The sequence below is a fragment of the Oceanibium sediminis genome, from assembly GCF_003265325.1.
In the GTDB taxonomy this organism is placed as follows: domain Bacteria; phylum Pseudomonadota; class Alphaproteobacteria; order Rhodobacterales; family Rhodobacteraceae; genus Halovulum; species Halovulum sediminis.
This window is the reverse complement of the sequence record NZ_QGNX01000004.1, coordinates 392960-450239: the sequence shown is the minus strand read 5'-3', so window position 1 is coordinate 450239 and position 57280 is coordinate 392960. Positions and strand designations below refer to the sequence as shown.

At 65.4% G+C, this 57280-nt stretch carries 54 protein-coding genes (2 of these 54 cut by a window edge); 45 read left to right on the top strand and 9 right to left on the bottom strand.

Features of this window, described 5'->3' with window-relative positions; genetic code table 11:
- The 3 genes from DJ029_RS13280 to DJ029_RS13270 all read left to right on the top strand — a co-directional run.
- Window positions 1-377, top strand: partial view of a TRAP transporter large permease gene (locus tag DJ029_RS13280; RefSeq protein ID WP_112322951.1) — the end only. Its footprint begins 937 nt before the window's first position; the window shows 377 of its 1314 coding nt (coding positions 938-1314); its start codon lies off the left edge, out of view; the stop codon is at window positions 375-377.
- A 19-nt stretch (window positions 378-396) separates the two neighbouring features.
- Window positions 397-921, top strand: coding sequence for an NADPH-dependent FMN reductase (locus DJ029_RS13275; RefSeq protein ID WP_112322950.1), 525 nt, complete (start codon window positions 397-399; stop codon window positions 919-921).
- Window positions 922-1044: 123 nt separating this feature from the next.
- A complete protein-coding gene (locus DJ029_RS13270; RefSeq protein ID WP_157966377.1) occupies window positions 1045-1701 on the top strand; it encodes a YdcF family protein in 657 nt (218 codons plus the stop codon).
- A gap of 43 nt (window positions 1702-1744) precedes the next feature.
- Here DJ029_RS13270 and DJ029_RS13265 read toward each other — a convergent pair whose 3' ends face one another.
- On the bottom strand, window positions 1745-2686 hold the full coding sequence (locus DJ029_RS13265) for a glycosyltransferase family 2 protein (RefSeq protein ID WP_198671153.1): 942 nt from the start codon (window positions 2684-2686) through the stop codon (window positions 1745-1747).
- A 408-nt stretch (window positions 2687-3094) separates the two neighbouring features.
- Between DJ029_RS13265 and DJ029_RS13260 the strand changes: the two genes are divergently transcribed.
- The 6 genes from DJ029_RS13260 (at window position 3095) to DJ029_RS13230 (ending at window position 11391) form a co-directional block, all read left to right on the top strand.
- Window positions 3095-4558 (top strand): oligosaccharide flippase family protein, encoded by a 1464-nt coding sequence (locus tag DJ029_RS13260; protein WP_112322947.1) that lies wholly within the window; start codon window positions 3095-3097, stop codon window positions 4556-4558.
- Between the two features lie 49 nt (window positions 4559-4607).
- Entirely contained in the window at window positions 4608-5675 is a 1068-nt protein-coding gene (locus DJ029_RS13255; protein WP_112322946.1) for a GNAT family N-acetyltransferase, read from the top strand.
- Between the two features lie 116 nt (window positions 5676-5791).
- Window positions 5792-6910 (top strand): cyanophycin synthetase, encoded by a 1119-nt coding sequence (locus DJ029_RS21755; protein WP_157966376.1) that lies wholly within the window; start codon window positions 5792-5794, stop codon window positions 6908-6910.
- Window positions 6907-8142 carry a carboxylate--amine ligase gene (locus DJ029_RS13240; protein ID WP_157966375.1) on the top strand — a complete coding sequence of 412 codons (1236 nt, stop codon included), beginning with the start codon at window positions 6907-6909 and terminating at the stop codon, window positions 8140-8142. The genes DJ029_RS21755 and DJ029_RS13240 overlap by 4 nt, the downstream gene beginning before the upstream one ends.
- Before the next feature lie 81 nt (window positions 8143-8223).
- Window positions 8224-9546: an FAD-dependent oxidoreductase gene (locus tag DJ029_RS13235; protein ID WP_157966374.1), complete on the top strand. Its 1323-nt coding sequence runs from the start codon at window positions 8224-8226 to the stop codon at window positions 9544-9546.
- A gap of 195 nt (window positions 9547-9741) precedes the next feature.
- Window positions 9742-11391: an FAD-dependent oxidoreductase gene (locus DJ029_RS13230; protein WP_112322941.1), complete on the top strand. Its 1650-nt coding sequence runs from the start codon at window positions 9742-9744 to the stop codon at window positions 11389-11391.
- A 15-nt stretch (window positions 11392-11406) separates the two neighbouring features.
- Here DJ029_RS13230 and DJ029_RS13225 read toward each other — a convergent pair whose 3' ends face one another.
- The 5 genes from DJ029_RS13225 to DJ029_RS13205 form a co-directional block, all read right to left on the bottom strand.
- The gene (locus DJ029_RS13225) at window positions 11407-12327 is read right to left on the bottom strand and encodes a histone deacetylase family protein (protein WP_112322940.1); all 921 of its coding nucleotides are present in this window, start codon (window positions 12325-12327) and stop codon (window positions 11407-11409) included.
- A gap of 2 nt (window positions 12328-12329) precedes the next feature.
- Window positions 12330-15023, bottom strand: a complete 2694-nt coding sequence (locus tag DJ029_RS13220) for a bifunctional acetate--CoA ligase family protein/GNAT family N-acetyltransferase (protein ID WP_112322939.1) — start codon at window positions 15021-15023, stop codon at window positions 12330-12332.
- Window positions 15024-15209: 186 nt separating this feature from the next.
- Window positions 15210-15887: a gamma-glutamylcyclotransferase gene (locus tag DJ029_RS13215; protein ID WP_198671152.1), complete on the bottom strand. Its 678-nt coding sequence runs from the start codon at window positions 15885-15887 to the stop codon at window positions 15210-15212.
- A gap of 119 nt (window positions 15888-16006) precedes the next feature.
- Window positions 16007-17569, bottom strand: a complete 1563-nt coding sequence (locus DJ029_RS13210) for a GMC family oxidoreductase (protein WP_112322937.1) — start codon at window positions 17567-17569, stop codon at window positions 16007-16009.
- Window positions 17566-18273, bottom strand: a complete 708-nt coding sequence (locus DJ029_RS13205; RefSeq protein ID WP_157966373.1) for a FadR/GntR family transcriptional regulator — start codon at window positions 18271-18273, stop codon at window positions 17566-17568. Before DJ029_RS13205 ends, DJ029_RS13210 begins: the two co-directional genes overlap by 4 nt.
- A 200-nt stretch (window positions 18274-18473) precedes the next feature.
- On the opposite strand from DJ029_RS13205, the gene DJ029_RS13200 reads away from it, so the two are divergent.
- The 9 genes from DJ029_RS13200 (at window position 18474) to DJ029_RS13160 (ending at window position 27540) form a co-directional block, all read left to right on the top strand.
- Window positions 18474-20123 (top strand): GMC family oxidoreductase, encoded by a 1650-nt coding sequence (locus DJ029_RS13200; protein ID WP_198671151.1) that lies wholly within the window; start codon window positions 18474-18476, stop codon window positions 20121-20123.
- A 235-nt stretch (window positions 20124-20358) separates the two neighbouring features.
- On the top strand, window positions 20359-21519 hold the full coding sequence (locus tag DJ029_RS13195) for a cupin domain-containing protein (protein WP_112322934.1): 1161 nt from the start codon (window positions 20359-20361) through the stop codon (window positions 21517-21519).
- 54 nt (window positions 21520-21573) lie between these two features.
- Entirely contained in the window at window positions 21574-22704 is a 1131-nt protein-coding gene (locus DJ029_RS13190) for an LVIVD repeat-containing protein (protein WP_112322933.1), read from the top strand.
- A 9-nt stretch (window positions 22705-22713) separates the two neighbouring features.
- Entirely contained in the window at window positions 22714-23100 is a 387-nt protein-coding gene (locus DJ029_RS13185) for a RidA family protein (RefSeq protein ID WP_112322932.1), read from the top strand.
- Window positions 23101-23150: 50 nt separating this feature from the next.
- Window positions 23151-23753: a glutathione S-transferase family protein gene (locus DJ029_RS13180; RefSeq protein ID WP_112322931.1), complete on the top strand. Its 603-nt coding sequence runs from the start codon at window positions 23151-23153 to the stop codon at window positions 23751-23753.
- Window positions 23754-23787: 34 nt separating this feature from the next.
- Entirely contained in the window at window positions 23788-24702 is a 915-nt protein-coding gene (gene fhmpcd1, locus DJ029_RS13175; protein ID WP_112322930.1) for a 5-formyl-3-hydroxy-2-methylpyridine 4-carboxylate 5-dehydrogenase, read from the top strand.
- Window positions 24699-25217 (top strand): TRAP transporter small permease, encoded by a 519-nt coding sequence (locus tag DJ029_RS13170; RefSeq protein ID WP_112322929.1) that lies wholly within the window; start codon window positions 24699-24701, stop codon window positions 25215-25217. Before fhmpcd1 ends, DJ029_RS13170 begins: the two co-directional genes overlap by 4 nt.
- On the top strand, window positions 25214-26488 hold the full coding sequence (locus DJ029_RS13165) for a TRAP transporter large permease (RefSeq protein ID WP_112322928.1): 1275 nt from the start codon (window positions 25214-25216) through the stop codon (window positions 26486-26488). Before DJ029_RS13170 ends, DJ029_RS13165 begins: the two co-directional genes overlap by 4 nt.
- A gap of 32 nt (window positions 26489-26520) precedes the next feature.
- Window positions 26521-27540 carry a TRAP transporter substrate-binding protein gene (locus DJ029_RS13160; protein WP_112322927.1) on the top strand — a complete coding sequence of 340 codons (1020 nt, stop codon included), beginning with the start codon at window positions 26521-26523 and terminating at the stop codon, window positions 27538-27540.
- A gap of 15 nt (window positions 27541-27555) precedes the next feature.
- Here the strand turns inward: DJ029_RS13160 and DJ029_RS13155 are convergent, their stop codons facing one another.
- Window positions 27556-28077 (bottom strand): hypothetical protein, encoded by a 522-nt coding sequence (locus DJ029_RS13155; protein ID WP_157966372.1) that lies wholly within the window; start codon window positions 28075-28077, stop codon window positions 27556-27558.
- On the opposite strand from DJ029_RS13155, the gene DJ029_RS13150 reads away from it, so the two are divergent.
- From DJ029_RS13150 to DJ029_RS13060, 20 genes are all read left to right on the top strand, one after another.
- Window positions 28076-29092 (top strand): putative B6 ABC transporter substrate-binding protein, encoded by a 1017-nt coding sequence (locus DJ029_RS13150; RefSeq protein WP_198671150.1) that lies wholly within the window; start codon window positions 28076-28078, stop codon window positions 29090-29092. The two genes, DJ029_RS13155 and DJ029_RS13150, sit on opposite strands and share 2 nt — an antisense overlap.
- A gap of 5 nt (window positions 29093-29097) precedes the next feature.
- Window positions 29098-30699, top strand: a complete 1602-nt coding sequence (locus DJ029_RS13145) for a putative B6 ABC transporter ATP-binding protein (protein ID WP_112322925.1) — start codon at window positions 29098-29100, stop codon at window positions 30697-30699.
- On the top strand, window positions 30696-31790 hold the full coding sequence (locus tag DJ029_RS13140) for a putative B6 ABC transporter permease subunit 2 (protein WP_112322924.1): 1095 nt from the start codon (window positions 30696-30698) through the stop codon (window positions 31788-31790). Before DJ029_RS13145 ends, DJ029_RS13140 begins: the two co-directional genes overlap by 4 nt.
- A gap of 1 nt (window position 31791) precedes the next feature.
- Window positions 31792-32727, top strand: coding sequence for a putative B6 ABC transporter permease subunit 1 (locus DJ029_RS13135; protein ID WP_112322923.1), 936 nt, complete (start codon window positions 31792-31794; stop codon window positions 32725-32727).
- Between the two features lie 38 nt (window positions 32728-32765).
- Window positions 32766-33572, top strand: coding sequence for a 4-pyridoxolactonase (pldA, locus tag DJ029_RS13130; protein ID WP_112322922.1), 807 nt, complete (start codon window positions 32766-32768; stop codon window positions 33570-33572).
- 16 nt (window positions 33573-33588) lie between these two features.
- Window positions 33589-34770 (top strand): pyridoxamine--pyruvate transaminase, encoded by a 1182-nt coding sequence (ppaT, locus tag DJ029_RS13125; protein ID WP_112322921.1) that lies wholly within the window; start codon window positions 33589-33591, stop codon window positions 34768-34770.
- 43 nt (window positions 34771-34813) lie between these two features.
- Complete coding sequence (pldH, locus tag DJ029_RS13120; protein ID WP_112322920.1) at window positions 34814-35557, top strand: pyridoxal 4-dehydrogenase, SDR-type; 744 nt, start codon at window positions 34814-34816, stop codon at window positions 35555-35557.
- A 117-nt stretch (window positions 35558-35674) separates the two neighbouring features.
- Window positions 35675-35800: a hypothetical protein gene (locus DJ029_RS22415; RefSeq protein WP_258165090.1), complete on the top strand. Its 126-nt coding sequence runs from the start codon at window positions 35675-35677 to the stop codon at window positions 35798-35800.
- A 33-nt stretch (window positions 35801-35833) separates the two neighbouring features.
- Window positions 35834-35971: a hypothetical protein gene (locus DJ029_RS21750; protein WP_157966371.1), complete on the top strand. Its 138-nt coding sequence runs from the start codon at window positions 35834-35836 to the stop codon at window positions 35969-35971.
- A gap of 313 nt (window positions 35972-36284) precedes the next feature.
- On the top strand, window positions 36285-37841 hold the full coding sequence (locus tag DJ029_RS13110; RefSeq protein WP_112322918.1) for an ABC transporter substrate-binding protein: 1557 nt from the start codon (window positions 36285-36287) through the stop codon (window positions 37839-37841).
- Window positions 37842-37914: 73 nt separating this feature from the next.
- On the top strand, window positions 37915-38841 hold the full coding sequence (locus DJ029_RS13105) for an ABC transporter permease (protein ID WP_157966370.1): 927 nt from the start codon (window positions 37915-37917) through the stop codon (window positions 38839-38841).
- Window positions 38838-39554: a PIG-L deacetylase family protein gene (locus tag DJ029_RS13100; RefSeq protein WP_112322916.1), complete on the top strand. Its 717-nt coding sequence runs from the start codon at window positions 38838-38840 to the stop codon at window positions 39552-39554. Before DJ029_RS13105 ends, DJ029_RS13100 begins: the two co-directional genes overlap by 4 nt.
- The gene (locus DJ029_RS13095) at window positions 39554-40435 is read left to right on the top strand and encodes an ABC transporter permease (RefSeq protein ID WP_112322915.1); all 882 of its coding nucleotides are present in this window, start codon (window positions 39554-39556) and stop codon (window positions 40433-40435) included. Before DJ029_RS13100 ends, DJ029_RS13095 begins: the two co-directional genes overlap by 1 nt.
- Complete coding sequence (locus tag DJ029_RS13090) at window positions 40432-41436, top strand: ABC transporter ATP-binding protein (protein WP_112322914.1); 1005 nt, start codon at window positions 40432-40434, stop codon at window positions 41434-41436. The genes DJ029_RS13095 and DJ029_RS13090 overlap by 4 nt, the downstream gene beginning before the upstream one ends.
- Window positions 41433-42260 (top strand): ABC transporter ATP-binding protein, encoded by an 828-nt coding sequence (locus DJ029_RS13085; protein ID WP_112322913.1) that lies wholly within the window; start codon window positions 41433-41435, stop codon window positions 42258-42260. Before DJ029_RS13090 ends, DJ029_RS13085 begins: the two co-directional genes overlap by 4 nt.
- A complete protein-coding gene (locus DJ029_RS13080; protein WP_112322912.1) occupies window positions 42260-42949 on the top strand; it encodes a GntR family transcriptional regulator in 690 nt (229 codons plus the stop codon). Before DJ029_RS13085 ends, DJ029_RS13080 begins: the two co-directional genes overlap by 1 nt.
- Window positions 42950-42959: 10 nt before the next feature.
- Window positions 42960-43742 (top strand): SDR family NAD(P)-dependent oxidoreductase, encoded by a 783-nt coding sequence (locus tag DJ029_RS13075; protein WP_112322911.1) that lies wholly within the window; start codon window positions 42960-42962, stop codon window positions 43740-43742.
- 12 nt (window positions 43743-43754) lie between these two features.
- The gene (locus DJ029_RS13070; protein WP_112322910.1) at window positions 43755-44894 is read left to right on the top strand and encodes a mandelate racemase/muconate lactonizing enzyme family protein; all 1140 of its coding nucleotides are present in this window, start codon (window positions 43755-43757) and stop codon (window positions 44892-44894) included.
- A gap of 47 nt (window positions 44895-44941) precedes the next feature.
- Window positions 44942-45790 (top strand): aldose 1-epimerase, encoded by an 849-nt coding sequence (locus tag DJ029_RS13065; protein ID WP_157966369.1) that lies wholly within the window; start codon window positions 44942-44944, stop codon window positions 45788-45790.
- A 90-nt stretch (window positions 45791-45880) separates the two neighbouring features.
- The gene (locus tag DJ029_RS13060) at window positions 45881-47053 is read left to right on the top strand and encodes a mandelate racemase/muconate lactonizing enzyme family protein (protein WP_112322908.1); all 1173 of its coding nucleotides are present in this window, start codon (window positions 45881-45883) and stop codon (window positions 47051-47053) included.
- Window positions 47054-47076: 23 nt separating this feature from the next.
- Here DJ029_RS13060 and DJ029_RS13055 read toward each other — a convergent pair whose 3' ends face one another.
- The gene (locus DJ029_RS13055; protein WP_112322907.1) at window positions 47077-48102 is read right to left on the bottom strand and encodes a LacI family DNA-binding transcriptional regulator; all 1026 of its coding nucleotides are present in this window, start codon (window positions 48100-48102) and stop codon (window positions 47077-47079) included.
- 256 nt (window positions 48103-48358) lie between these two features.
- On the opposite strand from DJ029_RS13055, the gene DJ029_RS13050 reads away from it, so the two are divergent.
- From DJ029_RS13050 to DJ029_RS13030, 5 genes are all read left to right on the top strand, one after another.
- A complete protein-coding gene (locus DJ029_RS13050) occupies window positions 48359-49396 on the top strand; it encodes an ABC transporter substrate-binding protein (RefSeq protein ID WP_112322906.1) in 1038 nt (345 codons plus the stop codon).
- Window positions 49397-49458: 62 nt separating this feature from the next.
- Window positions 49459-50265, top strand: coding sequence for an ATP-binding cassette domain-containing protein (locus DJ029_RS13045; protein WP_112322905.1), 807 nt, complete (start codon window positions 49459-49461; stop codon window positions 50263-50265).
- Entirely contained in the window at window positions 50262-51518 is a 1257-nt protein-coding gene (locus DJ029_RS13040) for a sugar ABC transporter permease (protein ID WP_112322904.1), read from the top strand. The genes DJ029_RS13045 and DJ029_RS13040 overlap by 4 nt, the downstream gene beginning before the upstream one ends.
- 19 nt (window positions 51519-51537) lie before the next feature.
- The gene (locus DJ029_RS13035; protein ID WP_112322903.1) at window positions 51538-52266 is read left to right on the top strand and encodes an SDR family oxidoreductase; all 729 of its coding nucleotides are present in this window, start codon (window positions 51538-51540) and stop codon (window positions 52264-52266) included.
- A 22-nt stretch (window positions 52267-52288) separates the two neighbouring features.
- On the top strand, window positions 52289-53917 hold the full coding sequence (locus DJ029_RS13030) for an FGGY-family carbohydrate kinase (RefSeq protein WP_112322902.1): 1629 nt from the start codon (window positions 52289-52291) through the stop codon (window positions 53915-53917).
- Window positions 53918-54000: 83 nt separating this feature from the next.
- Here the strand turns inward: DJ029_RS13030 and DJ029_RS13025 are convergent, their stop codons facing one another.
- Entirely contained in the window at window positions 54001-55632 is a 1632-nt protein-coding gene (locus DJ029_RS13025; protein ID WP_112322901.1) for a GMC family oxidoreductase, read from the bottom strand.
- A gap of 117 nt (window positions 55633-55749) precedes the next feature.
- On the opposite strand from DJ029_RS13025, the gene DJ029_RS13020 reads away from it, so the two are divergent.
- Together DJ029_RS13020 and DJ029_RS13015 are read left to right on the top strand one after the other, a co-directional pair.
- Window positions 55750-56985, top strand: coding sequence for a TRAP transporter substrate-binding protein (locus tag DJ029_RS13020; protein WP_112322900.1), 1236 nt, complete (start codon window positions 55750-55752; stop codon window positions 56983-56985).
- A 104-nt stretch (window positions 56986-57089) separates the two neighbouring features.
- Window positions 57090-57280, top strand: the 5' portion of a protein-coding gene (locus tag DJ029_RS13015; RefSeq protein WP_112322899.1) for a TRAP transporter small permease. 478 nt of this gene lie beyond the right edge of the window; only the first 191 of its 669 coding nucleotides appear in the window; it begins with the start codon at window positions 57090-57092; its stop codon lies off the right edge, out of view.

The window sequence follows — 57280 nt, the reverse complement described above, 5'->3', positions numbered from 1 at the left end:
CGGAATTCTTCCTGTCCGGCCCCGTCGGCCCCATGGGCTTCCTCGTGTTGTACCTGCTGATCATCATCGCGCTGGGCTGCCTGATCGACTCGATCTCGATCATGCTGATCATGCTGCCCATCGCCTTGCCCGTGGCCGAGGCCGCCGGGTTCGACCTGATCTGGTTCGGCGTGCTGACCGTCGTGTCGGTCGAGATCGGCCTGCTGACCCCGCCCTTCGGGCTGTCGGTCTATACGATCAAGTCCGCGATGGACGACCCCGATCTGCGGGTGGGGGACATCTTCGTCGGGGCCCTTCCTTTCGTCGTCGCCATGCTGGTGACCCTGGCGCTGATCATCGCCGTCCCTTCCATCGCGACGTGGCTGCCGCGTCTGTGAACCGAGCAAGAGAACTCCCATGACCAAACTGTTATTTGTTCCCGGCAGCCTGCGGCGCGCGTCCTCCTCGCGCGCGGCCGCCCGGGCCCTGGCCGACCGCCTGAGCGCTCGCGCGGAATGCGCTTTCGGCGATATCGGGGGATTGCCCCACTACAATGCCGACCTGGAAAACGACGCGGCGGTCCGCGACTGGATCGCACAGGTCGCGGCGGCGGACGGGCTGGTCTTCGTGACGCCGGAATACAACTACAGCATCCCCGGCGTGTTGAAGAACGCCATCGACTGGGCGTCGCGGCCCGCCTACCAGTCGGTTTTCAAGGGCAAGAAGTGCTTTGTCATAACAACCTCGGGCGGGGCGCTGGGCGGCGTCAGGGCGCAGGCGGATCTGAAATACGTTCTGAACGGCATGCTGGCGGAGGTCTTCACCTGCAAGGAAGTGGTGATCCCGATGGCCAACGCGAAGGTGGAGGACGGCGTTTTCACGGACGAAGCGATCCTCGACTTCGCATCCGAAAACCTGGGGGCCTTCCTGGATAGCCTGTAAAGGCGGTGCCTGGCCCGCGCCGTCCCCCAGCGGCGCTGGCAACCCACCGTTGCCAGAGATTTTCCCATCTGTGCATAGTACGCCAAGAGGATGCCGCCTTCTCGGCAAGCCAAGGATCGTACATTGCCCTTTCTGCGCAAATGCCTGTCCATCGTCCGTTTCCTGCTGGTGGCTGGTATCGTGGTCTATGTCCTGCTGGTGGCGGGGCTTCGGATCTACGTGGAAACCTACCGTCAGGAACCGATCCGCCGCCCCGTCGCCGCCCTTGTCGTGCTGTCCGCCGGGCCGCTGGACGAGCAGCGGATCTATCGCACCGCGATCCGCACCGAGTTTGCCGCCCAGTTCCACGAAGAGCTGCTGCAGGAGGGCGACGTGCCGAAGTTCGTGACCACCGGGTGCTGTGACTCCCGTGGGCCGGCCATGGCGGGCATGGCTGAGGAGCTTGGCGTCAGTCCCGAGCATATCATCGTCGAGCGGCGCTCCTATTCGACCTTGCAGAACGCGCTTTTCGCCGCCGACCTGCTGGGGAATCTGAAGGACTCGCATATCGTCGTCATCACCGATCGCTTCCACATTCCCCGCGCCCGGGCCAGCTTTCACTGGGCGGGCGTCGGGGATGTCGTCCTGCTCGCCGCCGACGGAGAGGATGAGCCGGTCGATTGGGACAACCTGTTCTTCGAGGCGATGAAGTGGCCGCCGAACCTGATCCGGGCCGCCGCACATTCCACCCTGTCCGCACTGGGGTGGGAGCGGGACCAGCTGGACCGCATGTTGAAGTGACGACCCGCCCGGCGCGACAGCATCGGGCGGATCAGGGCAACGCTCAATCCAGCTCGAGGATCCTACCGGGGTCGAGCCTGCCGCGCATCAGGTCCCAGATCGCGAGCAGGTTGCCGCGCAGCCGCCCGCGCCGGTCGCTCCAGGGTTCGGGCGCAAGGGATCGCAGCAGGTTGGCGGAAAGGTTGCGCCGGACCATGATCCGCACAGTCCTGTTGCTGATGACCCCGCCGCGCCGCAGGTATATCGGGTTGGCGATCTGCGAATAGCCGAGCTTTATGCCGCGCTGCCGCCCGCTTTTGATGCCCATGTGCACGCCGCGCAGCCGGTTCGATTTCACCACCCGCCCGTGGGCCAGGATCCGGCGGCTGAAATCGACGTCCTCCAACCAGCCGTAGAGGGGCAGCTTCTCGTCAAAGCGGAGGCCGTTCTCGACAGCGGTGGCGACGCGAAAGACCATGTTGCAGCCGTAGCCGCTGTAGGCGGTCGATAGCTGCTCGGCGGGTGGTGGGGGCAGGGTCGCGATCATCGCCTCGGCATCCTCGAAGGAAATACCGGGGCCGCGGATCCCGTCGGCTTCCAGCAGGCCGGTCGCCATGACCACGTCGGGGTGGGCGGCGAACAGCGCCGCCACCTCTTCCAGGTAGTGGTCGTCGAGGAGGAAATCATCGTCGAGGAAAAGCAGCAGGTCGCCCCGCTCCGCCATGTCGAGGATCGCGTTGCGCTGCCGTGTCAGCCCTTTTTCGCTGAGCACCACCTCGACCGGGATGCGCCCGTCAACGCGGCTGGCGTCGAAATCAGCCGCGTTGGGCACGCTGACGACGATGCGCTCCGGCCTTCGGGTCTGGCGTGCCAGGCGCGCGACCGTGCGCGCGGCGATGTCCGGGCGCCCGGTGGTGGCGATGCCGACAAGGACGCGCCCCGGTATGGCGGCGGTCGGCGCGGCGTGCCCCGTTTCCATGTCGGTATCCGTTGGCGTCGCTTTCATGATCCAGGTCCAGCCTATTCACAGCCGCAGTAACGAGATCCCAAAACCCTCGGCCTGGCATCCTATTGCTTGGATCTCGCGATGTGAACAGATTCGGAATATTCCAAGTGACGAACCGTCGTTTTGAAATATGCGTTTGTTGATATGTATTCGCGGCATGAATTCAAATTGAAATTTGAGATATTCCGCACCATCATCAGAAATGCGCAGTCGACTGGCGAGTCGCGTGCCGGATAGAGTTTCGCGACGCAGAAATGGGCCACGGGTGTTTGTAATCGGCCGGTGTCGATCCGGCCAGGAGAGCGTATGTTTGATCTTCCGGAAGTCGGGCCGCAACGTCACAGCTTCGTAGTGGTGTGCGCGCGCACCCTCGCTGATCGGGTCCGCCTGCCCACGGGCGGCTAGGGGGTGGTTTCCGGCGCGGAAAACGACCCAACGCAAGGCCCCGCCGGGCGCGGCAGGGCCCCGCTGGTCGAAAAGCTGTTCTCGGCGCTGGTTGTCGGGGTCGGCAGCAGGCTTACCAGCCAGGTCATCGGCTTTTCCCTTGTCGTCTTTGCGTCGCGCTACCTGGACCTGACCGAGTTCGGGATCTACTCGCTTGCCTGGGCCGCCACCGTGATCGCGGTGTCCTTCATCTTCACCGGGTTCTACCAGTCCATCCTGCGCAGCCGCGACCTGGATGACGAGGTCGACACGATGTTCTGGCTGATGTTCGCGGTGGGGGCATGCGGCACGGCCACCATGCTGATCATCAGCGGGTTCGTCTCACCCGCGTTGTCCGGGGCGATGAGGGCGCTTTCGGTGATCCCCACCGTGGTGGTGCTGGTCGCATGGAACGAGGCGCAGCTTCTGGCCGCCGGGAAGGCCAGGTCCGCCAGTATCCACCACGCGGTCAGCGAGGTCGTGGGCATCGTGGTCGTGGTTCTGACGCTGAACGCCGGTTTCGGGCTCATGGGGCTGGTGCTGGGCCGGCTCGCGGCAACGCTGAGCGGCCTGAGCCTGACGACGGCGATGGTGCGCAGGCGGCCGCGCCTGCGTTTCGGCGCGGCGGCATCGGTGCGCGCGTTCCGAACGGCCCTGCCGCTCTGGGCCTCTGCCGGGGTCGGGATGTTCGCGAACTACGGCAGCGACATCATCCTGGGGCTGTTCCTCAGTCCCGCCGCGGTGGGGGCCTATCGCGGCGGCTCGCGGATCGCGACGACGGCATCCGATATCGTCAGCCAGCCGCTTCAGATGCTGAACTGGGCGAAATTCTCGCGCCTGGAGCGGGGCGGGGAGCTGAACGCGCTGCGGCACGCCTGGGGGCATCACGCGGCGTTCTCGGCGGCGCTGACCTGGCCGGTCCTTGTTTCGGTCATGCTGCTGGCGCCGCAGCTTACGGATGTGCTGTTCGGCGAGAAATGGCGCGCGGCGGCGCCCGTCATCTCGCTGCTGGCGGGGGCGAAGGCGCTGGGCATGTTCCAGCAACTGCTTGCGCCGACGCTGATCTCGCTCGGGCGGGGGGCGTTGCAGGTCAAGGTGCAGGGCGTGAGCGCGGCGCTGCTGCTGGTGCTTCTGCTGATCGCCGGCCCCCATGGGGCAAGCGCGGTCGCTAGTGCTCATATCGTGGTCAACCTGGTCATGGCTGGGGTGTCGCTCTGGGCGATGACGTCGACCCTTGGCACACCCCTGCGCAAGGCGTTGCCGGCCTTCGGCCCCGGGGCGGTCGTCACGTTGATCTGCGCGGGCGCGATCCTCGGGTCCGCGCAGCTGTTGACGCCGATCACCACGCCCGGCGGTCTTACCGCCATGATCGGCGGGCTGGCCGCGCTTTGGGCCGTGACCATCGCGCTCATGCTGCGCGCCCGTATCCTGGAGCTTCCGACGCCGTGACCTTGGTTCGACACATAAGCGGCCCAAAACCAACCCGGAAGGATGGGGCATGAAGGTTGACGTCCTGCGCGTGGAGGAGCTGAGCGACGATCTGGCCGCGCGCTGGCGCGGGTTTCAGGACGCGTCGGAGGACCTGGCCAGCCCGTTCTTCTCGGTCGAGTTCTGCCGCATCGTCGGCCGCGCCCGCCCGGACCTGAGGGTCGCGGTGATCGAGGACGCGGGCGCACCGTGCGGGTTCTTCGCCTTCCACGGGAAGCGCGGCGGCGGGGCGGCGCCCTTGGCTGGCCAGATTTCGGACTATCACGGGATCGTCGGGGATCCGGGGGTCATCACCGCGACAGCGCTTTTACAGGGCGCGGGGGTGTCGGCGTTCGATTTCAATCATGCGCTGCGCTCGCAATCGGTCTTTGCCGAAAGCGCTTTTCGGTTCACCTCCTCGCCGCTGGCGGACCTTCAAGACGGGTTTGAACAATGGCGCGCCGCCCGGCGGGCCGAGACGAAGGCGATCCTGACGGTCGAGCGCCGGGCGCGGAAAATGGCGCGGGAAATCGGCGAACTGAGCTTCGTTGCGAACGATCCATCCCCCGCCGCGTGGGAGGCGTTGCTGACATGGAAGCGCGCCTCGCTCGCGCAGCAGCGCAGCGGGCTCGTCCTTGATGTCCCATGGGTGAAGGCTATCGCCGAAGGGGTGCGCGCCAGCGAAGGGCCCGCGTTTTCGGGGGTGCTGTCGACGCTGCGGGCGGGGGATCGGCTGGTGGCGGTCCATTTCGGCATGCGCTCGAAAGCGGCCTGGCACTGGTGGTTTCCGACCTATGACGCCGAGATGGGGGCCTACTCTCCGGGGTTGATCCTGCTCCTGGAATGCGTGCGCCACGGCGCGGCGTCGGGGTTACGGGAACTGGATCTTGGTCGCGGTGAGCAGCGCTACAAGCGTGAATTCGCAAATCGAGAGCGCCTGCTTTGTGAAGGATCGATAGAACGCGTGCACCTGCCGGCGGGGGCGGCGCGGTATGTGCGCAAAACTGTGCATTCGCTCAGCGACCGGATCCTTCCCGAACGCTACGTTGATCTTGAGCGGCGCGTGTTCAACCGTGTTCTGGGCGCCGGAAAGTTGTGAGTTTGGAATGAGTATATGTGGGCAATTCGCTGGAAACTGTCGCGGCCCGGGCGTGCCATCCCGGGCCCATGCGCGATCCCGCAGGGATTGCCGCCCATGGCGGGGCGCGTTGGCTCATGAGTGATACCCTCGCCCCCGGCCATTCCTACAGCCCCGGGCTGACGCGCCTGTTGGGCGGGTCGCGGATGTATCGCGCGCGCCGGGTGCTGGACCTGCGCTCCGTGCTTTTGCGCCGACGGCTCGCGCCTGTGCGCGCGGCCTGGTACCGGGACCTTTGGCTGCGCACGGCGGCTGACATCGGCGCGTCCTGCGAGCAGACGCCGCTGGGCCTGACCCGGATACGGCGCGGTCCGCTGGAAACCTACGTCTCACGCTCGGACATCATGCTCGACAGTCCTCAGATGCTGAAGATCGTCGGGGACAAGCCGCTGAGCTACGAGATCTTTGCCGCCAAGGGCCTGAGGGTGCCGGCCCATTGCGCCTTCAGCTTGCCCGGGATCGCTGCCGCCGAAGCGTTCCTGGCCCGCGCCTCCGGGCCGGTCGTGGTGAAACCCGCCGCCGGCAGTGGTGGCGGGCGCGGGGTCACCACCGGGATCAGCACCGCCGCCGCCCTCAGGCGGGCGGCGCGCTACGCCTCCGGCTACGGGCGGCGCTTGCTGGTGGAGGAGGAGCTTTCGGGCGCGTCCTATCGCCTGCTGTACCTGGACGGCGCCTATATCGATGCGGTTCGGCGCGACCCGCCCATCGTCACCGGCGACGGGCGTCGCGCCATCCGGCAGTTGATCGCGGCCGAAAACGTGGCGCGCATCGCCGGAAAGCCTGTCACCGCGCTCAGCCCGCTTCTGATCGACCGGGACATGCTGAACACGCTTGAGCGTACCGGCCTTTCCCTGGGCGATTGCCCGGGGGCGGGGCAGGTCGTCCCCATCAAGGGCGCGGTGAACGAGAATGCCGCCGCCCAAAACCACAGCGTGAAGGACCAGGTCCACCCCGATATCATCGAGCGGGCAGGGGCCCTCGTGCGCGACATGGGGGTGCGCTTCGCCGGTGTCGACCTGATCATGCAGGACATCGCGCTTCCGCTTGAGCGGGGCGAGGGGCTGATCAGCGAGGTCAATGCGAACCCCGGGCTGCACCATCACTACCTGGTCTCCGACCCGGACGCGGGGGTGCCGGTGGCGCGGCGCATCCTCGAATACCTCTTTGACGCCAAGGTAGGAGTCGTTGTCCGTTGACCTCAGTCAGAATGCCCGAAGCGCTCGACACGTCGCGCCCCATCATGATCCTGGGCGGAGAGGTGAACGCCGTCGCGCTGGCCCGCCACCTGGCCCCGCTGGGGATAGAGATCTTCATCAGCGGCACCGAGGGCACCTGGGGCATGTGGAGCCGCCATTGCAGCAAGGCGTTCCCGGTGCCCTCGGGCAAGACCACCCATGAGCACTGGCGTGAGTTGTTGCTGTCCCCGGACGATACCAGCCTTGACGGGTGCCTGTTGTTCGCCCTGAACGATGACGCGATCACCTTCCTGATCGCGCATCACGCGCCGCTGTCCCGGCGCTACACCGTCGAACGCTTCGTACCGGAGTTGCGCGCCGCGATGCTCGACAAGGCGGAGACGTTGATCCTGGCGGAAGCGGCGGGCGTCCCGGTGCCGCAGCATTGGCCCGTCACCACCGCCGCGGATGTAGAGCGGCTGCGCGACAAGATCACTTTCCCGGTGATGGTCAAGCCGATCCATTCGCATCGCTTCGTGGAAGCCTTCGGGCGCAAGCTGTTCATCATAGAGGATGATTTCGAGCAGGTGCTGCACTGTGTGGGCCTTGCCGAAGCCCGCGAAATAGAGGTGATGGTGGTCGAGATGATCCCCGGATCGGACGAGCTTCTGTCCAGCTACTACACCTACATCGACGAGAACGGCGCGAACCTGTTTCACTACACCAAGCGTGTCGTGCGCCGGTTTCCTCCCAACCGGGGCGGTGCAGTCTATCATGTCAGCGAATGGCTGCCGGAGACCGCGAAGCTGGGCCAGAAGTTCTTTGCACATGTCGGCTGGCGCGGGCTGGCCAATATCGAGTTCAAGCGCGACCCGCGGGATGGCCAGTACAAGGTGATCGAGGTGAACGCACGCTACACCGCTGCGCATCGGCTTGTGGTGCGTTCCGGCGCGCCGATTGACCTGATCGCCTATTGCGATTTGACCGGGCAGCCGGGCCCGCGGTTCGACAGCTATGTCCAGGACATGACCTACTGGTACCCGCTGCGCGACTTTCGCGCCTTCCTGGCCTTGCGTCGGCAAGGGCAACTGACGCTGCTCGGCTGGCTGCGCAGCATCCCGCTGCGGCGCACGGTCTTTCCGCTTTTCAGCTATCGCGACCCGATGCCTTCTGTCGTGCGGATGCGCCAGAGCCTGTCTGGCTTGATGCGGAAACTGCGCCCGGGGCCGAGGGGGAAGGGGGATGCGGCGTGACTGACGCGCTAATGGATGGGAAAGGGCGTTTCGCGCCGGCCGCCGCGGTCGCGCAGCGCAAAGCGGGATGGGGGGCCACGCATGATGGATAGGGCGCAGGCCGGTTCGAGCGTGCTTGTGCTCGGCTCTGGCGTTAGCGGTCTGACGGCGGCGTATGAGCTCAGCCGCGCGGGCCATGCGGTGACGGTCATAGACGACTACGACCAGCCGGGGGGCAATCACCTCTCGTGCAATATCGGGGCGTATACCTTTGATATCGGCGCGATCTTCTTCTGGTCCAACAGCTTGATGCTGGACGTCTTTCCATCCGCCACCGCCACCTGGGAGCCCATCGAATGCACGACGGGGCGTGTTACCCCGGCGCGCACGGTGCGCAGCTATCCTTTCGATCTGAAGCGGGAGTTCGGTAATCTTCCCCTGCCGCGAAAGCTGGCCATCCTGGGGGACGTCGCCTGGCACCGGCTGACGCATTTCCGAAAGCGCAGCGTCGAGGATTTCGTCGTCCGCCGGCTCGGGCAGCGCCTGTACCGCGAAAGCGGGCTCGACATCTATATCCGGCGGTTCTGCGGCCTGCCGCCCGAGCGCGTCACCTACACCTTCGCGGAGCGTCGCATGCAATGGCTGCGGCAGAAAACCAGCGTCTCCGACGTGGCCCGGGGTGTGTTCAGACGGTTCACGCGGAAGGCGCGCGCGCCCGCCTTGCAGGGGTTTGCGCGGCCCCGCCAAGGCTTTCCGCATATGTACGACCAGGCCAAGCGGCAGCTGGAAGCCGCAGGTGTGCGCTTCTCGCTGGGGGCCGGCCTGACCTCGATCACTCGCGACGGGGGGGGCTTTGCCGTGACGGGCGCAACCGGCACCTGGCGGGGCGATCGGCTGATCAGCACGATCCCCCTTGCGATGACCGCCCGGCTTGCCGGTATCGACGATATCGCGCCGCCGCGCAGCATGATGATGACGACGCTGTTCTGCCGCTTTCGCGGCACGCCGGGCTTCCCCTACACGGTGCTTTACAACTTCCACCGGGACGGGGTGTGGAAGCGTCTGACCATGCATTCGAACTACTACGGGCAGGTCGGGGGGGACGCCTATTTCTCGGTCGAGTGCACGCAGCCGGACGAGGCCCAGTCCCCCGAGGCGCTGTTCGAGGATTTCCGCGCCTCAACGGAAAGCTTCGGCCTTTTTGCCGGTGAGCTGGAGCTTGTCGGCCACCTTGAGACGGAGTTCGCCTATCCCGTCCTAGACGAGGAATCAGCCCGTAACCGGGAGGTCATGTTGCAACGGACCGAGCAGATGGGGATCGAGTCCCTCGGACGGCAGGGCGCGTTCGACTATATCCCGCATTCCTCGATGGCGATTGGCCTGGCGCGAAAGGCGCTGGCCGCCGCCGCAGGGCGGGGAAGATGAACCGCCCGCCCGCCATTTTCCGGGCTGGTCGTGGCGCGCACTGGCTCCGGCGGGCAGGGGCCCTGGGGGCATATTCGGCGCAAAATCCGGGGCGTCTTGTGAAAGCGCAAAACCCGGCATGGTCGTTGGTCTTATCGTGGGGGCGATTCATGCCGGTCATCTGACGAAAAGGCATTCTTTTCGGGGTATTCCAGAATGATTCTTGATCATCTACCGGATCAAATACCCATACCGATGGACGTGTGCATCATCGGCGCGGGGCCTGTCGGACTGTCGATGGCGCTCAGCCTGGCGCGGCGCGGCATGACGGTCCACCTGCTTGAGGCGGGCGGGCGCGAGCCGACGGCGAATGCGAGCGGGGCCTTCGGGTTCGATGTCGTCGACCAGTTGACCCACGCGGAGGCGGCGCTCAGCAGCCGCCAGGGGCTGGGCGGCACCTCCTCGGTCTGGGGCGGGGGGTGCATGCCGTTCGGGCCGCTGGACCTGTCGCCAAGAGCGCATATCCCGATGTCGGGTTCGCCCATATCCTATGCCGATTTCGCCGCGCATCACGAGGAGGCGGGCGACCTGCTGGGTATCGACGGCCGGTTTCCGGACCCTTACTCGGCGAATGATCCCGACGCGCAGATTGACCTGAGCAGCGTCATGCGGATCAGCCGCGTTCCCGACACATCCGTTCTGCATCGCGCGGAAATAGAGTCCCTTGAAAACCTGCGCCTGTATCTGAACACGCGGGCCGTCGACCTTGCGATGGACCCGGCAAGCGGGGCCGTCACCTCTGTCAGGGTCGAGTCCCGGGGGGAACTGGCGACGCTCGCCCCGAAGGTGATCATCCTGTGTTGTGGTGGCATCCAGTCCACGCGCCTGCTGCTTCTAATGCAGCGCGAGCATCCCGCCTTGCTGGGCGGCGACGCGGGGCCACTGGGCCGTTATTACAATGGCCATGTCTCAGGCGCGGCGGCGCGGATACGCTTCAACAGACCCCAGGACGCCCGCAGGTTCATCCTGCACCAGACGCCGGAAGGGGCGCTGGAGCGCAACTGCATCGCGCTCGCCGCGGGGTTGCAGATGAGCAAGCGACTGTGCAACCTCTATTTCGGGCTGACGCGCTTTCCGCTGGGGGATCCCGGCTACCGCTCCGGCGCGCTGTCCGCGATCCACCTGGCGTTATGCGCGCGGCACCAGACGGCGCATTACATGCCCTATTACCATTCCGGCCACGTCCAGACCGAGTTCGAGTTCGGCGTGAACCTGCTGGCGCACCTGCGCAACATGGTCAGGCGCCCCGAGCGGACGATCAAGGGCGTCGCCGAGGTGCTGCGCGAGAAACGCAGGAACGCAAGTGTCGGCCCCTTCGCGAGGCTCTACAACGCCAGCGGCATCTATGGCCTGCGCTACCACGCCGAGCAGTTGCCGGACCCAGACAGCAGGGTCGTACTGTCGGACAAGACGGATGACCGGGGGGTTCCGCTGCCGAGCATCGAGCTGCGCATATCCGAGACGGACATCACCTCCGTCCTTGCCTCGCACGAGCATCTCGACAGGTGGCTGCGCGGCTCGGGGCTTGGGCGGATCGAGTGGCACCAGCCGAAGGCGCAGCGCTTCGCGCAGATCAAGTCCCAATCTTCGGACGGCTATCACCAGATGGGATCGACGCGGATGGCCAGCACCGAGCGGGCCGGCGTCGTGGACAAGGATCTGAAGGTCCACGGGTTGCGCAACCTCTATATCGCGGCGCCCAGCGTGCTGCCCACCGGCGGGCGGGCGCACCCGACCTTCCCGACGGTGACGCTGGCCGTCCGCCTGGCGTCGCACCTCGCGGCCCACGCGCAGGCCGGGTTCTAGGCGCTGGGCGGGGGCTCAGGGCCCCATCAACGCCTTGAGGTGGGCGACGACGCTGCGCGCCAGCGCGCCGGGATCATAGCCGCCTTCCAGCATCGACAGGATCCGCCCTGCGGCGTGGCGATCCGCGATTTCGACCAGCCTTTGCGTGATCCAGCCATAGTCCGCCTCGGTCAGGGCGAGGGCCGACATGTCGTCGAGCACATGGCCGTCGAAACCCGCCGAGATGAACAGGAAGTCCGGCGCGAAAGCGTCCAGCGCGGGCAGGCAGATGTCTTCCACGGCCTTGCGGAAATCCGCGCTGCCGGTGCCCGCGGGCAGGGGCAGGGGGACGATGTGGTCCGCCTCCGGCGAGTCGCCGCTGAAGGGATAGAACGGGTGCTGGAAAATCGACGAGACCATCACCCGGCCATCCGCGGCGAAGATACCCTCGGTGCCGTTGCCGTGATGGACATCGAAATCGACGATGGCCACGCGCCCCAGCCCGTGCGCCGCCAGCGCATGGGCCGCGGCGACGGCGATGTTGTTGAAAAGGCAGAAGCCCATCGCCTTGTCACGCTCCGCGTGATGGCCAGGCGGGCGCACGCCGCAGAAGACGGGCCCCGCCTCTCCGGCCATGATCATGTCCACGCCCAGCACCCCGGCCCCCGCCGCGCGGCGGGCGGCGGCAAGCGTTCCCGGTGACATCACCGTATCCCCGTCGATGGTGACGTAGCCCTCGGCGGGCGATGTGGCGAAGATGCGGTCCAGGTAGTCCGCATCGTGGACCCGAAGCAGTTGCTCGCGCGTCACGTACGGCGCGTCTGAATGCAGCAGCACGAAGTCGAGCCCCGACATGATCAGCTGGTCGTTGATCGCGTCCAGCCGCTCCGCGGTTTCGGGGTGCATCGGCCCGGCATCGTGCAGGCGGCATTCGGGATGGGAAATGTAGCGCAACATGTTCAGAGCCAGCGTTCGACGTGAACGACGTCGGGATCGTCAGGCACCTGCATGCGGGAAAAGCCCAGTTCGTCCATCAGGTTCAGCATTCCCGTGTTCTCGGCCAGCACGATGCCCTCCATGCGCGTCAACTCGTGGTCGCGGGCCGCCGCGAAGAGCGCGCGCATCAGCTTGGTTCCGATCCCTTGCCGGCGCAGCACGTCTGACACCACGATCGCGAACTCGCAGCTCGTGCCGTCCTGGTTGATGGCGTAGCGCGCGACGCCGTGCTGCTCGTCCTTCCCGTCGCGGGTGACGACGGCGACGAGGGCGATTTCCCGGCGGTAGTCGATCTGGGTGAAGCGCACCAGCATCTCGGCGGACAGCTCGCTCATCGCGCCCATGAAGCGGAAGCGCTTGGCCTCGGGGGACAGTGCGCGCACGAAGGCGGCCTCGCTCTCGGCGTCCTCGGGGCGGATCGGGCGGATGGTCAGCGGCGTGCCGTCGCTCAGGTGATCGTGGCTCACAAGGTGGCGCGGATAGGGTCGGATCGCGACGTGATCGTAGCGCCCCTGGCGCGCCGGGGGACGGGCGATGGCGATACGGGCATCCACGGCCAGCACCGCGTCGGGCCCGGCGAACAGCGGGTTGATGTCCAGCTCGGTGATCTCGGGCAGTTCGCAGACCATGTCGGACACGCGCAGCAGCACGTCGATCACCGCCTTGCGGTCGACCGCGCGCCGGTCGCGGATCGCCTCGAGCAGGCGCGATACCCGCGTGCGGTCAATCATGCGCCGCGCCAGGATTGCGTTGAGCGGCGGCAGAGCGACGGCGCTGTCTCGCAGCACCTCGACCATCGTGCCGCCGGCGCCGAACAGGATTGCGGGGCCGAACACCGGGTCGCGGCTGACGCCGATGACCAGTTCGCGCGCGTCCTCGACCCCGGCCATGCGCTCGACCGTCACGCCGTCGATCTGGGCGTCGGGCCGCTCGGCCTGCACCCGTTCGATCATCTCGTGAAAGGCGAGCTTCACGTCCGCGGCGGTCAGGATCCCCATGCGCACCCCGCCCACGTCCGACTTGTGCGAGATCTGGCGCGAGGAGATCTTCATGGCCACAGGGAATCCGACGGTTTCCGCGGCCACCAGCGCCTCTGCCGCGTCCTTCGCATGCAGCGTGGTGTTCACGTTGATCGCAAAGGCCCGCAGCACCGCCTTAGATTCCAGATCCGACAGCATGCTGCGCCCGTCCGCCAGGGCGGCGTCGATGATCATGCGCGCGCCCTCAAGGTCCGGCATGCGGTGGTCGTGGAACGGCTCGGGGACCTCCAGCGCCAGCAGGCGGTTGCGGTGGTACTGGGCGAGGTAGGAAAACGCCTCCACCGCGCGCTCGGGCGTGGTGAAGTCGGGGATGCCCTTGGCGGACAGCAGGTTGCGCCCCGCTGTGACCGAGGTTTCGCCCATCCAGCAGGCCAGCACCGGCTTCTTCTGGCGCGGGCTGGTCGCATCGACCACCGCCTGCGCCGCCTCCGTCGCTTCGGTCATCGCCTGCGGGGTCAGCATGACCAGCAGCCCGTCAAGGTTGGGATCCGCCAGCGCCGCCTTCACCGCCGCGCCGTATTGCGCGGGCGAGGCATCCCCGAGGATGTCGATGGGGTTGCCCCGCGACCAGTAGGTCGGCAGCAGCTTGTCGAGCGTTGCGACGGTCTTGTCGCCCAGTGTGGCAAGCTCCACCCCCAGGTCGCCGGCCCGGTCCGCGGCCAGCACGCCCGCGCCGCCCCCGTTGGTGACAATGCCCAGCCGGTTGCCTTCGGCGCGCCGGTTCGCCGCCAGGATCTCGGCCGCCGCGAATAGCTGGCCGAAGGTCTGCGCGCGCACCGCGCCACCCCGGCTGAGCGCGGCGTCGAACACCGCGTCGTCGCCCATCAGCGCCCCGGTATGCGTCGTCGCCGCTTTCGAGCTCTGGTTGTTCCGCCCGCTTTTCAGCACGATCACCGGCTTGTTCCGCGCCGCCATGCGCAGGCTCGAGATGAACGAGCCCGCGTCCCGGATCCCCTCGACATAAAGCAGGATCGCCGCGGTCTTGGGGTCATAGGCAAGGAACTGCAGAACGTCACCGAAATCGATGTCCGAGGTATTGCCCATCGACACCAGCGCCGAAAACCCCAGGTGATGCGGCTCGGCCCAGTCCGAGATGGCCGAGCACAGCGCCCCCGACTGTGACACCAGCGCCAATCGCCCCTTCGGGGTGGAGGCGCGCAGGAAGGTCGCGTCCAACCCGTGCCAGGGCCGGACCAGCCCGACGCAGTTCGGCCCCAGCACCCGGACCCCGGACTGGCACACCGCCTGTTTCAATTCGGCTTCCAGCGTTTTGCCCTCGGCACCCGCTTCGGCGAAACCGGCGGACAGGACGATGGCCGCCCGCGTCCCGGCGGCGCCGCAGTCGCGAATGATTCCCGGCACGAATTTCGCGGGGGCGGCAATGACGGCCAGGTCGACCGGTCTACCGATATCCAGGATAGACGCGAAACACGGCCGCCCCCCGACCGTTTCGTATTTCGGGTTGATCGGAACGACGTCACCGGCGAAATCGCCCGATGTCAGCTTGGCAAACACGCGCGCGCCCACGCTGCCTTCGCGTTCGCTTGCGCCGAAGACGGCGACAGACCCGGGATCGAACAGCGCCGAAAGCGGTATCTGCGGGGGACCCGATATCATCGGAACACCCTCGGGGCCCGCGCGGTGGCGTCGGTTCGGGACAGGATCATGATGGAGGCGCCTTCTGCTTCGAAACGTGGCCCAGATATCGGCAGTCCGGGGGGCGCGACATTGACCAAGGTCAATGCGCGCCAAACCCGTGTCCCGTCAACGCGCCGCCGTTCCCCGCGGTGGCCCATGGCGGGGTCAGTCAAGCCCGATCCGTTCGGCGACGAGCTCCTGCAACCGCCACAGCCCCTCGTCATGCATGCCGCGCGCCTCCAGCTGGGTGACGGTGTTGAGCAGGTAATCCGCCCCCGTGCCAAGATGGCCGCAGGCTTGGGCCAGCACCTCGGCAACCTCCTCCGGGGGCAGATCACCGGCATATTGGGGGGAGTCGGTGTTCATCACGAAGACGAGCGCCTGCACGGGGCCGTCGTCGGTCTCGACCTCGAGCCAGGTGGGGATGTTGGTGATCGGCTTGATCGTGAACTCGCGCCGGAAGAGCCGGTGGAACTGGGCTTCGAGGTCCGTCTCCGGCAGTTCGAACAGCACTCCCTGGCACTGCCCCCCGCTCTGCAGCGACATCATGAGGCCGGGATACTCGGGCGATCCGCGAAAGCGCCATTGCCGCAGGCAAAAGGACCGGCGCCAGCCCCGCAGGACGCCCCCTTGCTCGCGCTTGTGCTCGATCTCCGGTCGCCAGATAAGCGAGCCATAGGCGAACAGCTGCGTCGGCCTGTCCGGGGCCGGGTGCGAGGCCAGAACGCGGGCCACCCATTCCGCGTAATCCGCGTCCGTCTGCGGCATCAGGCCCGGCGGCTGCCCTGTGTCCTTGATATCCTTGTGCACCCTTGCTACGTGGTCCGCTGTCAGCGAAAGCACTCTTCGGCTCGTGTCCATCGGGTTTCCCTTCCTGATGGGAAAACCATGTGGCGCGGTTGGGCGGAGTGCAAGGATTTCCGAATGCGAGCCGTGGTTGGGGCGAGGGAAATCCGGCGTGCTCAGCCGAGGTGCAGTCGGGCGGCGATCAGCTCACTTCCCTTTTCGGCGATCGCGACAATCGCGGCATTCACCGGACCGGTGGTAAGCGAGGGCATGACCGAACCGTCGGCGATGAAGACGCGCTCGGCGCCCTTGAATTCCAGGGTTGTCGCGGTCGGCGCGGTGGCGTCGTCGCCCATGCGCAGCGTCCCGATCGGGTGGTGATGGGTCAGCGCGGCAAGGCCAATGAAGCGCTCAAGTGCATCGGGGGTCGCAAGATCCGAAGCCGCCGGCAAAAGTTCCTCTCCGCGCCAGTCGGCATAGCTTTCGGATGCGCCCAGCCGGCGCGCCCAGTGCAGCGCCTCGACGAAGTGCGCTCGGTCGGTGGGGTGGCTCAGGTATGCTGGGTCGATGACCGGCGCCGCGGAAGGATCCGCGCTTGCGAGCGCCATGCTCCCGCGGCTGCGGGGGTGGGTGATCCCAAACATGAGTGTGTAGGCGTCCCCCAATGCCATCGGCGGGACCCTGTCACGAAGTCCCGCCGAGACCAGCGGCACAGAGGTCACGCCCACCACGAGGTCGGGCGCGTCGTCCATGGACTGGCCCTCTGCTCGAAGATACATCATCGCTTCGGAGTGTTGCGTGCTGGTCAGCGGCACCTGCTGGCGCGCGCGATAGACATTGCCGCCCGACAGCAGGTGATCCTGCAGGTTCTGCCCGATCCCCGCCATGTCCGCACGGACGTCGAGGCCGAGACGCCTGAGCACTCGCCCATCCCCGAAGCCGGAACGCATCAGGATAGAGGGGCTGCCAATCGCGCCCGCCGCAAGGATCACCGCGCCATGTGCGGTGATGACTTCCCCGTCTGCAAGGCGCAGCCCGGTTGCGCGGCCCGTTGAATCAAACACCAGCCGGTCGACGATCACGTTCCGGCGGATCGAAAGGTTCGGTCGCTGGCGGACCTGCTCCGTCAGGTAGGCGTCCGCCGTACTCTGGCGCCGCCCGTTCAGGATCGTCATCGTGTTGAAGGTCGCGCCGGTCATCGTGCCGCAGTTGTGGTCGCGCAGCCGTGGCTGGCCAAGGGCAGCGCCCGCAGCGACATGAGCCACGCTCAGCGGATGCGGTGTTGCGGGTTGTTCCAGGTGGATCGGCCCGTCGCCGCCATAGAGCGCGTCGTCGGCGAAGGGTGACGTCTCGGAGCGCCGGAAATAGGGGAGCAGATCGTTATAGTCCCAGCCCGCCGCGCCGGAGTCCACCCAGGCGGCGAAGTCACGGGGGTGGCCGCGCATGTGCCCCATGGCGTTGATGGCGCTGGAGCCGCCGATGACGCGCCCCCGCGGGCATTCTTCGACCCGGTCGCCCAGCCCGGACTGTGACGTTGTGCGGAATGCCCAGTCGATGGCGGAATTCTGGAGCATCGCCCATTGGCCGGGTTGCGCGATGCGGGGGTCCTGTGGCTCGTCGCCAGCCTCGAGCAAGAGAACCTGGGTATTTGCATGGGCGCTGAGACGATGCGCGAGCACCGATCCCGCTGTTCCGGCTCCGACGATGACGACATCCGCCGCGCATGGGCGAGTTGTCATGATGAGCCTTCAGTCTCACCCGTTGCGATGAACCGGCTGCGCTCTTCGATGACCTTGCGCACGCTGAGCAGATGATCGCGCATCAGCAGTTCGGCGCGATCCGGATCGCGTTCGGCGATTGCCTGTGCAATGGCTTGGTGTTCCAGGTCCCGCGCGGCGCGCCTGTTGGGGCAGGGCGGACTCGTCTGGGCCAGGCGCACGCGGCTGTCGGTTCCAACCCGGCGCAGCAGATCGTAGATTTCCTGTGCGAGCGGATTGCGCGAGCTTCTGGCAATCTCTCTGTGGAAGGCCAGGTCTGCGGCGCCGTACTCGACGTTCTTGTTAGAACAGGCGGCTTTCTGAATGCGCTTGATCTCAATGGTCGAAGCGCGGACTGCGGCGAGCCGGGCGAACTGTGGCTCAAGCATCATGCGCAACTCGATCACGTCGTTGGGATTGGCCACGCTGACCAGTTCGTCGATGTCCGACGAGTCGCGGCGGCTGGACTTGCGCCCGACCTGTGCGGGGGGCAACTCGCCTTCCGCGCGCAGTTCCGCCAGTACCCGGCGCAGGCGCGAGCGTGGCACGTTGAGCTGATCCACCAGATCCCGCTCGGAGGGAAGGTCTTGGTCCAAGCCTCCCATTTCGCGCAGAACCGCCTTCAATCCTTCAGTCGAGGAGGGGTCGGCTTTTTCCGAATTTCGAGACGATGTGTTCTGTGGCAAACCATTTTCCCAAGTCGTCAGTTTCGCTCGTGGCGCACTTTCGGCACCCACGCTAGCAGGACTCTAGTTCTGCAAGCTAGCAAATCGAATTGGTTGGATCAAGACCATTGACATTAATGGTTTTGAAATGGTTCCATCCTGCGTGAGCCGATCAGAGCGTAATGGTTTTGACGGAGAGAAAATCTGCGGGGAGTTCGGCGGTGGAATTCGATTACGTGATCGTGGGGGCCGGGTCGGCCGGATGTGTGCTGGCAAACCGGCTGAGCGCCGACGGCGCAACCCGTGTCCTCCTGCTGGAGGCCGGGGGCTGGGACCGTGATCCGTTGATCCATATTCCCCTCGGCTGGGGCTTGATCTTCAAGGAGCGCAAACACGACTGGGGCTATTTCTGCGAGCCTGAGGAAACCGTTGGCGGGCGCGCGGTGGAATGCGCGCGGGGCCGGGTCATCGGCGGGTGTTCCTCGACGAACGCGATGGCTTACGTGCGCGGCAATCGAGGCGACTACGAGCGCTGGATGCGCGAGCCGGGGCTGGAGGATTGGGGGCCGGATGCCGTGCTGCCGTATTTCAAGCGACAGGAGCACTGGGTGCGCGGCGCCGATGCCTATCGCGGCGGGGATGGGCCGGTCGGAACGCAATTCTGCAACTATGACGATGCGCTCGTCGAGGCCTTCGGTCAGGCGGGTCGCGAGGCCGGTCACGGCTGGACAGAGGATTACAACGGCGCTGAGCAGGAGGGGTTCGGCCGTCTTCAGATGACCATCGACAAGGGGCGCCGTGCGAGTGCTGCGAACGCCTATCTGCGGCCCGCCCTGAAGCGCCGCAATCTGAAGGTCGTCACAGGGGCGCTCGCCGAGCGGATCGTGATGGAGGGCGGGCGCGCGACAGGCCTGACCTATCGCAGGGGTGGTTCTTCGGTCACGGTACGTGCCAGAAAAGAGGTAATTGTCGCCGCCGGGGTAATCAACACACCGCAATTGTTGATGATTTCCGGCATTGGCGATCCGGATCACCTGTCCGAACATGGGATCGACCCCCAGGTCGCGCTGCCCGGTGTCGGGCAAAACCTGCAAGATCATGTCTCGGTCATTCTGATGTATGCGCGCAAGGAGCCGGGCCCGTTCCAGGCGATGATGCGTTATGATCGGATCGTGCCCGATCTTCTGAAAACCTACCTCGGGGGAAACGGATTCTCAGGCGACGTGCCGGGCGGGATCACGGCTTTCTTGCGCAGCTCTCTGGCGACGGATGTTCCCGATATCCAGATCCTTTTTACCGCGGCGCCGCTGGCGTCCTGGCCTTGGATGAAGCCGTTTCGCGCGCCGTTTCAGGACGGTTTCGCGACCCGCCTTGTGCTGACTCGCCCCGAGGCGCGTGGAGCGGTGACGCTGAATTCCGCGGACCCCGCGGAGGCGCCGGCTATCCGCCAGAACTTCCTGTCCAACGATCACGATTGGACGGTGATGCGAGAGGCGGTGCAGATCGCGCGAAAGCTGGCCGAGATGCCCCAGATGCAACCCTTCATAAAGGCTGAGATCGCCCCTGGCGGCGATCCGGCGGATACCACGCTGATCGACAGGCATATCCGTGACACGGCCATCACCGTTCATCATCCGGCGGGCACCTGCCGCATGGGCTCGGTGGACGACCCGCGCAGCGTGGTCGCGCCGGATCTGCGCCTCAAGGGTGTGGAGGGGCTCCGTGTCGTCGATGCGTCGGTCATGCCTGATCTGCCCAACGGCAATATCAACGCCGCGGTCCTGATGATCGCGGAGCGGGCCGCCGACCTGATCCTGGGGCGTGTGTCGCTGGGCGAAACGGCGAGTGAGTCGCCGGCTATGTCGGCGTAGTGGACCAAAAACTATAATTGGTTCAATTATATTCGCGATAGCGGGGCAAATGCCCCGAAATTTGTGTGTCGAATCTTGGCGTGTTCTCTCCTTAATATTTTAATATATTGAAAAAAAAGGAAAAATGGAATTTTTGGGCTAAGATTGGTGGGACCAAAAATAATTACCAAAAAACTTGTTTTGGTTTTAATCCCTGCTAGGCTCGTCCTCGAATCGTACAAAGGAGTTCCCCAAGATGACGAATACGACCAGCCCTGGCGCGGTGGAGAGCGGCTCCAACCGGGAGAAAGCGCTCAAGGACATGTATGACGGCATTTCCCAGAAGAACATGTTCCCGTTCTGGGCGACGACCGATGACGTGACCAATGACGAGGTGCGTCAATTGATGGCCACCGCGCGCGCCGTGCCCTACGTCTGGAGCTACAAGGACGATATCGAGCCGCTGATGCGGACCTCGGCAGAACTGATCACCATGGATGACAGCGAGCGCCGCTCGCTGGTGCTGGTGAACCCGGGCTTGAATCCGAAGCGCGCCACCGTATCCACGATGTACACTGCCTATCGGTTGAACGATGCGGATGAAATCATGCCGCCGCACAAGCACAGCCCCTCCGCCATCCGCTTCGGCCTGACCGGAGCCGGCAATTTCACTGGTGTGGAGGGGGAGAACGTAACCTTCGGGCCGGGCGATATGGTGCTCACCCCGAACGACGCGTGGCACAACCATGGCACGATCGGAAACAAGGAAGCTGTGAACCTTTCGGTGCTGGACCTGCCTTTGGTCGAAACGTTGAACGCGATCCACTTCGACCACAACTACACCGAAATCGAGGATGGCGTCGAAGTCAAAAAGAAGGTTCAGGCCTCCAGGTATCCGAACGATTACTCTGCCGCGGTATATGGTCAGGGCGGGCTTCTGCCGCGTTGGGTCGACCATGGGCGCGGGGGAGGCTTGTCTTCGCCGCAGTACGTCTATCGCTGGGACGCGATGCAGGCTCTTTTCGACCGCTTCCAGGATCATGACGGTGACCCGCATGAGGCGCTGATGATCGAGTACACCGATCCGACCCGTGGCGAGTCCGTTTTCAAGACCATTACGTTCTTCGCGCAGATGCTGCGTCCGGGCGAAAAGACCCTGCCGCTGCGCCAGACCGCAAGCCTGCTGGTCGCGCCGTTCAAGGGGTCGGGCTACTCGATCATCGACGGTGAGCGCTACGACTGGAACCAGTTCGACACGCTGGCGGTCCCCGGTGGTGCCTGGTGCGAGCACCACAACGGGTCAGACAGCGAGCCGGTCTATCTGTTCGTGGCCTCTGATGAGCCGACCCTGAAGAAACTCTCGCTCTACAAGCGTTGGGGCCGGACGGCGCAAGGGGATGTGGTGCGCTACCTCTGAGAGTTCGCCCCACACAAATAACTGAAAAATATACTGAAAAAGGAGCGCGTCCGAATGGGGTCGTCCTTGAATGCCAAACTGCTGTCGCATGTCGACTGCCCCGGTGGGGGGCAGGTCTGGGTTGAGAACAACATTCTCTACATCGGGCACATGCGCAACCCGAGCGGGACGACCATCGTGGACGTGGCCGATCCGCGCAATCCGAAGGTGATCGCGCGGATCGAGGTTCCCGACGGCTGGCACTCGCACAAGGTGCGGGTGTCGAAAGACGGGCTGATGCTGGTAAACCACGAAAAGCTCGGCCCGAACGGCGACTGGGAATTCGGGGGCGGCCTTACGATTTATGACGTAACGAGGCCCGACAATCCCCGGCAGATCCACAAGTGGATCACCGGCGGGCGTGGTGTACATCGTTTCGATTTCGACGGCCGCTACGCCTACATCTCGCCCACCGTTGATGGCTACATCGGCAATATCGCGATGATCCTCGATCTCGACGATCCGACCAATCCGCAGGAAGTGGGCCGCTGGTGGGTTCCCGGCCAGCACATTGAAGGGGGGGAGGAAGCCGATTGGCTTTACGGTGTGACGCCTCGCTGCCATCACCCGATCCGCCGGGGCAACCGGCTTTACACCAGCTACTGGCACGAGGGGCTCTTCATCCTCGATATCGAGGACATGTCGAAGCCGAAGCTGATTTCCAGCGTGAACACCTCGGCGGCGTTTCCCCATCCCACGCATACCTGCCTGCCGTTCCCCCAGAAGCTCAAGGGGCGCGATGTCATGGTGGTCGCGGATGAAGACGTGGCCAAGCTCTACCCGGCCGCGCCCGCCTTCACCTGGATCTATGACATCACGGACGAGACGAACCCGATCCCGATCTCGACGTTCCAGGTCGAAGGCCTCGACAAGGATGGCAGTCCGCAGGACCCGATGATGGGGTGTCACCAGCCCTCTGAACGGTTCGAGGGCACGATCATTCCCTTCGCCTGGTTCGCGCAGGGGATGCGGCTTGTCGATTTCGCGGATCCCTTCGCCCCGAAAGAGGTCGGGCATTTCCTGCCGGATGCACCGGCGGGCAGCGAGCGCCCCTCGTCCAACGACGTCACCATCGACGACCGTGGAATCATCTACCTGATCGACCGGGTCCATGGCGTCGACATCATCGAAACCAGCGTTTTCTAAAGGCCAATCATGAGCAAGATTTCTGACCAGCACTACGCCATCGGGACAAAGAACCCGAACCTGCCATTCTATCCGGCCGTGCGCGCGGGCGATTACATCTACGTCTCGGGGCAGGTCTCCAAGGACGAGAATGGGAACATGATCCAGGGTTCGATCGAGATAGAGACCGCCAACACGATCAAGGCCATCGAACGCATCATCGCGGAAGAAGGGGCGACCCTGAAGGACGTGGTCCGGGTCACGACCTACCTCGAGGACATGCGGGATTTCGGCCGCTACAACGCTGAATTCAAGAAATATTTCGACAGATGCGTGATCGCCCGGACCACGGTTCAAGGGTCCGCCGCGATCAACGTGCTGATCGAGATGGAAGCCATCGTCTATAAACCTCTCTGACCGCCGGGGCGACGCCAGGTGAACAAAGAATGCAATGAAGGAAAAAAAGAATGATCAAGGTCCTGGGACGCAAGACGTCCGGCAATGTGCAAAAGGTTCTGTTCCTGCTGGAAGAGGCAGGGATCGCCTATGAGCGCGAGGACTACGGGCGCCTGTTCGAAAACACCAAAACCAGCGAATACCTGGCACTGAATCCGACCGCGAAGGTTCCGACGGTGGTCGACGGTGACGTGGTGATCTGGGAGTCCAACACCATCCTGCGCTACCTCGCTGCGACGCAGGCGGGACAGCTGACCGGGGCGACCCCCGCCGAGCGGACCGAGGTCGAACGGTGGATGGATTTCCTGTTGGCCGCGATCAACGCCGGGTATCTGGCCGCGTTCAAGGGATCGAAACTTGCCGAGGATGAACGCCCGCCTGAGTTTGCCGGGCAGGTGAAGGACCTGCATGCGCAGCTTGCCATTCTCGACAGTCACATCGCAGGGAAGGAGTTCTTCGCGCTCGACAAGCTCACGCTTGCGGATATCGCACTCGCGCCCATCGTCGGACGTTGCCTGAACTTCCCCCTCGACCGGCCCGCGCTGCCGAACCTCGAAGCCTGGTTCGACCGCATGAAAGCGCGCTCGGCCTATGCCGCGGCGACGGCGGGCTGATGGTCGGATTAGAAGAAAAAAGGGGAGCAGACACATGAAGATTGCGGTCATCGGGATGGGGTCCATGGGGCCCGGCATGGCGGCGCGGCTGGCGCGTGGGGGGCACGAGGTCACAGGTTATGACCTTGATTCCGCGGCGTTGGCGCGCGCCGAGAAATTGCAACCGATGATCGCGACGGCCCTGGACGGACTCGGCATCGCCGCGGAAGGTGCGCCGGTCCGCTTCCTCTCCAATCTGGAGGAGGCGGTTGCGGGCGCAGACCTCGTGATCGAGAACGTGCCCGAGAACGTGGAGATCAAGGCCACAGTCTATGCGCGGCTCGCCGCGCTCGTGAGCCCGGACACGGTTATCGCCACCGATACGTCGGGCATTCCGATCACCAAGCTTCAGGCCCATGTCGCGGAACCGGCACGGTTCGTCGGGATGCACTGGTCGAACCCACCCCATATCGTCCCGATGATCGAAGTCATCGGCGGCGAGCAGACCGCCCCCGAAACGGTTGCGTTCATCCGCGACCTGATTACCTCGCTCGGGTTGTTGCCGGTGGTCCTGAAGAAGGACGTACCCGGGTTCGTCGAGAACCGCGTGCTTTATGCGCTTCTGCGCGAATGTGTGGATCTTGTCGATGCAGGCGTGATCGATCCCGTGGACCTCGACACCTGTGTTAACTGGGGTATCGGGTTCAAGCTGTCTGCGATTGGGCCGATGCGGCTTCTGGATATGGCCGGGCTCGACATCTACGAGTCCGTGTCTTCCTTCCTGAATGCCGAGCTTTCGACCCGCGCCGACGTGGCCCCGATGGTGGCGCAGAAGAACGCCGAGGGGAACCTCGGCATGAAGACGGGGCAGGGGCTTTTCACCTACAGCGAGGAGGAACTGGCCAGCCTGCCGGTCGAGCGCGGGCGCAAGCTGGTTGCCCTGCGCCGCATACTCGAGGGCCGCGAATGACGGCCATGCCGACAGCCAGGCTTCTTGACCGGCTTGAACGGCTGGTGGTCCGTTGGCTCAGCGTCGCGCTGGGGCTCGGGCTCATCCTTCTGGTCCTGGTAAACGTGGCCAATGCGGTCGGTCGATACAGCGGCTGGTATGCCATGACCGGGGCCGACGAAGTCCTGGTTTACGGCATGATCTGGATCGTCATGCTCGGCGCGATCCTTGCGGCGCGCGAGCGGAGCCACCTGTCGATCAACCTTCTGCAACAGGCCCTTTCGGTACGAGGGGGACAGGCGCTGCAGCTTCTTATCGACCTCGTGACGTTGTTCTCGGCGACGTTCATCGCCTACCACTCGCTGAACTTCATCGAGCGGATTGCCATGATCGGCCAAACCTCGATGGCGCTGCGAATTCCTATGGTCGTGCCGCATTCGGCGATATTCGTCGGGTTCGCAGGGATCGCATTCGTCACTGCGCTGCTTTTGCTGGCCGACCTGTCGCGTCTCTTTTCGCGGAGCGCGCGGTCATGAGCGCCGCCCTGGGCCTCGTCGTCGTCACCCTGCTGGCCATCGGCGCGCCGATCTTCGTCGCGCTACTGGCGGCCGCGGCGATTGCTCTTCTGATTTTCGACGGCCCGCCGCTCATCGCGCTGCAACAGACGATCTTTGGTGGGCTGGACGCCTATGCGCTGCTGTCGGTCCCGTTCTTCGTATTCGCGGGCGAATTGATGGCGGTTAGCGGGATCGCGGACAGGCTGATCGCCCTCGTGCGGACGCTGTTCGGTCGGGTGCCCGGCTCGCTGGGGGTCGCAGCGCTTGGCGGGTCGACCATGATCGGCACGGTTTGCGGCTCATCCGCGGCGGCTGTCGCTGCGGTCGGGCGCAATATGTACCCGCAGCTGATCGAGGCGGGGTATGGCAGACGCCGGGCTGTCGGACTTATCGCCTCGTCCGGGGCCATCGACATCGTGATCCCGCCGTCCATTGCCATGATCCTCTACGGTATGGCCGCGGAGCAATCGATCCCCCGGCTCTTCATTGCGGGGATCATTCCTGGCTTGACGATCGCGCTTCTGATGGCGCTTTTCATTTCCTATTCCGCGAAACGCGACGGGCTGCCCTCGGGCGCGGCGTTTCGCCTTGCCGCGGTGATTCCTGCGCTGAAATCCTCCTGGGCGGCGCTGTCGATGCCTGTTGCGGTGTTGACCGGTATCTATACCGGCTTCTTTTCCCCAACCGAGGCGGGCGGCTTCGCCGCTGCGTATGGCGCGGTGATCGGGCTGTTCATCTACCGGACCCTGACCTTCAAGGGCCTTGTCGAAGCTGCGGTGCGCGCGGCGATGCTGACATCGCGGATCATGGTGGTGGTCGCGGCCGCTGGGGTCATCAGCTGGGTGCTGACCGTGGAGGGCGTGCCGCAAGCGCTGATCGCGGCCACGGCGGATGCGGGTATGTCGCCGCTCGCCTTCCTGCTGAGCGTCAATCTGCTGCTGCTGGCCATCGGCTGCGTCCTCGACCCGACATCGGCGATCCTGGTGCTGGCGCCGCTTCTTGTGCCGATCGCCGTATCTCTCGGTATCGATCCGATCCACTTCGGCGTCGTGATGACCGTGAACCTTGCGATCGGAATGTTCACGCCACCCTTCGGTATCAACATCTTCGTCGCACAGTCGGTGCTCGGCGTATCCACGGGCGACATCTATCGCGGCGTGCTGCCCTTCATGGCGGTCCAGATCGCCGCGCTTGCTCTCATCACTCTCTTCCCCGCGCTGTCGCTCATGCTGCTCAACGGCATGTCGTAGGGACAAAGATCACAACTCCAGGGAACCCAGACATGAAACATGACACGACCTTTGTAACGACCAGGATCGCCCGCGCCGGTTTGGCGGCCGCCACGGCGATAACGCTGATCGCGGGGGCCGCGCAGGCCGAAACCGTGATGAAGCTTGCGTCGGCGACCATCAACGACGTGCAGCACGAATGGCAGAAGGAATTCGCCAGGGAGATGGAGGGGCGCGTCGGCGATGCTGTGACGGTCGAGATCTACCCGGCAAGCCAGCTCGGCGCGATCCCGCGAATGGCGGAAGGCGTTCTGCTGGGCACGATCGAGGCTTTTACTACACCGACCTCCTTCGTCACGAACGTCGATGCGCGTTTCGAAGCCTTCGACGTGCCGGGCCTGTTCAACAGCCCCGAGGCGGTGGACAAGGTGATCCACAACCCGGACTTCCGCGAGTACCTCGAGACGCTGTTTCTCGACAAGGGTATCCGGGTGGTCGGAGCGATCTACAACTCGCCCACCGTTGTCCTGACCACCGAACCCGTCGACAGCATTGCAGGTTTCGACGGCCTGAAGATCCGCACATTCGCCTCGCCCCTGCAGATGGACCCGATGAAGTCCATCGGCGTGAACCCCACGCCGCTCGCGCTGTCCGAAGTTACCACGCAGCTTCAGTCGGGCGGGATCGACGGCATGCTGGCAGGGATGCCGATCCTTACCGCGTTCAAGTTCTATGACAGTGCGCAGCACGTGACCGACCTGAACTTCTCGGAAATCGTGTCGCTGACCCTTGTCAACGAGATGTGGTTCCAGGCGCAAGCCGACGAGGTGAAGGAGGCCATCATCGCCTCGGGGCGGGCGGCAGAAGAGACGGTCTTTCCCTGGGGCGTCGCCAACGTCGAGCGGGCCAACGCCGCCTGGGTCGAGAATGGCGGACAGATCCTCAAGCTTTCCGAGGAGGAGCAGGCCCAGCTCATGGCGCGTTTTGCCGAGGTCGGGCGCGAGGTCATCGCCGACAATCCCGAGGTGGTCGCAGTTTACGACCGGATCACCGCTGTCCTCGGCGCGGAATAACGGGCGATGGCCGGGTTAGTCCGTTGCCATGTCGCAGGTGGTCCGGGGGGCATCCCCGGCCATCGTGCAGACATAGCTTATGCCGGTGAAGGGCAGGGCGTCCTTCTGTATCGGCAGACTGAGCCGGCCACGCGTGGCCGAGAAGTTCGGCGCGGCGCCGCACCAGATCGCCTCGACCGGCATCCGATCGTCAGTTGCGTTCATCAGGTTCAGCACGCCGGTTTCCGGGTCATGCCAGAGGCTCACCTGAAGCGCGCCGCCTGGGGCCACCTGGTCGAGCGACTGCGAATACCAATGCGCCAGGCTCGCCTCGCAGGTCAGGGTCGCGTCCAAAGCGTTTTCGACTGTCAGCGTGACCTCCGTCGCGCCTTCGGTCCCATGAATGATGCCGGAATACGGCACATACGCCCCGCTTTCCGCGACTGCGGATGCGGCTGTGACAAGCCCGATGGCAAGGGCGCAACTCTTAGCTCGAAGGCCCTTCAAAACCGCGCTTGCGCGGTCGGGCCGAGACACTGACAGGGAGTCAGAAGACATGAAGACATTCATCCTTTCATCGACAATCGGGGCGCTCATGCTCTCAGGCGCCGCTATCGCCGCGGATGTCGATACCATAGCGATCCTTACGCCGGAACAGGGAAGTGACTACGGCTGGAACCAGCAGGGTGTCGACGCGGCCAAGGCTGCCGCGGCGGCGACCGGAGTCGAGTTGATCATCGCCGAGGGCCTGGGCTACGGCGACGTGCGCGCCCCCATGCGTGAGCTTGCCGCCGAGGGCGCCGACCTGATGCTGGCCCATGCGTCGGGCTACAACACCGCTGGGCCCGAGATCGCCGAAGAAACCGGCGTGCCGGTCGCCATCGTCGATACGCCCGACGGGCTGAAACTGGGACTCGTCGCCGACTACACCCTGTCCGGTCATGAGGGGGCCTATCTTGCCGGTCGCCTCGCCGCCAAGATGACCACCACCGGCACGGTCGGTATCGTCGTGTCGGGTGAGCCGCCGTCCTGGAACTCGCAGTCCGCCGGCTTTGCCGAGGGCGTGAAGGCCGAGAACCCTGAAGTCAAGGTCCTCTACTCGGTGATTGGTCCGGCGGCCTATTCCGACGCGGCCGGCGGCAACCGAGTGACCACGTCGGTCATCGCGGCCGGCGCCGACATCATCTTCGGCCAGGGCAACGGGTCGTCCTTCGGCATGATCCAGGCGGTGGAGAACAACAAGGCGACCGATGGATCCGACGTCCTGTTCATCGACGTCATCGGGGACAAGTCGGACCTAGACCAGGGCCATCTTCTGACCTCTGTCGTCTGGGACATGACCCCGGTCTATACCGCGATGATCGAAGACCTCCGGGCCGATACATTCGGTTCGCACGGCTATGCGATCGGGCTTGCCGACGACAGCGTCAAACTGCTCAAGACCCCGCAGATGGACGATGCCGTCTGGGCCGAGATCATGGCGCTGCGCGAGCAGATCGTCGCTGGCGACATCACCATCGAGCCGATCTTCGACGCGGAAGATGTCCGCGCGCTCGTCACGCTGGCCGAGTAAGACGGATGGCACAGCCTGCCAATGCAGCCGAAACCCTGTCCCCCTCCGGGGGGGCAGAACTCGTCGGCCTCGTCAACGTCACGAAACGCTTTCCCGGCGTCGTCGCCGTGGACGATGTCTCGCTCGCCATCAACGCGGGCGAAGTCCATGTCCTGCTCGGGGAAAACGGGGCGGGCAAATCCACGCTCGTCGGTATTCTCGCCGGGCTGCAGGAACCTGACGAAGGTCATCTTTCGGTGAACGGAAAACGGACGCGGCTGGCCAGCCCCTCCGCGTCGCTGGACGCCGGTATATCAACAGTGTTTCAGCATTCCATGCTGGTGCCGACGCTGAGCGTGTTGGAGAACCTGATACTGGGCGCGCCATGGTGGCAATCCTCCCATCGCGCGGGGGTCGAGGCGCGGATGGACGAGTTGAAGCGCGATTTCGCGTTGTCCCTGCCGCTCGATGCGCGCACCGGGGATCTTTCGCTCGGCCAGCAGCAGCAGATCGAGATCGCGCGCGCCCTGCTGCGCGACAGCCGGGTCCTTATCCTGGACGAAGCGACCTCGATGCTGACCCCACAGGGGGCCGAGGAATTGGGCGCGCGGATGCGCCAACTGACCGACAAGGGGCTTGCGGTGATCTTCATCACCCACAAGCTTTCCGAGGCCTATCACTTCGGCCACCGGATTTCGGTCCTGAAGCAGGGAAGGCTTGCAGGGCAACTCGCCCCCGAGGCCCTTTCGGCGCTTTCGGAAGCCGAGGCGATCGAACAGGTCGTGACCATGATGTTCGGGCGCAGTTCCGATTCTGCCGAACCGATCCGGCGCAAGACGACCGCGACCGCGCAGATCGTCCTGTCTGTCGAGGGGCTCTGCACCGAGGGGGACAACGATGTCCTCGGCCTCGACCGCATCACGCTGGACCTGAAGGCCGGGGAAATCCTCGGCATCGCCGGGATCGACGGCAACGGCCAGAAGCAACTGGCCGAGGCGCTTGCCGGGCAGCGGCCGGTGACCTCGGGCCGCGTAAGCTTTGACGGCGCTGACATTACCGGGCTGAGCGTTTCCGAACGCCGCCGCCGCGGGCTGCGTTACCTGACCGATGACCGGCTTGAAGAGGGCACCGTCGGGGCTTTCGCCGTGGCGGAGAACACGGTGCTGAAAGACATCGGCGAGCCGCCGTTCTGGGTCAGCGGCATCGAGCGACCCGCGCGGATCGCCGACCATGCGCGTGACCTGATCAAGCGCTTCGCGGTGTCCACGCCGAGCGAGGCCACGCCGATCGGCCGGCTTTCGGGGGGCAATATCCAGAAGGTGCTTCTTGGACGCGAGCTGACCGGGGAAGCCAAGGTCGTGGTGTTCAACAAGCCGACATATGGGCTGGACCTGCAAAACATCGACGCCTCGCGCGACAGGCTTGGGGCAGTGGCGGCCGACGGCACCGGGGTGATCCTGATCTCGACCGACCTTGACGAACTCATGGCGCTTTCCGACCGCATCGCGGTGATCGAGGGCGGGCGCATTCACGGCATCATCGAAAACGACGGCACCGGCGAAGCGCTGCGGCTGCGTATCGGCCGCCTGATGGCGGGCGAAATGGACAAGGAAACGGTCGAGGTATGAGTATGGCAGACGAAATCGCCGCATCAGCGGCGCCTGAGAACGGTGCCGGGCCGAGGCAGGGCCGCAGCGCCTTCCAGCGTCTTCTGACCGTGACCATCGGGCCGATCGTCGGGGCGTTCCTCCTTTCGGCGGTGATCCTGCTTCTCGTCGGGGTGAACCCGCTAACATATTACGGGTATATCCTGGAACGCGGTCTCCTGTCGGGGCTTGGACTCGAACAGACGGCGACCCGCATGGCGCCGCTTCTTTTCCTGGTGGCGAGCCTGATCATCGCCTTTCGCTCGGGGATTTGGAACCTCGGAACCGACGGGCAGTTCTTGCTTGGCGCGGTGGCAGCGGCGGCGAGCGCCCCGCTGCTGGTCGGGGTTCTGCCGGGGTGGCTGGTCCTGGTCGTCGGCTTCGTGCTGGCGGCGATCGCAGGTGCAATCTGGTCGGTCCTGCCGGCAATTCTGAGGGCGTACCAGGGCGTGAACGAGATCATCACCACGCTGATGATGTCGTTCCTCGGTGTGCTCATGGCATCGACGCTGGTGAAGCTGGTGCTGCTGGATCCTGGTACCACGGTCCCCCAGACCCGCACGCTGCCGGTCGCGGACAGGTTGCCGCGCCTTTTCGACACCTCGATTTCCTCGGGGCTGATCTGGGGCCTTGTCGCGGTCGTGGCGGTTCACCTGATGATGACCCGAACATCCTTCGGCATGCGCCTGCGCGTCGTCGGGGCCAACCCGGCGGCGGCGACCCACGCGGGCCTTTCGGTGCCGCTTCTGACCGTCGCGGTGTTCGGACTTTCGGCGGGGTTCGCCGGTCTGGCGGGTGCTGCGGACATTCTTGGTGTGCAGGGAAACGTGCGGGCCGACTGGAACCCGGCGTACGGCCTGATGGTCATTCCGCTTGTCTTCCTCGCGCGGTTCAACGGCTATGCCTCGATCGTTCTGGTCTTCTTCTATTCCGCGTTGCTCATTGGTAGCGAAAGCGCGGCGCGGCGCCTGGGCGTGCCGCAGGATTTCACCCTCGTCCTCGTTGCCTCGCTGCTGATCTGTCTCGGGCTGGGCGAATACATCGACCACAAGAAGAGCCGGAAGGAACGCTGACATGGACGCCTTGCTGACGGACGCCTTTCTGTCCTCATTGCTCACCGGGGCCATCGTTGCCGCAATTCCGATCCTGCTTGCCGGTCTTGGCGAGCAGATGTCGGAAAAGGCGGGTGTGCTCAACATCGGGATCGAGGGCATGATGCTGATGGGGGCCTACATTGGCTTCCTGGTCGCCTTTGAAACCCATTCCATCTGGCTCGGGTTCCTGGGCGGGATCCTCGGGGGCATGATGGTCTCGGCTATCATGGCGTTCCTGTGCGTGCGCCTTGGCCTGAACCAGATCGTCATCGGGATCGGCCTTACAATCGGGGCAGAGGGGCTGACAGCGCTTCTGCACCACTTCCAATTCTCGCGCACCTATCCGCGGCTTCCCGCGCCGGTGCGCGTGGATGTTCCGGGGCTGACGGACCTGCCAGTGATCGGCAGCTCGCTTTTCGGCCGGCATCCGATCGTCTACCTCGCGCTGCTCGGGATGATCGTGCTGGCGCTGCTTTACAGGCGCACCAACCTCGGCATGACCCTGCGCGCGGCGGGCGAGAAACCCTCGGCCCTTGACGTCGCGGGTGGCAGCGTCGGGCGTCTGCGGGTCGCGGCAGTGATGTTCACAGGGGCCATGGCCGGCTTGGGCGGGGCCTACTTGGCCAACATCGGCGCCGGGTTGTTCTTGCCCTTCATGACCGGCGGCGCGGGCTTCATCGGCATCGTGCTTGCCATGCTGGCGCGCGGACGCCCGCTGTGGGTGCTGATCGGTGCGCTGATCTTCGGCGCCGCGCTTTCGCTGACCACGGCGCTTCAGGTCGCCGGCTCGAACATCCCGACTGACGTGATCCAGATGCTGCCCTTCGCGGCGGTGATGCTGGTGCTCGTCCTGTTCGGTCGCCGCGCGAAGCTGCCTGCGGCCCTCGGGATCGCCTACGAACGCGGGGCGCGCTGAACGCGCCCCGCAAGACACTCAACAGGAAGGAGAATCCAATGCCCGACAACAAGGTGTATCTGCTCGACGGGGGCACGCTGGTGCTCGACGGTTTTCACATCTGGTGGAACAAGGGGCCCGGCGGCGAAGTTCGCTTTCCAGTTTATTCCGTGCTGGTGGAGACGCCCAAGGGCCGCTTCCTGGTCGATACCGGCTTCGACTACGACCACGTGCAGCGGGCGCTCGCCTTCGAAAAGCCGCAACAGACTCAACAGCAGACCATTCCCGGTGCGCTGAAGCTTCTGGGCCTTGAGCCCAAGGACATAGACGTCGTCTTCAACTCGCATTTCCACTTCGACCACGTGGGAGGCAACAAGTTCTTCCCCCATGCGAAGAAGATTTGTCACAAGCAGGAACTACCGCAGGCGGCCGACTGCGAGGTGTTCGAAGCTCTCGGGTATTCGGATCTCGGCTTCTCGACCGAGGTGGCCGAGGCGCGCGGCGCGACCGATCAGCTTACCGCCGGCCAGACAGCCGCGAACACGAAATACGACCTTATCGAGGGCGATGTGGAACTCGCCCCCGGGGTCAAGCTGATCTACACGCCCGGCCACACCATTGGGCATTACTCGCTGCTGGTCGAATTCGACAACCGCCGCCCGCTGCTGCTGACGCTGGACGCGGCCTACACCAAGAAAAGCTACGACCACGACATCAACGCGGGCTTCCACATCGACCCGGTGGCCGGTGTCCGCTCCATGCGCCGGCTGAAGCAGATCGAAGCCGATCTCGATGCCGAGGTGCTGTTCTCGCACGATCCCGAGAGCTTCGCGAACTACCGGACCGGCGTGAATTTCTACGGATAACAACAAGGAGGATCTTATGCGTTACGCAGAGACAAAGCCGCCAGTGCTGACACTGACGGCAGGGCCGGTCGATGCCTATCCGGAGGTGCTGCGCGCCCTTGGCACGACCGTGCTCTATGATTACGACCCGGCGTTCCAGGCCTTCTTCGAGGATGTGGCCCGGAAGGCTCAGGCGGTTCTGGGCACGGACACGCCGCCGCTGATCCTGCAGGGCGAACCGGTCCTGGGGCTGGAGGCCGCCGCTGCCTCGCTCATCGCGAAGGACGACGTGGTGCTCAACCTCGCCTCCGGCGTCTATGGCAAGGGGTTCGGCTATTGGGCCGCGCGTTACGCCAAGGAGCTGCGGGAAATCGAGGTGCCCTACAACGAAGCGATCGATCCCGAAAGCGTGCGCAGCTTCTTGGCTGAAAACCCGGATGTGAAGGTGGTGTCGGTCTGTCACCACGATACGCCGTCGGGCACGATCAATGACATCAACGCCATCGGGGGCATCGTCGCCGACGCGGGGGCGCTGCTGATCGTCGATGCGGTGTCGTCCTTCGGCGGCATAGACGTGAGCCCTGCCGACTGCAAGGCGGCGATTTTCGTGACCGGCCCGAACAAGTGCCTCGGCTGTCCGCCGTCGCTCTCGCTGGTCGCGGTGTCGGATGCCGGATGGGAAAAGATCGAGGCCAACCCGGATGCGCCCTTCGCCTCCATGCTGTCGCTCAAGGACTGGCGCCACGCCTGGAAAAAGACCGAGGCCTTTCCCTTCACGCCATCCGTGGCAGAAATCAACGGGCTGAACGCGGCCCTGGACCTCTACCTTGCCGAAGGCGACAGGGCGGTCTGGGCACGGCACGCGCTGACCGCGGCGGTCTGCCGGGCCGGGATCACCGGAATGGGGCTGGAAATCTGGGCCGCGCGCGAGGAGATCGCCTCGCCGACGACCACCTCCGTGAAGATGCCCGAGGGGATAGACGCGGCCCCGGTGTTGGCCGAGACGCGGGCGCGCTACGGCGTTTCGCTGTCGGCCGGACGGGCCGAGACGCTCGGGAAGCTTGTCCGCGTCGGTCACATGGGCCCGACTGCTCAGCCCGCTTACGCGCTTGTCGCCGCCGCGGCCCTTGGCGGGGCGCTGAAGGCGCTCGGCGCGGACGTGGACGTGGGTGCGGGACTGGCCGCGGCGCAGGCGTACTGGGACCAGGCAATCGGATAACGGCCGGGGCATCGCGCCCCGAAGTTCACAAAAGGACAACGACATGAACGCGAAACTTCAAGGCAAACTGGCCGTCGTCACCGGCGCGGCACAGGGTATTGGCAAGGCGATCGCCCGGCAGGTGGCGGAAGATGGGGCCACGGTGGTGATCGCCGACAGGAACGGACCGGGGGCAGAGGCCGCAGCGGCCGAAATCGGACATGGCGCGCGCGGCATGAGATGTGATGTGTCGAGCGAGGCGGACGTCGCCGAGCTTTTCGACACGGTCGCAGAAGGCAAGGCCGTCGATATCCTGATCAACGCTGCCGGGATCGTTCCATTCATTTCCTGGGACGAGGTCGATCTGGCGCATTGGCAGAAGATCCTCGATACCAACCTGACCGGCGTCTTCCTGACCAGCCGCAAGGCGACCGACATGATGCGCGCGGAAAAGAAGCCGGGCGTGGTGCTCAACATCTCGTCCAACAGCTTCTTTGCGGGCACCCCCAACATGGCCGCCTATGTCGCGTCGAAAGGCGGCGTGATCGGTTTCACCCGGGCTCTTGCGACCGAGATCGGGCGCGCGGGCATACGTGTGAACGCGTTGACACCGGGACTCGTCGACAGTGACGGGGTCAAGGGCAGCCCGCATGCGGACAGCTTCGACTTCGTCGAGATGCTGCAGGCGATGCCGGGCAGGGGGCAGCCGGAGCATATCGCGAAGGTGGCCTCGTTCCTCGTGTCTGACGATGCCGAGTGGATCACGGGCCAGACGATCAACGTTGATGCGGGTATGGTTCGGGTCTGATCCCACGATCCCAACGTCAAGACCGTGACACGCGCGGGGCGGGCATGTGCGCCCCGTGCGGACCAATGGCACGTCAATTGGCAGGCCATCGCGGGCATTGAACTTTCGGAATTCCTGATGCTCGGCATCGTGGCGCTCGGCGCCGGTATCGAGGGTGGGTTCCTGGCCGGTCTGCCCGGCGCCATCGTCTACGCTGTCACCGGCTACGGAACCGAGGGGCTGCCGACATCCTCGGTCAGCTAAGTTAACATCGCGGCGGCTGCTGTCATCGTCCCGATGATCACGACATTCGCGAAGGTCAGCGTGAAGCTTGTCCATACCATCCCGCCGCGAGCCCAGCACCTGGCGTTCGGTGGCTTCCTTCTGCAGACGTCTGCCCTGATGTTCCACGACCTCTACTCGCAACAGGCATAGCGATGCGCTGCCGTCCCGGCACCGATACCCTTGGCTCCGGGAAACCTTCGCCGCGATCTGCGGGCCAATTGCGCCAGCTCATGACCGCGGGTCGTGTGAGCACTTCCTCCCCTCGAAGGTTTTCCGTTTCGGGTGACCGATGTACCGGTAACGCCCGGTGTGACGGCTTTGTTGTCGGGCCTCGGGTAGCCGAGGCCCTGCTGCATGGCAGCCATTGGTTACAGGGGCTTTGGATGCTTGACTACGGTATACCGTATGCGGTATCGCTAGGCCTGCCACCATAGATGGCTATCGACGACAGGGGAATAACAACATGAACGAACACGATAAAACCGGGCGCCTGCAGGACATGCGCCGCCGCTCCTTCATGAAGGCTGCGGCCGCTGCTGGGTTGAGCCTGCCCGCAACGATTGGGCTGAGTTCCGTCGCCGGGTTACGCGCTTTCGCCCAAGGGACTGCCACGGGGACGCTCACTTTCGGCAACGCCGAGCCGCCGACCTCGAACTACTGGGATCCCGCAGCGGGTTTCGGCCTTGTCGACGAACAGGTCGCCTCGCTCGTCCATGACACCTTGGTCGCTTTCGACGAGAAGGGGGCGCTGACACCCTGCCTCGCGACCGAGTGGACCTTTGTTAACCCGCAGCTCGTCACCCTGACCCTGCGCAGCGACGCGACCTTCCACGACGGTACCCCCGTCACAGCCGAGGATGTGAAGGCCAGTATCGACCGGCTTGGCGACGGCGCCTTGCCCCAGTCCATGGTGGCGACGCCGGGAATCAACGTCACCATTGTCTCGCCGACCGAGATCGAGGTGAACTCGCCCCAGGCGTTCGGTGTCGTGATGTCTGCGCTCGCCTTCATCAAGGTCCTGCCGAAGGCGAATATCGCCAATCCCGACAATTTCGCCAATGGCGCCTTGGGCAGCGGGCCCTACCGCTTTGTGTCTTACAACGGCACCGACGTGACGCTGGAAGCCAACCCCGACTACTGGGGCGGTGCTCCAAACATCGCCACCGTGATCTTCCGCTATATCGAGGATGCGCAGGCCCGCATCAACGCGCTGCTCTCCGGGCAGGTTGATATCCTGACGCGAGTTTCCTCCGAGGATATCGCCCGGATCGAGGGGAACGACGCTTTCTATACCACCACCGTCTCGCCGCCGGCGCAGATCGTAGGGATCTACCAGCACAACGGCCCGCTGGGGGACCTGAAGGTCCGCCAGGCCGTCGCGCATGCGATCGACCGCGAGGGGATCGCGGCCAGCCTGATGCGCGGGCTGAACCCGGTGGCGCAGTCGTCGATCCCGACCAACGCGCCCTATTACGAAGAACTTGAGACGCGCTTTGAGTACGACCCTGAAAAGGCGCGCGCGCTTCTGGCGGAAAGCGGCTATCCCGACGGCGTGACGCTCAGGATGTCCACCTCGACGCTGGTGCCCAACCAGATCGAGATCGACCAGGTTATCGCCGCCTCTCTGCAGCAGGTCGGGATCACCGTGGAGGTCGAGCGGCTGGAGGTCGGTGCGTTCCGCTCGTCCTACAACACCTACGACATCAGCCTGAACACGCTTGCGTCGTTCAACAACGATCCGGACTTCATCCTCGGGTTTTATACCGGCGGGACGGCGGAAGCGGTGTTCCATTACAGCGACGCCGAATACGAGGCGCTGCATGCCGCGCAGCGTGCGGCCGGGCCGGATGAGCGTCAGCAGGCGGTTACCGCCGCCGCCAGGTACTTGTGGGAGAACCAGGTCACGCTCTACCTGAGTGACGAGGTCTGGTACTCCATCGTCAGCAAGCGGGTCGAGGGATATGCCCGCGCGCCGCTGGTCGGTGAGCCGCTGGTGTCCGACGCCCGCATCGTCGGCTGACGGGCACGTCTCTCCCCGCTCCGGGCGACGGCTTTTGGCCGCGCCCGGGGCCCGATCGAAACAGGGGTCTGCGATGTGGTCCTATGCATTCCGGCGCTTGCTGCAATCCGCGATGATCGTCCTGATCATTGTCGTGTCGGTGTTCATCGTCATGCGGCTGTCCGCGGGCGATCCCGCGCGCTTGCGCGCGCCGGTCTTTGCCCGCCCCGACGTGATCGAGCAGTACCGGCGGGACTTCGGCCTGGACCGCAGCCTGTTCGAGCAGCTCGGTAGTTTCCTTGGCGGTCTGTTGCGCGGTGACTTCGGCACGTCGTTCCGCTTTCAAGCGCCAGTCACCGACCTGATCATGGAGGCATTGCCGCGCACGCTGCTCCTGGCGGGGTGCTCGCTGGCGATTTCGCTGAGCGTGGCGGTCGTGCTCGGCTCGCTGGCGGCGATGCGTCCGCGCTCGATCTGGAGCTGGCTTTCCGGGGCGCTCGCGGCGTTCGGGCAATCGGCGCCGGTCTTCTGGACCGGGGCGGTCATGGTGATTGTATTTGCGGTCATCCTCGGCTGGTTGCCGCCGGGCGGATACAACGGCGCGTCGAGCCTTGTCCTGCCAGCCATCGCGATTTCGCTGTCCATCCTTCCGACCCAGTTGCGCGTGCTGCGCGCGGCAATGGAATCGACCCTGCAGGAGGAATACATCGCCACCGCGCGGGCGTTCGGCATCAACCAGTGGCGCATCACCTTCGTTTATGCGCTTAAGAACGCCATCCTGCCCTTGCTGACCGTCGTCGGTGTCGATGTCGGCTACCTGCTGGGCGGCGTGATCGTGGCCGAGGTCGTCTTCGCCTTCCCCGGTATCGGAGAGCTGGCGCTCACGGCGCTGAAGTCGCGGGATTACCCGCTTATCCAGGGTATCACGATCGTCACCGCTTCGGCGTTCGTCGTGGTGAACCTGTTGATCGACATGATCTATTTCTGGGTCGATCCCCGTATAAGACAGGAGCATTCATGAATATTCTCGCCATCGGGGCCCATCCCGACGACATCGAAATGCAGTGCGCCGGGACGCTCGCGCTCTATGCACGGATGGGGCACAAGGTCTTCATGGGCATCGCGACGAATGGCAATGTCGGCAGCCCGGACCTCAGCCGGGACCAGATCGCCGCCGTCCGCCTGAAGGAGGCAGAGGCCGCCTGCGACGTGATCGGGGCCGAGCTGATCTGGATGGACTTCGACGATGAGTGGCTGTTCAACAACCGCCCGACCCGCAGCCGCTTCATTGACGCTATCCGCCAGGCCAAGCCGGACGTTATGTTCATCCATGGCCCCACGGACTACCATCCGGACCACCGGATCGCCGGGCAGATCTGTGAGGACGCGCGCATTCCCTCCTCGGTGCGGCTGGTGGAAACAACGTTGCCCCATGTGGAGCAGATCCCGCACCTGTTCTACATGGACAACCCCGCCGGCATCGATTTCCAGCCCGAAGCCTATGTTGATATCTCCGCGGTGATCGACATCAAGCGCGAGATGCTTCTGAAGCATGCCAGCCAGGACGCTTGGCTGCGCGCGATCTACGACGACGCTTCGATCACGGACCTGATGGAAACCAACGCGGCAGCGCGCGGGGCGGCGATCAGCGTCGCTTACGCCGAAGGCTTCCGCGAGGTAAAGACCTTTCCGCGCACGGGCTCGTTCAGCCTGCTTCCGGGGTTTGGTATCTGATGAGCGGCGCAAGCAGCCTTCAGCCCGCGTCGGGCGCCCTGCGGTCCCGCCACCCCGGCCTTGCAGGCAACCTGCCTCTTTGGTCGGGCGGGGTACTGCTTGCGGCGATTGCGCTGGCGTCCCTTTTCGCGCCGCTGCTCAGCCCCTACGGGCCGAACGATATCGACCTGCGCGCGGTGCGCCTGCCGCCCTCTGCCGATCATTGGCTCGGGACGGATGCCGTCGGGCGCGACCTCGGCACACGGGTTCTGTACGGCGGGCGCACGTCGCTGATCGTGGCCGGAGTCGGGATGATCGGCTCGCTCACGGTGGGTTCGTTCATGGGGATGCTTGGCGCGCTCGGCAGCCGCCCGGTGCGCTGGGCTGTGGAGCGGGCGATCGATATCCAGCTTGCCTTTCCCTACGTGCTTCTCGGGGTTGCGATCACATCTGTTATCAAACCTTCGGTGCCGGTTCTGATCCTGCTGATGGTGCTGGCCGCCTGGGCGGGGGCGGCGCGGATCGTGCGCGCCATCGCCATGCAGGAAAGGGGCAAGGACTACGTGAAGGCTGCCGGTGTGCTCGGGGCGTCGAAGGTCAGGATCGCGCTCAGGCACATCTTTCCTTCGGTCGTGCCCAGCCTCATCGTGCTGGCGGCGATGCAGATGGCCGCGATGATCGTGTTCGAGGCGACGCTGTCCTTCCTCGGCATGGGTGTGCAGCCCCCGACACCGTCCTGGGGCGGGATCATGCTGGACGGCAAGAACTACATGACAAGCTCGTGGTGGCTGACGGTGCTGCCCGGTCTGGCGATCGTGCTGACCTCGCTCAGCCTGATCCTGATCGGCGACGGGCTGGAACGGCGCCGCAATTCCGCGCGTGCTGGGGAGAGCGAAGAATGAGCGATAGCCCGAAACCCGTGCTGGAGGTGGAGAACCTTTCCGTCCGTTTCCCGTCCCAACGCGGAGAGGTCGCGGTGGTCGATGGCCTGAGCTTCCAGCTTCGCGCCGGTGAAAGCCTTGTCATCGCGGGGGAATCCGGTTCCGGCAAGTCCATGGCCTGCCGAACGCTTCTGGGGATCACGCCGGATTCCTCGCGCGTCGATGCCGACCGGCTGGACTGGAAGGGGCAGGGGCTTCTGGCCCTCGACCGGGCCGGGTGGAACGCGCTGCGCGGAGCCGAGATCGCGATGATCTTCCAGGACCCCGCCGCGGCGCTGAACCCGCTGATCACCGTCGAGACGCTGATCTCGGACGCCATTCGCCAGCATCGCGGCGGCACCCGCGCCGAGGTGCGCGCACGCACGATAGAGGCGCTGTCCCGTGCTGGCTTCCCCGAGCCGGAGTTCCGCATGAAGGCGTTTCCCGGCGAACTCTCCGGCGGTTTGCGCCAGCGGGTCGCCATCGCGCTGGCGCTATCGTGCGAGCCGTCACTGATCATCGCGGACGAGGCGACGACAAACCTGGACGTCTCGATCCAGGCGCAGATCGTGGAGCTGTTGCGCTTCTTGCAGGCGGACCTGGGGCTGGCGCTGATCTTCGTCACCCACGACCTGGGCCTGGCGCGGGAAATCGGCGGCGACCTGATGGTGATGTATGCCGGGCAGGCGGTCGAGTACGGCCGCGTACCCGAGGTGCTTGAGGATCCCTGCCATCCCTACACGCGCGGGCTTCTGCGTTCGGCCCCGACCATGGCGTCGGATCGAAACACGCCGTTGCAGCCGATCCCCGGCACGGCGCCACGCCCCGGAGAGGCCGCTGGAGGTGCCCCGTTCCGCGCCCGCTGCCCGGTAGCGATGGAGCGGCTTTGCGAAAGGGAAAACCCCGGCTGGACAAGGGTCAGCGATACCCATCGCGTGGCCTGTCACAGGTTCGCCGCTGAAGGGCGGGGAGGGGTGCAATGACGCCGATATTCGAAGCGATAGGTGTCAACCGCACCTTCACCCTCCGGCGCGGGGGCAAGGTCAGCCGGATCCGCGCGGTTCAGGACGTGTCCCTGCAACTCGACCGGGGAGAGATCGTCGGCCTTGTTGGCGAAAGCGGATCGGGCAAAACGACGCTGTCCCGGATCATGATCGGGATCGAACGGGCCGACAGCGGCGAAATCCGCTACCAGGGCCGGGCCGTCGAGCCGAAGAAGGGATTCGCCGCGCTGCGCCGCGAGGTGCAGTACGTGTTCCAGGACCCCTACAACGCGCTCTGCCCGACGATGCGCATCGGCGATGCCCTGGCCGAGCCGCTGATCATTCACCGGATCGCCGGGCGCGCGGAACGCAAGCAGCGGGTGGAGCGGATGCTCTCCATGGTGGGCCTGCACGCCGATATCGCGCGGCGGCTGCCGCGGCAATTGTCAGGCGGCCAGAGGCAAAGAGTGAACCTTGCGCGGGCTTTGATGCTCGAACCCAAGGTGCTGATCTGCGACGAGATCGTCTCGGGGTTGGATGTCTCGGTGCAGGCTCAGGTTCTGCAATTGCTACTGGGGCTTCAGCAGGAACTTGACCTCTCCATGCTCTTCATTTCGCATGACCTGCGCGTGATAAAGTACCTGTCACAGCGGGTCTACGTTATGTATCGGGGCCAGGTCGTCGAGCAGGGCGCGACGGAAAAGGTTTTCAGCGCCCCGTCACACAGCTACACGCAGAAGCTTCTACACGCGATCCCCGGCAGGGAGTATCCGGTCCCCGCTGGGGCGCAAGGCCGAAGCGAAAATGCCGGAGGGACTGGATAGTGGAACGCAAACCCCTGACTGCCGCACGCTCGGCGCTGACCCCCATCAAGAAGACCAGGACGGCCGCGGAAGAGGTCGAGGAGCGTCTGATCCTCGCGATCGCGATGGGTGACAAGGCCCCGGGTGAGCGCATCACCGAGGCCGAGATCGCCCGCGCCCTTGACGTCAGCCGGGTTCCGGTGCGCGAGGCGATGCAAAAGCTGCTGCTGCGCGGCGTGCTGACGGAGAGCGGCCAGCGCGGCCTGCGGGTGCTGGATTATTCCGGCAAGTGGATCGCCGAGGTGTTCGAGCTTCGCATGGCGATCGAGCGGATCATCTTTCAGCACGTCATGGCGGTGGAGGACCGCTCCGCCCTGATCGAGGACCTCGAGCGGATCGTTGCGCGGATGGCGGCTGTCGGGGAGTCCGCCGACCCGGTGTCGCTGTCCTCGGCCGACCTCGAGTTTCACCGCACCGTTGCGCGCCATGCGGGCAGCAAGTTGACCGCGCAAATCTGGGAAGGGCTGGCGCAGCATCTCATGATCGTCTTCTGCCGGGACTGGAGCCGCGCGCCGAACCGGGCCGGCGAGGTGCAGCTGCACGAAGAGTTGGTCGCGTACCTGCGCAACGGGTCGATCGACGATCTGGACGAGGTGCTGCGTTATCATTTCTCCGGGCCGGGCGTCCGCCCGCCGGCAGAGAGTTCTTGAAGGAAAATCGATGACCAGGCAACAATCTGACCGTCGCGCGGTGGTGACCGGCGCGGCGCGGGGCATCGGCGCGGCAACCGTCCGTCGGCTGGCGCATGACGGGGCCCGGGTGCTGATCGCCGACATCGATGCCGGCCCGGCCAGGGCCGTGGCCGAAGAGATCCGCGCCGAGGGGCACGAAGCCCTTTGGCACCAGGTCGACATTGCGGACGAGGCGTCGGTCGCGTCCCTGGCTGCGCGCGTCGGCGAGGTGTGGGGCGGCCTCGACGTGCTGGTGAACAACGCCTCGATCCTTGACGGCACGCCCCTTGATGAGCTGACCCGCGCGCGCTTCACGACGGTTCAGCAGGTCAACCAGGACGGCGCACTCTGGGTTTCCATGGCGCTGCGCCCCTGGCTGGCGCGCTCGGCCTCCCCGCGCATCGTGAACCTTTCGTCAATCCTCGGGATGCGGGGGCAGGTGGATGGGCTGGCCTATTCGGTTGCAAAGGGCGGGGTCATCAACATGACCCGCTCGCTGGCCGTCGAACTGGCGCCCGAGGGGATCGTCGTGAACTGCATCTGCCCCGGTTTCATCGACACACGGATGGCGCAGCTGCCGGACGGCAGCGGTCACGAGCACGAAACCGACTGGTTTCGCGACATCTACCTCAAGTACGGCCGCCTTCCGCTGCGCCGCGCCGGGCAACCCGAGGATGTGGCCGACGCGATCGCCTTTTTCTGCGGCGAGGATTGCCGCTACGTCACCGGCCAGGTGCTTCTGGTGGACGGTGGCTTGTCAGTAACTTTTTGAACGGATGGACCTGTGAAGATTAAAGACGTCAAAGCGCTCGGATTGTCCGGGCAATCGCCGAAGGGCGGCTGGTCGAACGAGATCCGGCCCGCCGATGCGATCCACGCCTTGATCGTGGTCGAGACGGAGTGTGGCGAGATCGGCCTCGGCAGCGTGTTCACCGACGCCCGCCTGGTGGAGGCCGGGGTCGAGGTCCTGCGCCCGCTTCTGGTCGGTGAATGTGCGATCGAGCCGATGCGCGTCTCTGAAAAGCTGCACCAGAACACCTTCTGGATGGGGCGGGGCGGCACCCTGACCCATACGATCAGCGGCATCGACATGGCGCTTTGGGACCTGCTCGGCAAGGCCACGGGCCAGCCGGTCGGGCGGCTTCTGGGCGGCACCTACCGCAAGCGGGTGAAGGCCTATGCCTCCATCCTGATGGAAGAGCCCGATCTGATGCGTGAGCGGGCGGCGGAATACGCCGGAAAGGGGTTCCGCGCGATCAAGATCGGCTGGGGGCCGTTCGGGCGGCGCAACGATCCGAAGCTTGACGAGGCGATCGTGCGCGCCGCGCGCGAGGGCGCGGGCGATGGCTGCATGCTAATGGTCGATGCCGGGGCGTCCGACGCCTATTGGCCCAACGGTCTGAAATGGGCGATCAACACGGCCGCGATGCTGGCCGATCACGACGTCATCTGGTTCGAGGAGGCGCTGCCGCCCGACGCGCTGGAGGATCACGCGGCGTTGCGCGCGCAAAGCCCGGTCGCGATCGCCTCGGGCGAGTGCCTGACGCGGCGGCAAAGCTACCTGCCGTGGTTCACCGCGCGCGCCCTCGACGTGGTGCAGCCCGATGTGACCAAGGTCGGCGGCATTTCCGAGCAGATCAGGATCGCGCATATGGCCGAGGCCTTCGGCATCCGCATGATCGGCCACGGCTGGAACACCGCGCTGGGCCTTGCGGCGGACCTGCAGATCGCCGCCGCCCTGCCGCAGACCGACCTGGTCGAGTATATCGGCGGCTCGCCTTACGTGGACGATATCAAGCGCGGCGGCTGGCAGCTTGACGAGGATGGCATGCTGCCCGTGCCCGATGCGCCGGGTCTTGGCATCTCGCTGGATCTGGAGGCGCTGTCGGCGCTGACGCCGGACCTGGGGCCGCTGGGGCGATGAGCGGGGCGTCCGCGCGTGCTGTGTCTTTGCGCGCGGGCGATCTGGCATTGCAGCTCACGCCCGGGGCCGGGGGCTCGGTCGCGTCGTTCCGGCATCGCGAGTTCGATCTGATGCGCCCGATGGACGCGCCGCCGGGGCAGCACCCGCAGGCGCTCTCCGCGGGCATGTTCCCGATGGTGCCCTTCGTCAATTGCCTGCGGGAAAACCGCTTCAAGGTCGACGGGCAAGCCTATGAGGTTGCTCCGAACATGGGGGACGCGCGTCTGAACTTCCACGGCTCCGGCTGGACGCTGCCCTGGCAGGTTGAGGCGCAGGGCGATGCCGACGCCGTGCTGACCCTGTACAGTGGCAAGGCCGATCCGGTCTTTGCCTACCGCGCCCGCCAGCGCTTCGCGTTGTACCCCGATCGGCTGGAGGTGACCTTGAGCGTCGAGAATACCGGCGAGCGGCGCATGCCCTTCAGCCTGGGCCTGCACCCCTGGTTTCCGCGCCACGGCAACGCACTGGTACGCTTTGCCGCAAAAGGGGTGTGGTTCACCGACGACGAGGGGCAGCGCGGGACTTTCGCGCCCTCCCCGGACGGGGCGGACTTCGGCCGGTTCCGCGCGATGCCGCGCAGTTATCTCAACGACTGCCATGCGGGTTGGGACGGCAAGGCCGAGGTCTGCTGGCCGGACGCGGGGATCCGCCTGACGATCTGCGCCGACAAGGGCCTGAGCCACCTGATGGCGCATGTCCCGGCACACCAGTTCGACACCTTCTGCCTCGAGCCGCAGAGCGCGCCGCCCTGCGGGTTCGACGGGCTTGACAGGGCGGAGGCCCCGCCGGGGGTGTTCCTGCTGACGCCGGGCGCTGAGGCGCGCGTCCGCGTCGTGTTCTCGGTAGCGGATTATTGACATTTGGTATACCGTATGCGAAGTATCCTGAAAGGCGCGATGCTTAAAGAAAACCATCGCGATTTCAAAGGCTAAAGGAAGCTCCCCCCGATGAAGATCGAAAGCGTCGACCTGTTCTATCTCTCCATGCCCGAGGTGACGACCGCAGCGGACGGCAGCCAGGACGCCCTGGTCGTCCGGGTGCGGGCCGGGGGCCTGGTCGGCTGGGGGGAATGCGAAGCCGCGCCTTTGCCCTCCATCGCGGCGTTCGTCTGCCCGATGTCCCATGGCGCCTGCCGCCCGGTCTCGGACGCGGTGCTGGGCGAGCGGGTGGAGGATGCCTCCGACATTTATCGCATCGCGGCCAAGATCGAATACGACAGCATGGACCTGTTGCAGGCCCCGCACGTTTGGTCCGGCATCGAGATGGCCCTGTGGGACCTGCTGGGAAAGGCGCGGGACGTGCCGGTCTGGCACTTGCTGGGGTATCGCGCGAACCATCGCAAGACGCCCTATGCCTCGGTGCTGTTCGGGGCCGATCCGCAGGAAACCCTGCGCGCGGCGCAGGCCATTCGCGACAAGGGCTTTCTTGCGGCGAAATTCGGCTGGGCGCCGTTCGGCGACTCGCTGGCCGGGGATGAGGCGCATGTGGATGCGGCGCGCGAAGGGCTGGGCCCCGACGCGGTGCTGCTGGTCGATGCCGGGCAGGTGTTCGGCGCCGATGTCGCCGCCGCGCAGGCGCGCCTCCCGGCGCTGGCGCGTAACGGCGTGACCTTCCTTGAAGAGCCGTTCCACGGATCGGCCTTCGCGGCCTACGGGGAACTGGCGTCCCTTTCGGGCGCGGTGGCGATTGCCGGGGGCGAGGCGGCGCACAATGCCTTCATGGCGGAAAACCTGATCGCCTTCGGCAAGGTCGGGGTGATCCAGATCGATTGCGGGCGGATCGGCGGGATCGGCCCGGCGAAACGGGTTGCCGATTTCGCCGCCGCGCACGGGGTGCGCTACCTGAACCACACGTTCACGTCGAACCTGGCGCTCAGCGCCTCGTTGCAGCCCTTCGCCGGGGTGGAGGCGTTCGACCTGTGCGAGTACCCCGCCGGGTTGCAGCCGCTGGCCCGGGATCTGACCCGCCAGTCGTTCGAAATCGGCTCCGACGGCCGTATCGCGGCCCCCGACGCGCCGGGCCTCGGTATGGACGTGGACGAGGCGGTGCTGTCCGCCTACGGCGTCGATGTGGAGATCCGGGTCGGGGGGCGCGTCCTTTACACCACCCCCGGGATCTGAGGCGGGCAAGGGGGCCTTCGCGGCTATCCTTCTCGCCGTGCCAAGGGCGCCTGGAAGGGCCAGAGCTTGCAGGGGATCAGGACCTGTTCATGGGACAGGTCCGTCTTGCCGATCAGCTCGAACGCCCGCGTGAGCATGGCAGAGACGTCCTGCTCGACCATGCCGACGTTGCCGGGCAACAGGGGCCCGAATGGGTCCCAGTCAAAGCAGCCGTACCGGATTTCGTCGCCGCCCCGGGCCAGGCCGCTGTGCCAGCGCACGACCCCTTCGAGTGAGATCGTCGAGTTGACGAAAATCCCCGCCGGCCCCTCGGGGTGGAAGTCCGCCAGTGCGATGGCGGCCTTTTCGGCGGAATAGCCGGTGGCCATGATGTAGCTTTGGGGCACCGCGATGCCCCGCTTCCGGTGCTCGGCGAGGAACCCCTCAAGGCGGGCGGAAGTGTTGTGATCCGCCAGCCGCCCGCCGACGAAGCGCAGGGGGCCGCTCCAGCCCAGCTCCTTTTCGCAACGATCAAGGATGAGCCCGGTCAACTCCTGCGCCGCGGAATAGTTGTCCGAGATGACGGATGGGGCCAGCGTGCCCGGCAGATCGAGGTTGATCGACTGCACCCCGGAGGCGTCACAGAACGCCGAAATGCGATCCGGATCCGTCGCCCCGGTCGAGATCAGGCATTCCGCGCGGTAGGACACAAGCTCCTTTGCTGCCTCGAACTCCAGGTCGGGGTCGCGCTGGGTGCAGGTGACGACCGGAAAGAAGCCCCTGGCGCGCGCCGTCGCCTCGAATTCCTCGGCGATCTTGCCGAAATACCGGTTGTCGTATTTCGGGACGATCATGCCGAGGATGTTGGAGCGTTCGCGCCGCAACAGGCTGGCCTGCACGTTCACCGAGTATCCCTGTTCCTCGGCAAGGCTCATCACGCGCTCGGCCAGCTTGCGGCTGATTCGCCGCTTTTCCCATGTTCCGTTCAGCACAGAACTGACCGCGCTCGGCGATGCCTCGGCGAGCTTGGCGAGATCGTAGATCGTTGTTCGTTTTGCGTCTTTTGACATCGCAGCGCTTCGGGACCTCTCAGCGTTTTCTACAGGCTTTCAGGAATCATCTTGACCGAGATCAATCGATGGAGCAACATATGCGCAATCGATGGAGCATATAACCGTCGATAGCGCATACGCTGTGATGCGTTGGGAGGAGGACAGTTTAGACCCTGGGTGGCCCGAATTGACGGGCGGCTCTCGATCCCGCGTTTCTTCCCGACCGTTACGGACCGCATGAGCGGGCGCTTATATGGTTTGGAGGAGCAAACACATGACCAAGACAACTTCCATTGCGGCAGCATCTGCGCTGGCCGCTGCCTTGTTCGCCTCGGCTGCGACGGCGCAGACCGTGGCTTTCCTGATGCCCGACCAGGCATCCACCCGGTACGAAGAGCATGACTGGCCCGGCTTCCAGGCCGCCATGGGGGAGCTTTGTCCTGATTGCACGCTGATCTATCAGAACGGCAACGCGGACGTCGCCCTGCAGCAGCAGCAGTTCAACTCCGTCATCGCGCAGGGCGCTTCCGTGGTCGTCCTGGATCCGGTGGATTCCGCCGCCGCCGCCGCGCTGGTGGAAATCGCCCGGTCCCAGGACGTGAAGGTCATCGCCTATGACCGCCCGATCCCGGATTCGCCTGCCGACTTCTACGTGTCCTTCGACAACGAAGGCATCGGCTATGCCATAGCGCAGTCGCTGGTCGAGCATCTTCAGGCTGAGGGCGTTCCCGAAGGCTCGGGCGTGCTTCAGATCAACGGCTCGCCCACGGATGCGGCTGCGGGCCTGATCCGCGACGGGATCGACCGTGCGCTGGACGCGTCCCCCTACACGACCCTGTCCGAGTTCGACACGCCGGACTGGGCGCCGCCCAAGGCGCAGGAATGGGCCGCGGGCCAGATCACGCGCTTCGGTGACGAGATCAAGGGCATCGTCGCGGCCAACGACGGCACAGGCGGCGGCGCGATCGCAGCGCTCAAGGCGGCCGGCATGGACCCGCTTCCGCCCGTGACCGGCAACGACGCGACCATCGCGGCGCTGCAGCTGATCATCGCCGGGGACCAGTACAACACGATCTCCAAACCGTCCGAGATCGTGGCCGCCGCGGCTGCCGAGGTTGCCGTCATGCTGTTGAATGGCGAGACGCCCGAAGCGACCACGACGCTCTACAACACGCCGTCCCAGCTGTTCGTGCCGGCCGTCGTGACGCAGGAAAACATCAAGGCTGAGATCTTCGACGCCGGGATTCAGTCGGCGAGCGAAGTCTGCACGGCCGAATACGCCGACGCCTGCGCGGCCCTCGGGATCGAGTAAACAGCTCGTGCGCGGCGCCGGTTCCCCGGCGCCGCGCCTCTTTTACGCGGGAGGAGGAAGTCATGACACTAGAAGCCACTGGACCCGGTGACGGCGAACCAATCCTGCGTCTCAGGGGGATCGGCAAACAGTTCGGCGCCGTGACCGCCCTCGAGGACATCGAGCTTGACGTCCATGCCGGAGAGGTCGTCGCGCTGGTCGGCGACAACGGCGCGGGCAAATCCACGCTGGTCAAGGTGCTGGCGGGAGTCCACCAGCCCACCTCGGGCACCATTGAATACCTCGGGCGGCAGGTGACGCTGGACACGCCTGGCAAGGCGCTGGAAATGGGCATTGCGACGGTCTTTCAGGACCTGGCGCTGTGCGAGAACCTGGACGTCGTCGCCAACCTGTTCCTCGGTCACGAGATTTCGCCCTGGCGCATGGACGAGGTGCAGATGGAAGTCCGCGCCTGGACTCTTCTGCAGGAACTGGCCGCGCGCATACCTTCGGTGCGCGAACCCATCGCATCGCTGTCCGGCGGGCAGCGCCAGACCGTCGCCATCGCTCGCTCGCTGCTGCTCGACCCGCATATCATCATGCTGGACGAGCCGACCGCCGCGCTTGGCGTGGCGCAGACGGCCGAGGTGCTGAACCTGATCGAGCGCGTCCGCGACCGGGGTCATGGCGTCATCCTGATCTCTCACAACATGGAGGACGTGCGCGCGGTCGCGGATCGCATCGTCGTGCTGCGTCTTGGAAAGAACAACGGTGTCTATACCGCCGACACGTCGCACCAGGAGCTCGTCTCGGCGATCACGGGCGCGAGCGAGAACTCCGTCTCGCGGCGGGCTGCGCGCAAACTAGAGGAAGTGGGGGAAGACAAATGACACAGGACACCCAGAAAAGCGCCCCCGGCCTGCAGCTTGACCGCGCCGACACGCGCGTGCGCCATGACGCCGGCCTGTCCGGGGCCCTGCGCGGCTTCGTGGACCAGGTCCGTTCGGGCGATCTCGGCATGTTGCCCGTCGTCATCGGCCTGCTGTTCATCTCCACCGTGTTCAGCGCGCTGAACCCTGTCTTTCTCGCGCCGAACAACCTTGTGAACCTGCTTTTCGACGCCGCCGCCGTGGGGCTTATCGCGCTTGGCGTGGTCTGTGTCCTGCTGCTGGGAGAGATCGACCTCTCCATCGGGTCTATGAGCGGCCTCGCCTCGGCGATCACCGGGGTCCTATGGGTCAACTCGGGGCTTCCGCTGCCGATTGCCATCCTCGCCGTTCTGCTGACGGGCGCGCTTGTCGGGCTGGTGTACGGCTACCTGCGCAACCAGTTCGAGATGCCGAGCTTCGTCGCCACGCTGGCCGGGCTGCTCGCGCTGCTGGGCTTGCAACTCTACATCCTGGGGCCGACCGGGTCGATCAACATGCCCTTCACCTCGCCGCTGGTGCGCTTCGGGCAGATCCTGATCATGCCGGCGTGGCTGTCCTACCTGCTGGCCATCGCGCCGGGGGCGTTGCTGGTTTACGGCGGTATGCGCCGGAACCAGCAACGCAGCGCGGCAAACCTGTCGTCGCAGGGGATGAGCGTGGTGATCACCAAGGCCATCTTCCTGACCGTCGCGCTGGTGTTCGCGGTCTACTACCTTGAGCAGGGGCGCGGCGTGCCCTGGATGTTCGGCGTCTTCGTGCTGCTCGTGCTCATCCTGAACTACGCCTTGACCCGCACGAAGTGGGGGCGGTCGATGTTCGCGGTTGGCGGAAACGCCGAAGCCGCCCGCCGCTCGGGGATCAACGTCAAGCGCATCCGCCTGACCGCCTTCGTCGCCTGTTCGACCTTTGCCGCCCTTGGCGGGGTGTTCGCGGCGGCGCGCCTCGCCTCTGCCAGCCAGCAGGCGGGGACCGGGGACGTCAATCTCAACGCGATCGCCGCGGCGGTGATCGGGGGGACCTCGCTCTTCGGGGGGCGCGGTTCGGCCTGGTCTGCCTTGCTGGGTGTTCTGGTCATCATGGCGATTTCCAACGGGCTGACGTTGCTGAACCTCAGCTCATCGCTGCGCTACATGATCACCGGCGGGGTCCTTGCCATCGCCGTCATCGTCGACTCGCTCGCCCGCCGCTCGCGCGCAAGCCACGGCCGTGCATAACCTATCGGAAGGAATTGAAATGACAAAACCGATGGACGGCAAGACCGCAGCCATCACCGGCGCCGCCTCTGGCATCGGGCTGGAATGCGCGCGGATCCTGATCGAGGAGGGGGCCCGCGTCGTGCTGATCGACCGGGCGGCGGATCGGCTGAACGCGCTGTGCGAGGAGCTTGGGGAAGGGGCCAAGCCCCTGGTGATCGACCTGCTCGACGGGCCCGAGGTCTCGGCCATGTTGCCCCGGATCGAGGACCTGATCGGCCCGCTCGACATCTTCCACGCGAATGCGGGCGCCTATGTCGGCGGGCCCGCCGCCGAAGGCAATCCCGACGAATGGGACCGGATGCTGAACCTCAACATCAACGCGGCCTTTCGCAGCGTGCAGGCGGTGCTGCCCCGGATGATCGAGCGCAAGAGCGGGGACATCATCTTCACCAGCTCCGTCGCTGGCGTGGTCCCGGTGGTCTGGGAGCCGATCTACACCGCCTCGAAATTCGCGGTACAGGCCTTCCTTCACGCGACGCGGCGCCAGGTGTCGCAACACGGCATCCGCATGGGCGCGGTCCTTCCCGGGCCCGTCGTCACCGCGCTGCTGGACGACTGGCCCAAGGAAAAGATGGAAGAGGCGCTGGCCAACGGCTCGCTCATGCAGCCCCGCGAGGTCGCCGAGGCGGTCCTCTTCATGCTCACACGCCCGCGCGGTGTGGTGATCCGGGACATGGTCATCCTGCCAAACAGCGTCGATCTGTGAGCGGCGGGAAGGGAGAAGCACGATGACCGGATCAGATGCGGCACAAGCCTATGTCCTCGGGATCGATGTCGGCACGGGCAGTGCGCGCGCGGGCGTCTTCACCACCGACGGGAAGATGGTCGGCACGGACAAATGCGCCACGTTCATCCACCGCGAGGGCGGCACCATCGTCGAACAGTCGAGCGAGGACATCTGGCAAGCCGTGGCCAAATCGGTGCGCGGCGCGCTGAAGGCATCGGGCGTCAGGCCAGAGCAGCTGCGCGGGATCGGCTTCGATGCGACCTGCTCGCTGGTGGTGCTCGGCGAGGGCGGCGCACCGCTGCCGGTCGGCGACCCGGACCACCCCGAGCGCAACATCATGGTCTGGATGGACCACCGTGCGCTGGCGCAGGCAGAGCGGATCAATGAAAGCGGGCACCGTGTGCTCGACTACGTGGGGGGGCGGATTTCCCCCGAGATGGAGACGCCCAAGCTGCTCTGGCTGAAGGAGCATCGCGTGGAAGTCTACGCCCGGGCCTGGCAGTTCATGGACCTGACCGACTTCCTGACCTGGCGCGCGAGCGGGGACCTGGCCCGCTCCATCTGCACGGTCACGTGCAAATGGACCTACATGGGGCATGAGGGTGGCTGGGACCCGGATTATTTCCGGACCGTGGGTCTGGGCGACCTGGCGGACGAAGGGTTCAGCAGGATCGGCACGACCGTGGTGCCCGCCGGCGCGGCCCTGGGCAGTGGCCTGTCCCAACAGGCCGCCGAGGATTTCGGCCTGCTTCCCGGCACCCCGGTTGCGGCTGGGCTGATCGACGCGCATGCGGGCGGTATCGGCTCCGTCGGGGCGCAGGGTGGCGGCGGGGCTGAGGCCAACATGGCCTACGTGTTCGGCACGTCGTCGTGCACCATGACATCCACGAAGGAACCGGTGTTCGTTCCGGGCGTCTGGGGGCCGTACTATTCCGCGATGGTGCCGGGGCTCTGGCTGAACGAGGGTGGGCAGTCCGCCGCGGGGGCGGCCATCGATCACCTGCTCGAATTTCATCCCCATGCCGAGGCGGCACGCACCGAGGCCGCGCGCCACGACCTGTCCTTGCCCGCATGGCTGGCCCGGCAGGCCGAGGCGCTATTAGGGGACAATCCGAACCCCGCCGCCCTTGCAGGGGATGTACACGTGGTGCCGGAGTTCCTTGGCAACCGCGCGCCACACGCCGATCCGCACACCCGCGCGGTGATCGCGGGGCTAGGCATGGAGCGCGACCTTAACAGCCTCGTTGCGCTCTACGTCGCGGGGCTGTGCGGGATCGGCTACGGCTTGCGCCAGATCGTCGAGGCTCAGGCCAAGGCCGGGGCCCATGTCCAGCGGATCGTCATCAGTGGCGGTGCGGGGCGCAGCGACATGATCCGCCAGCTCCTGGCGGACACCACCGGGCTGGAGATCGCGGCGCCAGCCGCCGAGGAACCGGTCCTTCTGGGGGCGTCGATCCTCGGCAGTGTCGCGGGGGGGCTCCACCCGGATATCCACCTGGCCATGGAAAAGATGTCTAGCTTCGCGTCGCGCTACACGCCTGCTGAAGGCGCCGTGCGCGCGCAGCATGACGCCCGTTTCGCAATATTCGAGCAGTTGCAGGCCGTCGCCCGGCAGGCCGCGCGGCGCTGATCGCCCGTTTTCGGCGGGGCCACCGCCGTTTGCCGGTGGCCCGCCATGGGGGCGATCCCCCGAGGCGGTTCCCCGCGCCAGCATCAGGCGCTGGTCTGCGGCGCACCCTGTTTGCGGTCTTGCAGGATCATGTCGGAGGCCTTTTCCCCGATCATGATCGCCGGGGCGTTGGTGTTGCCCGAGACGATCTCGGGCATGATCGAACAATCCGCAACGCGCAGCCCGCTCAGCCCGTGCACGCGCAGGCGGGAATCCACCACCGCGTCGCCGCCGAGGCCCATCTTGCAGGTGCCGGTCGGGTGATAGATCGTCGTTGAGTTGTCGCGCGCCCAATCCAGCGTTCCGGCCTCGTCGTCCATGTCCAGCGTGGCGTCGGGGCGGAATTCCTCCGAAATCTTGTGCTTCAGCGGTGCGCAGCGGGCGATGCGGCGGGCGATGCGGATGCCTTCGACGATGGTCCGGCAATCGGTGGGGGTGGACAGGTAGCGCGGGTGGATCTTCGGGTAAATGCCCGGATCGGCGGAGGCCAGCCGGATCTCACCCCGGCTTTCGGGGCGCAGTTGGCAGACCGACATGGTGAAGGCCGAGAAGGGGTGCACGCCCTCACCCGGGCTGTCGGCGGACCAGGGCTGGACGTGGAACTGGATGTCGGGCGTATCGGTATGCGCGCCGGTGCGCAGGAACCCGGTGGCGAGGCTTGCGGCCATCGCCATCGGCCCGGCGCGGAACAGCGCGTATTTCAACGCGATACGCGCCTTGTTGAGGGGGTTGCGCACCTCGTCGTTGAGCGTGGGTTCGTTGCACTTGAAGACCAGCCGCGCCTGCAAATGATCCTGCAGGTTCTTGCCCACGCCCGGCAGGTCATGCCGCACGTCGATGCCGTGTTCAGCCAGTTGCGCGCCTTCGCCGATGCCCGACACCATCAGAAGCTGGGGCGAGCCGATCGCGCCAGAGGACAGGATGACCTCGCCCCGCGCGTGCACGATGTGTTCCACGCCGGAGCGGTCGCGATAAGCGACACCGGTCGCGCGCCGCCCCTCGAAGGTGACGCGCTGCGCGGCGGCGTGGGTCAGGATCCTCAGGTTCGCCCGCCCGCGCGCAGGGTTCAGGAAGGCCACGGCGCTTGAGCAGCGCCGCCCGTTGCGCGCCGTCAGCTGGAAATAGCCCACCCCCTCCTGCGAAGCGCCGTTGTAGTCGGGGTTGAACGGATAGCCCGCAGCCTGCGCCGCGGCGACCCAGGCATCGCAGATCGGGCGCTGCAGGCGCATGTTCGAGACCGAGAGGGGCCCGTCCTCCCCGTGGAACTCATCAGCGCCGCGTTCCTGGCGTTCCGAGCGTTTGAACAGCGGCAGGACCTCGTCCCAGCCCCAGCCGGAATTGCCCATCTGGGCCCAGCGGTCATAGTCCTGCGGCTGCCCGCGCACGTACAAGAGCCCGTTGAGCGAGGAAGAGCCGCCCAGCACTTTGCCGCGCGGCCAGTCGAGCTGCCGCCCGTTCAGCCCCGGGTCCGGCTCCGTGCGGTAGCACCAGTCCACGGACGGGTTGTGCATCGTCTTGAAGTAGCCGACCGGGATGTGGATCCACGGGTTCCAGTCGCGGCCCCCCGCCTCCATCAGGATCACCTGGATCGAGGGGTCCTCGGACAGGCGATTCGCCAGGACGCAGCCGGCAGAGCCGCCGCCGACGATCACGAAATCTGCTGACAGGTCTGACATTTTTCCGCGATCTCCTTCCCGTCCTTCCGTCGTGGAAAGATTTTTCTTGCCAGCAGAACTATAAATCTCCCAGAATTGAGACTGCAAGTATCAAAATAATGCGTTTGGGAGGAGATCATGAAAGTATCGAAAACCATAAGCGGCATTTCGCGCCGCGATCTGTTCAAGCTGTCGGGCCAGTATGGGCTGTCCTCGGTGGTGTTTGGGGCCAGCGCGCTGACCGGGGCGGTCACGCTGCCCTCGCTCGCCCAGGCGGCGGAAAGCACCTATCAGAAGCGCTTCGCCAATGAGCCCAAGCACACCCTCAAGCTGGGTGCGTCGGGCTTCAACGCGCGCAACCTGCTGATCGAGCGCGCCGGGGTGCTGGAATTCGCCCGTGACCTGGAAGAGCGGACGGAGGGCGAGATCCGTGTCGAGTTCATCGGCGACAACCAGATCTGCGGCCAGCTGAACTGCGTGGAGAAGACACAGCTCGGCGTGGTGGACATGTATGCCGCCTCCACCCAGAACTCCGCCGGGGGCGCGCCGTACCTGAACGTGCTGGACTACGCCTACATGTTCCCCACCCGTGCGTCGCAGTACCACTTCCTCTACAGCCCGGAATCCATGAAGCTGCTGCGCGAGCCGCTGGAAAAGCGTCACGGCCTGAAGTTCCTGTTCAGCCATTGCGAGTTGCGCGGCATCCAGCTGGGCCAGTCCTTCGCGGACAAGCCGACCGTCACCAAGCTGGAGGAGCTGTTCGGCACCAAGAACCGCGTCACCGGCACGCAGCTCGGCCGGATCGCGATGCAGCAGTTGAACCTGAACCCCGTCCCCGTCGCCTGGGAAGAAACGCTGGACGGTCTGAAGCAGGGCCTGATCGACGGGGCAGAGACCTGGGCCTCCGCCGTGGCCTACGCCAACATGGCCCCGGTGGTCAGCCAGTCGGTGGACCTGGGCTTCTTCTGCGGGACCGAGCACACCGGCATGAACGCCAGCGTCTTCGACGCGATGGAGCCGCATCTTCAGGATGCGATCATGGAATCCGCCTATCTTGCGCAGGTCCACGTGCAGGCCGCGAACGAGGCCGCGCTGGTCAAGACCGTGGGCTTCAGCGACCCGCAGCTTCCCGGCACCATCTTCGCCGAGAACAACGTGCGCTGCGCCTTCCTGCCCGAAAGCGAGGTCCGCATGGCAGAGGAGATGTGCTCGCCCGAGTTCAATCCCGAACCCTGGACGCAGTGGCGCGAGCGGCTCAACAACTGGGCCGGCGGCGTCGATACCTACCAGGAGATCTACGACGTGGCGCGCCAGATCCCCAAGGAAACGCTGCCCGAAAACGTCGAGCCGCGCCGCTGGTGGCGCGCGGCCTGATCGGCCAGACTTTCGTCCGGGCGGCCCGCGTGGCGGCCCGGACGTTCCGGACGCGGCAGGAAAGACCGCGCTGACATAGGGCGACCCAAAGGGAGGAATGGGGCATGACCGGCTGGTTCAACGGCACAGGAGAGATCCTGAGCGCCATATCCGCGGGCGATTCATGGATGCTGAGCGAGGCGATGCGCCAGCCCGCGGTCTGGCCGCTGGGCCTGATCGCGATGACGGGTGCGGCCATCCTGATCCTGCTCGCCTACCGCGTGAGCCCCTGGTTCGAGCGCAATTTCGAATCCTC

Bases quoted from the DNA above. Each gene is read 5' to 3' on its own strand.
- DJ029_RS13275 (WP_112322950.1), top strand. From the start codon at position 397: ATGACCAAACTGTTATTTGTTCCCGGCAGCCTGCGGCGCGCGTCCTCC.
- DJ029_RS13265 (WP_198671153.1), bottom strand. From the start codon at position 2,686: ATGAAAGCGACGCCAACGGATACCGACATGGAAACGGGGCACGCCGCG.
- DJ029_RS13255 (WP_112322946.1), top strand. From the start codon at position 4,608: ATGAAGGTTGACGTCCTGCGCGTGGAGGAGCTGAGCGACGATCTGGCC.
- DJ029_RS21755 (WP_157966376.1), top strand. From the start codon at position 5,792: ATGAGTGATACCCTCGCCCCCGGCCATTCCTACAGCCCCGGGCTGACG.
- DJ029_RS13235 (WP_157966374.1), top strand. From the start codon at position 8,224: ATGATGGATAGGGCGCAGGCCGGTTCGAGCGTGCTTGTGCTCGGCTCT.
- DJ029_RS13230 (WP_112322941.1), top strand. From the start codon at position 9,742: ATGATTCTTGATCATCTACCGGATCAAATACCCATACCGATGGACGTG.
- DJ029_RS13225 (WP_112322940.1), bottom strand. From the start codon at position 12,327: ATGTTGCGCTACATTTCCCATCCCGAATGCCGCCTGCACGATGCCGGG.
- DJ029_RS13220 (WP_112322939.1), bottom strand. From the start codon at position 15,023: ATGATATCGGGTCCCCCGCAGATACCGCTTTCGGCGCTGTTCGATCCC.
- DJ029_RS13210 (WP_112322937.1), bottom strand. From the start codon at position 17,569: ATGACAACTCGCCCATGCGCGGCGGATGTCGTCATCGTCGGAGCCGGA.
- DJ029_RS13195 (WP_112322934.1), top strand. From the start codon at position 20,359: ATGACGAATACGACCAGCCCTGGCGCGGTGGAGAGCGGCTCCAACCGG.
- DJ029_RS13190 (WP_112322933.1), top strand. From the start codon at position 21,574: ATGGGGTCGTCCTTGAATGCCAAACTGCTGTCGCATGTCGACTGCCCC.
- DJ029_RS13185 (WP_112322932.1), top strand. From the start codon at position 22,714: ATGAGCAAGATTTCTGACCAGCACTACGCCATCGGGACAAAGAACCCG.
- DJ029_RS13180 (WP_112322931.1), top strand. From the start codon at position 23,151: ATGATCAAGGTCCTGGGACGCAAGACGTCCGGCAATGTGCAAAAGGTT.
- fhmpcd1 (WP_112322930.1), top strand. From the start codon at position 23,788: ATGAAGATTGCGGTCATCGGGATGGGGTCCATGGGGCCCGGCATGGCG.
- DJ029_RS13170 (WP_112322929.1), top strand. From the start codon at position 24,699: ATGACGGCCATGCCGACAGCCAGGCTTCTTGACCGGCTTGAACGGCTG.
- DJ029_RS13165 (WP_112322928.1), top strand. From the start codon at position 25,214: ATGAGCGCCGCCCTGGGCCTCGTCGTCGTCACCCTGCTGGCCATCGGC.
- DJ029_RS13160 (WP_112322927.1), top strand. From the start codon at position 26,521: ATGAAACATGACACGACCTTTGTAACGACCAGGATCGCCCGCGCCGGT.
- DJ029_RS13150 (WP_198671150.1), top strand. From the start codon at position 28,076: ATGAAGACATTCATCCTTTCATCGACAATCGGGGCGCTCATGCTCTCA.
- DJ029_RS13155 (WP_157966372.1), bottom strand. From the start codon at position 28,077: ATGTCTTCTGACTCCCTGTCAGTGTCTCGGCCCGACCGCGCAAGCGCG.
- DJ029_RS13145 (WP_112322925.1), top strand. From the start codon at position 29,098: ATGGCACAGCCTGCCAATGCAGCCGAAACCCTGTCCCCCTCCGGGGGG.
- DJ029_RS13140 (WP_112322924.1), top strand. From the start codon at position 30,696: ATGAGTATGGCAGACGAAATCGCCGCATCAGCGGCGCCTGAGAACGGT.
- DJ029_RS13135 (WP_112322923.1), top strand. From the start codon at position 31,792: ATGGACGCCTTGCTGACGGACGCCTTTCTGTCCTCATTGCTCACCGGG.
- pldA (WP_112322922.1), top strand. From the start codon at position 32,766: ATGCCCGACAACAAGGTGTATCTGCTCGACGGGGGCACGCTGGTGCTC.
- ppaT (WP_112322921.1), top strand. From the start codon at position 33,589: ATGCGTTACGCAGAGACAAAGCCGCCAGTGCTGACACTGACGGCAGGG.
- pldH (WP_112322920.1), top strand. From the start codon at position 34,814: ATGAACGCGAAACTTCAAGGCAAACTGGCCGTCGTCACCGGCGCGGCA.
- DJ029_RS22415 (WP_258165090.1), top strand. From the start codon at position 35,675: ATGCTCGGCATCGTGGCGCTCGGCGCCGGTATCGAGGGTGGGTTCCTG.
- DJ029_RS21750 (WP_157966371.1), top strand. From the start codon at position 35,834: ATGATCACGACATTCGCGAAGGTCAGCGTGAAGCTTGTCCATACCATC.
- DJ029_RS13110 (WP_112322918.1), top strand. From the start codon at position 36,285: ATGAACGAACACGATAAAACCGGGCGCCTGCAGGACATGCGCCGCCGC.
- DJ029_RS13105 (WP_157966370.1), top strand. From the start codon at position 37,915: ATGTGGTCCTATGCATTCCGGCGCTTGCTGCAATCCGCGATGATCGTC.
- DJ029_RS13100 (WP_112322916.1), top strand. From the start codon at position 38,838: ATGAATATTCTCGCCATCGGGGCCCATCCCGACGACATCGAAATGCAG.
- DJ029_RS13095 (WP_112322915.1), top strand. From the start codon at position 39,554: ATGAGCGGCGCAAGCAGCCTTCAGCCCGCGTCGGGCGCCCTGCGGTCC.
- DJ029_RS13090 (WP_112322914.1), top strand. From the start codon at position 40,432: ATGAGCGATAGCCCGAAACCCGTGCTGGAGGTGGAGAACCTTTCCGTC.
- DJ029_RS13085 (WP_112322913.1), top strand. From the start codon at position 41,433: ATGACGCCGATATTCGAAGCGATAGGTGTCAACCGCACCTTCACCCTC.
- DJ029_RS13075 (WP_112322911.1), top strand. From the start codon at position 42,960: ATGACCAGGCAACAATCTGACCGTCGCGCGGTGGTGACCGGCGCGGCG.
- DJ029_RS13060 (WP_112322908.1), top strand. From the start codon at position 45,881: ATGAAGATCGAAAGCGTCGACCTGTTCTATCTCTCCATGCCCGAGGTG.
- DJ029_RS13055 (WP_112322907.1), bottom strand. From the start codon at position 48,102: ATGTCAAAAGACGCAAAACGAACAACGATCTACGATCTCGCCAAGCTC.
- DJ029_RS13050 (WP_112322906.1), top strand. From the start codon at position 48,359: ATGACCAAGACAACTTCCATTGCGGCAGCATCTGCGCTGGCCGCTGCC.
- DJ029_RS13045 (WP_112322905.1), top strand. From the start codon at position 49,459: ATGACACTAGAAGCCACTGGACCCGGTGACGGCGAACCAATCCTGCGT.
- DJ029_RS13040 (WP_112322904.1), top strand. From the start codon at position 50,262: ATGACACAGGACACCCAGAAAAGCGCCCCCGGCCTGCAGCTTGACCGC.
- DJ029_RS13035 (WP_112322903.1), top strand. From the start codon at position 51,538: ATGACAAAACCGATGGACGGCAAGACCGCAGCCATCACCGGCGCCGCC.
- DJ029_RS13030 (WP_112322902.1), top strand. From the start codon at position 52,289: ATGACCGGATCAGATGCGGCACAAGCCTATGTCCTCGGGATCGATGTC.
- DJ029_RS13025 (WP_112322901.1), bottom strand. From the start codon at position 55,632: ATGTCAGACCTGTCAGCAGATTTCGTGATCGTCGGCGGCGGCTCTGCC.
- DJ029_RS13020 (WP_112322900.1), top strand. From the start codon at position 55,750: ATGAAAGTATCGAAAACCATAAGCGGCATTTCGCGCCGCGATCTGTTC.